This is a genomic window from uncultured Campylobacter sp., assembly GCF_938039245.1.
In the GTDB taxonomy this organism is placed as follows: Bacteria; Campylobacterota; Campylobacteria; order Campylobacterales; family Campylobacteraceae; genus Campylobacter_A.
In genome coordinates this window covers 1-42,811 of sequence record NZ_CALHVN010000044.1, presented here as the reverse complement: position 1 = coordinate 42,811, position 42,811 = coordinate 1, and the positions used below count along the sequence as shown (strand labels likewise).

Annotated in this window: 39 protein-coding genes and 1 pseudogene; 21 read left to right on the top strand and 19 right to left on the bottom strand. The window is 46.1% G+C overall.

Annotated elements, in window-relative coordinates:
* Positions 1 to 387, bottom strand: a pseudogene (locus tag Q0218_RS08480) (DUF3971 domain-containing protein); the annotation flags it as partial.
* Positions 388 to 424: 37 nt separating this feature from the next.
* On the opposite strand from Q0218_RS08480, the gene mltG reads away from it, so the two are divergent.
* The 9 genes from mltG to Q0218_RS08435 all read left to right on the top strand — a co-directional run bounded on the left by mltG (position 425) and on the right by Q0218_RS08435 (position 8,945).
* Complete coding sequence (mltG, locus tag Q0218_RS08475) at positions 425 to 1,279, top strand: endolytic transglycosylase MltG (RefSeq protein WP_297968659.1); 855 nt, start codon at positions 425 to 427, stop codon at positions 1,277 to 1,279.
* 65 nt (positions 1,280 to 1,344) lie between these two features.
* Positions 1,345 to 3,561 (top strand): NADP-dependent isocitrate dehydrogenase, encoded by a 2,217-nt coding sequence (locus tag Q0218_RS08470; RefSeq protein ID WP_297968656.1) that lies wholly within the window; start codon positions 1,345 to 1,347, stop codon positions 3,559 to 3,561.
* Positions 3,562 to 3,573: 12 nt separating this feature from the next.
* On the top strand, positions 3,574 to 4,461 hold the full coding sequence (locus Q0218_RS08465; protein ID WP_297968654.1) for a malate dehydrogenase: 888 nt from the start codon (positions 3,574 to 3,576) through the stop codon (positions 4,459 to 4,461).
* 99 nt (positions 4,462 to 4,560) lie between these two features.
* Entirely contained in the window at positions 4,561 to 5,199 is a 639-nt protein-coding gene (locus Q0218_RS08460) for a CHAP domain-containing protein (RefSeq protein ID WP_297968652.1), read from the top strand.
* Between the two features lie 311 nt (positions 5,200 to 5,510).
* A complete protein-coding gene (locus Q0218_RS08455; RefSeq protein WP_297968649.1) occupies positions 5,511 to 5,822 on the top strand; it encodes a 4Fe-4S dicluster domain-containing protein in 312 nt (103 codons plus the stop codon).
* Entirely contained in the window at positions 5,819 to 6,979 is a 1,161-nt protein-coding gene (locus tag Q0218_RS08450; RefSeq protein WP_297968647.1) for a 2-oxoglutarate synthase subunit alpha, read from the top strand. The genes Q0218_RS08455 and Q0218_RS08450 overlap by 4 nt, the downstream gene beginning before the upstream one ends.
* Entirely contained in the window at positions 6,969 to 7,814 is an 846-nt protein-coding gene (locus Q0218_RS08445; protein WP_297968645.1) for a 2-oxoglutarate ferredoxin oxidoreductase subunit beta, read from the top strand. Before Q0218_RS08450 ends, Q0218_RS08445 begins: the two co-directional genes overlap by 11 nt.
* Positions 7,811 to 8,371: a 2-oxoacid:acceptor oxidoreductase family protein gene (locus Q0218_RS08440; RefSeq protein ID WP_297968643.1), complete on the top strand. Its 561-nt coding sequence runs from the start codon at positions 7,811 to 7,813 to the stop codon at positions 8,369 to 8,371. The genes Q0218_RS08445 and Q0218_RS08440 overlap by 4 nt, the downstream gene beginning before the upstream one ends.
* A gap of 82 nt (positions 8,372 to 8,453) precedes the next feature.
* Complete coding sequence (locus tag Q0218_RS08435) at positions 8,454 to 8,945, top strand: flavodoxin domain-containing protein (RefSeq protein WP_297968640.1); 492 nt, start codon at positions 8,454 to 8,456, stop codon at positions 8,943 to 8,945.
* A gap of 427 nt (positions 8,946 to 9,372) precedes the next feature.
* On the opposite strand, the gene Q0218_RS08430 is transcribed toward Q0218_RS08435, so the two are convergent.
* The 17 genes from Q0218_RS08430 to murJ all read right to left on the bottom strand — a co-directional run bounded on the left by Q0218_RS08430 (position 9,373) and on the right by murJ (position 27,949).
* Positions 9,373 to 10,323, bottom strand: coding sequence for a hypothetical protein (locus tag Q0218_RS08430; RefSeq protein WP_297968637.1), 951 nt, complete (start codon positions 10,321 to 10,323; stop codon positions 9,373 to 9,375).
* Positions 10,293 to 11,576, bottom strand: a complete 1,284-nt coding sequence (locus Q0218_RS08425; protein ID WP_297968634.1) for a hypothetical protein — start codon at positions 11,574 to 11,576, stop codon at positions 10,293 to 10,295. The genes Q0218_RS08430 and Q0218_RS08425 overlap by 31 nt, the downstream gene beginning before the upstream one ends.
* Positions 11,577 to 11,769: 193 nt before the next feature.
* The gene (locus Q0218_RS08420; RefSeq protein WP_297968631.1) at positions 11,770 to 12,876 is read right to left on the bottom strand and encodes a hypothetical protein; all 1,107 of its coding nucleotides are present in this window, start codon (positions 12,874 to 12,876) and stop codon (positions 11,770 to 11,772) included.
* A gap of 295 nt (positions 12,877 to 13,171) precedes the next feature.
* Positions 13,172 to 13,945 carry a hypothetical protein gene (locus Q0218_RS08415; protein ID WP_297968629.1) on the bottom strand — a complete coding sequence of 258 codons (774 nt, stop codon included), beginning with the start codon at positions 13,943 to 13,945 and terminating at the stop codon, positions 13,172 to 13,174.
* A gap of 3 nt (positions 13,946 to 13,948) precedes the next feature.
* Positions 13,949 to 14,464, bottom strand: a complete 516-nt coding sequence (locus Q0218_RS08410) for a hypothetical protein (protein ID WP_297968626.1) — start codon at positions 14,462 to 14,464, stop codon at positions 13,949 to 13,951.
* An 11-nt stretch (positions 14,465 to 14,475) separates the two neighbouring features.
* Complete coding sequence (locus tag Q0218_RS08405; protein WP_297968623.1) at positions 14,476 to 15,111, bottom strand: YggS family pyridoxal phosphate-dependent enzyme; 636 nt, start codon at positions 15,109 to 15,111, stop codon at positions 14,476 to 14,478.
* Positions 15,108 to 16,220 carry an RIP metalloprotease RseP gene (gene rseP / locus Q0218_RS08400; protein ID WP_297968620.1) on the bottom strand — a complete coding sequence of 371 codons (1,113 nt, stop codon included), beginning with the start codon at positions 16,218 to 16,220 and terminating at the stop codon, positions 15,108 to 15,110. The genes Q0218_RS08405 and rseP overlap by 4 nt, the downstream gene beginning before the upstream one ends.
* A 1,237-nt stretch (positions 16,221 to 17,457) precedes the next feature.
* Positions 17,458 to 18,354 carry a hypothetical protein gene (locus tag Q0218_RS08395; protein ID WP_297968617.1) on the bottom strand — a complete coding sequence of 299 codons (897 nt, stop codon included), beginning with the start codon at positions 18,352 to 18,354 and terminating at the stop codon, positions 17,458 to 17,460.
* A gap of 149 nt (positions 18,355 to 18,503) precedes the next feature.
* Positions 18,504 to 19,046, bottom strand: coding sequence for a CDP-diacylglycerol--glycerol-3-phosphate 3-phosphatidyltransferase (gene pgsA / locus Q0218_RS08390; protein WP_297968614.1), 543 nt, complete (start codon positions 19,044 to 19,046; stop codon positions 18,504 to 18,506).
* Entirely contained in the window at positions 19,043 to 19,405 is a 363-nt protein-coding gene (locus Q0218_RS08385) for a hypothetical protein (RefSeq protein ID WP_297968611.1), read from the bottom strand. Before Q0218_RS08385 ends, pgsA begins: the two co-directional genes overlap by 4 nt.
* On the bottom strand, positions 19,402 to 20,187 hold the full coding sequence (locus Q0218_RS08380) for an enoyl-ACP reductase (RefSeq protein ID WP_185898859.1): 786 nt from the start codon (positions 20,185 to 20,187) through the stop codon (positions 19,402 to 19,404). Before Q0218_RS08380 ends, Q0218_RS08385 begins: the two co-directional genes overlap by 4 nt.
* The gene (dapA, locus tag Q0218_RS08375; RefSeq protein ID WP_297968605.1) at positions 20,187 to 21,083 is read right to left on the bottom strand and encodes a 4-hydroxy-tetrahydrodipicolinate synthase; all 897 of its coding nucleotides are present in this window, start codon (positions 21,081 to 21,083) and stop codon (positions 20,187 to 20,189) included. The genes Q0218_RS08380 and dapA overlap by 1 nt, the downstream gene beginning before the upstream one ends.
* Positions 21,076 to 22,329, bottom strand: coding sequence for a pitrilysin family protein (locus Q0218_RS08370; protein WP_297968602.1), 1,254 nt, complete (start codon positions 22,327 to 22,329; stop codon positions 21,076 to 21,078). The genes dapA and Q0218_RS08370 overlap by 8 nt, the downstream gene beginning before the upstream one ends.
* 8 nt (positions 22,330 to 22,337) lie before the next feature.
* Positions 22,338 to 23,411, bottom strand: a complete 1,074-nt coding sequence (locus Q0218_RS08365; protein WP_297968599.1) for a quinone-dependent dihydroorotate dehydrogenase — start codon at positions 23,409 to 23,411, stop codon at positions 22,338 to 22,340.
* A gap of 41 nt (positions 23,412 to 23,452) precedes the next feature.
* A complete protein-coding gene (locus Q0218_RS08360) occupies positions 23,453 to 25,177 on the bottom strand; it encodes an ABC transporter ATP-binding protein (protein ID WP_297968662.1) in 1,725 nt (574 codons plus the stop codon).
* The gene (gene cysS, locus Q0218_RS08355) at positions 25,174 to 26,562 is read right to left on the bottom strand and encodes a cysteine--tRNA ligase (protein ID WP_297968597.1); all 1,389 of its coding nucleotides are present in this window, start codon (positions 26,560 to 26,562) and stop codon (positions 25,174 to 25,176) included. The genes Q0218_RS08360 and cysS overlap by 4 nt, the downstream gene beginning before the upstream one ends.
* Entirely contained in the window at positions 26,549 to 27,949 is a 1,401-nt protein-coding gene (gene murJ / locus Q0218_RS08350) for a murein biosynthesis integral membrane protein MurJ (RefSeq protein WP_297968594.1), read from the bottom strand. The genes cysS and murJ overlap by 14 nt, the downstream gene beginning before the upstream one ends.
* A 110-nt stretch (positions 27,950 to 28,059) precedes the next feature.
* Between murJ and Q0218_RS08345 the strand changes: the two genes are divergently transcribed.
* Genes Q0218_RS08345 through Q0218_RS08315 form a run of 7 tightly spaced genes read left to right on the top strand, consistent with a single transcriptional unit; the run spans position 28,060 to position 34,969 of the window.
* Complete coding sequence (locus Q0218_RS08345) at positions 28,060 to 29,973, top strand: flagellar assembly protein A (RefSeq protein WP_297968591.1); 1,914 nt, start codon at positions 28,060 to 28,062, stop codon at positions 29,971 to 29,973.
* Positions 29,974 to 29,975: 2 nt separating this feature from the next.
* The gene (locus Q0218_RS08340; protein ID WP_297968588.1) at positions 29,976 to 31,112 is read left to right on the top strand and encodes an ABC transporter permease; all 1,137 of its coding nucleotides are present in this window, start codon (positions 29,976 to 29,978) and stop codon (positions 31,110 to 31,112) included.
* Positions 31,113 to 31,856 (top strand): ATP-binding cassette domain-containing protein, encoded by a 744-nt coding sequence (locus Q0218_RS08335; protein ID WP_297968586.1) that lies wholly within the window; start codon positions 31,113 to 31,115, stop codon positions 31,854 to 31,856.
* Entirely contained in the window at positions 31,846 to 32,778 is a 933-nt protein-coding gene (locus Q0218_RS08330; RefSeq protein ID WP_297968584.1) for an MlaD family protein, read from the top strand. Before Q0218_RS08335 ends, Q0218_RS08330 begins: the two co-directional genes overlap by 11 nt.
* Positions 32,775 to 33,338 carry a hypothetical protein gene (locus tag Q0218_RS08325; protein WP_297968581.1) on the top strand — a complete coding sequence of 188 codons (564 nt, stop codon included), beginning with the start codon at positions 32,775 to 32,777 and terminating at the stop codon, positions 33,336 to 33,338. The genes Q0218_RS08330 and Q0218_RS08325 overlap by 4 nt, the downstream gene beginning before the upstream one ends.
* Before the next feature lie 28 nt (positions 33,339 to 33,366).
* Positions 33,367 to 33,921, top strand: coding sequence for a Holliday junction branch migration protein RuvA (gene ruvA, locus Q0218_RS08320; protein ID WP_297968578.1), 555 nt, complete (start codon positions 33,367 to 33,369; stop codon positions 33,919 to 33,921).
* A gap of 13 nt (positions 33,922 to 33,934) precedes the next feature.
* Positions 33,935 to 34,969: a D-alanine--D-alanine ligase gene (locus Q0218_RS08315; protein ID WP_297968575.1), complete on the top strand. Its 1,035-nt coding sequence runs from the start codon at positions 33,935 to 33,937 to the stop codon at positions 34,967 to 34,969.
* A 137-nt stretch (positions 34,970 to 35,106) separates the two neighbouring features.
* On the opposite strand, the gene Q0218_RS08310 is transcribed toward Q0218_RS08315, so the two are convergent.
* Positions 35,107 to 35,757, bottom strand: a complete 651-nt coding sequence (locus tag Q0218_RS08310) for a type II secretion system protein (RefSeq protein ID WP_297968571.1) — start codon at positions 35,755 to 35,757, stop codon at positions 35,107 to 35,109.
* 114 nt (positions 35,758 to 35,871) lie between these two features.
* On the opposite strand from Q0218_RS08310, the gene Q0218_RS08305 reads away from it, so the two are divergent.
* The 5 genes from Q0218_RS08305 (at position 35,872) to Q0218_RS08285 (ending at position 42,257) form a co-directional block, all read left to right on the top strand.
* On the top strand, positions 35,872 to 36,102 hold the full coding sequence (locus Q0218_RS08305; RefSeq protein ID WP_002947827.1) for a type II toxin-antitoxin system Phd/YefM family antitoxin: 231 nt from the start codon (positions 35,872 to 35,874) through the stop codon (positions 36,100 to 36,102).
* On the top strand, positions 36,102 to 37,271 hold the full coding sequence (locus Q0218_RS08300) for an alpha/beta hydrolase (protein WP_297968569.1): 1,170 nt from the start codon (positions 36,102 to 36,104) through the stop codon (positions 37,269 to 37,271). Before Q0218_RS08305 ends, Q0218_RS08300 begins: the two co-directional genes overlap by 1 nt.
* Before the next feature lie 275 nt (positions 37,272 to 37,546).
* Positions 37,547 to 38,983: a UDP-N-acetylmuramoyl-tripeptide--D-alanyl-D-alanine ligase gene (gene murF, locus Q0218_RS08295; protein WP_297968567.1), complete on the top strand. Its 1,437-nt coding sequence runs from the start codon at positions 37,547 to 37,549 to the stop codon at positions 38,981 to 38,983.
* Positions 38,984 to 39,451: 468 nt separating this feature from the next.
* On the top strand, positions 39,452 to 40,537 hold the full coding sequence (locus tag Q0218_RS08290) for a glycoside hydrolase family 3 N-terminal domain-containing protein (RefSeq protein ID WP_297968565.1): 1,086 nt from the start codon (positions 39,452 to 39,454) through the stop codon (positions 40,535 to 40,537).
* A gap of 400 nt (positions 40,538 to 40,937) precedes the next feature.
* Positions 40,938 to 42,257 (top strand): amidohydrolase, encoded by a 1,320-nt coding sequence (locus Q0218_RS08285; RefSeq protein WP_297968562.1) that lies wholly within the window; start codon positions 40,938 to 40,940, stop codon positions 42,255 to 42,257.
* Positions 42,258 to 42,811 lie beyond the last annotated feature (554 nt).

The window sequence follows — 42,811 nt, the reverse complement described above, 5'->3', positions numbered from 1 at the left end:
GAAATTTGAGCTAACCGCCAAAAACGGGCTATCTAGATAAAAAACGTCGTCTCTATAAAATAGCGTGGACTCGCTGTTTAAAAACTTAACGCGCTCGAGTAAAATTTCCTCAAACAGCCTGTCTATCCAAACGATGTTTTTAGAAAGATCTAGCAGCGCGTCCTCGGAGCTATCCTTGGCGCTTTGTTTAGGTATTTCGATATTTTGCGCGCGTAAAATTATTTTTTTATCGAGTTTTATATATAATTGCTCTATTTTAAAGCCGCCCGCGCCGATATTTTCTATCTCGACGCCGTGTTTTAGGACGGCTATAAAAACGACGAATATCAAAACCGCGGGGATCAAAATGCGCCAAATTTTCTTCATTATAAGCGAGATGATTTTCATATTTTTTCTGAGCTTTCTTGTTTATCTTAGCCGCCCGGTGAGCGTGAGCGAGGTCATTTTCGTGCCTCAGGGCAGTACGCTTGCGATTATATCATATCTAAGCGAAAAAAATACGGACGCAAATAAATTAGACGCCGTGATCTTGCGCACTATGGGGCGCGTGCAAGCAGGCTGGATAGATCTGGGCGCGGCAAAACTTAGTAAGCTTGATTTTTTATATAAACTCACGACCGCAAAAGCGGCTCTAACGCAAATAACGCTAATTCCGGGCGAAACGACGGCCGTGTTTTTACAAGAGGTTGCAAAAAAGCTAAATTTAAGCGAGGCCAAGCTAAATGAATTTTACGCCAAATTTGCTCCGATAGAGGACGGCTTTTTGGTGCCCGAAACCTACAAAGTACCGCTTGGCGTAAACGAAGAACAGCTAGCGGCGCATCTGGTAAATTTATCTAAAAAATCCCACGAAAAAACGGCGACCGAACTGCTCGGTAACTACGACGAAAAGCGCTGGAGCGAGTATCTCGTGACGGCCTCGGTCGTGCAAAAAGAGGCCGCGAGCGAGGATGAGATGCCCCTTGTGGCATCCGTCATCCAAAACCGCCTAAAAAAAGGCATGAAGCTGCAAATGGACGGCACGCTAAACTATGGACTCTACTCGCATGAGACGGTCACGGCCGAGCGCATACGAACCGATAAGAGCAAATTTAACACCTATCTAAACGAAGGCCTGCCGCCAAGTCCCGTCTGCACTGTGAGTCTAGCGGCGATACGGGCGGCGATAAAGCCGGCGCAGAGCGAGTTTTTGTACTTCGTTCGCGATAAAAAGACGGGCAAGCATAAATTTAGCGCGACGTACGAGGAGCACGTAGGCGCGATAAACTCCCAAAAATAGCCCGCCAAAAAGGCGTTTTAATATAAATTTGGATAAGATTTTGCGAAATTTATTTAGGAGGAAAGATGAGCGACATCGTTTATACTAGAACCGACGAATCTCCGCTGTTTGCGAGTTATTCGCTATTTCCGATCCTGCAGGCGTTTTTGCGCGCGGGCGGCATAGAGATAGAGCAGGCCGACATCGGCTTAGCCGCGCGGATCATCGCCGCTTTTAACGACAAGCTGCCGCCCGATCTGCGAGTGAGCGACGACCTTGAGATGCTGCGAAATTTGACGCAAGAAAAGCGCGCGAATATCATCAAGCTGCCAAACATCTCGGCTAGCTTGCCTCAGCTAAACGCCGCTATCACCGAGCTTCGCGCTAAGGGCTACGATCTGCCCCCGTACCCGTCAGATCCAAAAACTCCGGAGGAAAAAGACGCGGCCGCCAGATATGCCAAAGTGCTAGGAAGCGCGGTAAATCCGGTGCTGCGCGAGGGCAACTCCGACCGCAGATGCGTCGGTGCGGTAAAACGCTATGCCCGCGAAAACCCGTATAAAATCACCCCTTTTGAAAAAGATAGCAAAACCGAAGTCGCCTATATGAAAGGCGGAGATTTTTACTCCTCCGAGCGCTCGATCAGCTTTGAAACGGATGAAAAATTACGCGTGGAGTTTATCTCAAAAAGCGGCGAAAAACGCGTGCTAAAAGAAAATTTAAGCGTGCAAAAAGGCGACGTAATCGACGCTAGCTTTATGAGCGCGCGGGAACTGGACGTCTTTATAAAGGAGCAAATCGCGGACGCGAAAGCAAAAAATTTGCTCTTTAGCGTGCATCTAAAAGCCTCGATGATGAAGGTGAGCGATCCCGTGATTTTCGGGCATTTCGTGAAGATTTTTTTCGCGGAGGTTTTTGATGAGTTTGAAAGCGAGCTAAAAAGCGTAAACGTCAGCGAAAACAACGGGCTAAAAGACCTTTTTGCGCGGATTTTAAATTTACCTCAAGCGACGCAGGAAAAAATCAAAGCCAAATTTGATGAAATTTACGCCATAAGGCCAAATTTAGCGATGGTAAATTCGGCCGCAGGCGTTACAAATTTACACGTTCCTAGCGACGTTATCATCGACGCTTCGATGCCTGCGATGATAAAAAACGGCGGCAAAATGTGGGATAAAGAGGGTATAGCTCGCGAAACCAAAGCCGTGATACCAGATAAAACCTATGCCGTCGTTTATGAGGCCGCGATCGAGGATATCAAGGCAAACGGCGCGCTAGATCCCGCTAAAATCGGCAGCGTCTCAAATGTCGGGCTGATGGCTAAAAAGGCCGAGGAGTACGGTAGTCACGATAAAACCTTCGTGATGAGCGAAGCGGGCGAGGCGCGCGTGCTAAATGCAAAAGACGAAGTTTTATTTAAATTTGAGTTAGAAAAAGGCGATATATTTAGGATGACGCAGGTCAAAGACGTCGCCGTGCGAAACTGGGTCGAGCTGGCGCTAAAACGTGCAAAAATCACGGGACAAAAGGCGATATTTTGGCTGGACGAAAACAGAGCTCACGACCGAGAAATCCTAAAAAAAGTAAGAGCGCAGCTAGCAAGAGCCGATACGAGCGGGCTTGATATAGAGATACTCTCTCCCGCGGCCGCTTGTAAAAAATCGCTTGAGATCATGAGACGCGGCGAGGACTGTATCAGTGTCACGGGCAACGTCCTGCGCGACTATTTGACCGATCTTTTTCCGATCTTGGAGCTTGAAACCAGCGCCAAGATGCTCTCTATCGTGCCGCTGCTAGAGGGCGGAAGTATCTTTGAGACGGGAGCCGGAGGTAGCGCGCCGAGGCTCGCCGAGCAGCTACTGGAGCAAAATCACCTAAGCTGGGATAGTTTGGGAGAGTTTTTGGCTCTGGGCGCTAGTCTCGAGCAGTTAGCGGGATTTAAGCAAAGCCCTGAGGCGCAAATTTTAGCCGATACGCTAAATGCGGCCGTAGAGCGCTACCTAAAAGAAAATAAGGTTCCGCGCTTTGAAGTGGGGCAGCTAGATACGCGCGCGAGTCATTTTTATATCGCGCTTTACTGGGCGAGCGAGCTTGCCGTTAGCGGTACCGAGATTGGCGATAAATTTAAGCTTATCGCCCAAAATCTCGCGAAAAACGAGAGCGTAATCACAGACGAAATAAACGCGGCGCAAGGACGAAAGATCGATGTAGGCGGATACTATAAGCCGGATGATAAAAAGGCGGGCGCAGCGATGAGGCCGAGCGCGACGTTTAATCAAATTTTACAAAATCAAATTTTATAAAAAAGGAAAAAAATGAAAATTTCAGTTATCGGAGCGGGAAACGTAGGCGCAAGCGCAGCTAGCGCTATTTTACTAAGAGGCATCGCAGATGAGATCGCGCTAGTTGATATTTTCGGCGACGTGGCGCGCGCAAAGGCGATCGACCTATCTCAGAGCGCGGCGGTTTTCGGCCTGGACGCGAGAGTCGCGGGCGGAGATGATTTTGAGCTTATTAAGGATAGCGACATCGTAGTCGTGACCGCAGGAAGCCCTAGAAAAGAGGGGCAGACTAGAGAAGATCTGCTACTAAAAAACGCCGGTATCGTAAAAGGTACGGTGGAGAAAATCGCCAAATTTGCCCCAAACTGCGTCATCATAAACGTAACAAACCCGCTCGATGCGCTCACGTACCTAGTCTATAAAACGAGCGGTTTTGATAAAAGCAGGGTGCTAGGAATGGCTGGCGAGCTAGACTCCGCGCGCCTAAAATACGAGATCTCTCAAAAAACAGGACTAAAAAACAGCGCCTTTAGCGCGCACATCATAGGTTCTCACAACGACGATATGGTGGCGCTGCAAAGCAACGTGAGCGTGGATCTGGGCGGCGAATTTGACGCGGTAGCGCAGGAGGCCAAAACGGGCGGCGCAAAGATCGTTAAACTGCTTGGCACGTCGGCGTATTACGCTCCGGGCGCGGCTGCGGCCAAGATGTGCGAGGCGATAAAAACCGGCAGCGAGCAGTGGCTAAGCTGCTGCGTGATAGATGGCGAGTGCGCGGGCGGTAGGCTTGTGAAGCTAGGCAAAGGCGGCGTGCGAGAGATCAAGCAACCAAGCGCGGAGGAAAAAGCGGCTCTTGAAAAAGGCGAATCGCAAACTGCGGTAAATATCAAATTTTTAAAAGAAAGCGGGGTAATCGCGTAGCCGATGCTTGTAAATTATAAAATTAAAATTTACGCCCTGTTTTTAGCGGCTTTTATGTCGGGGTGCGCCAACGTTTCGTCAAGCACTCCCAAAAATACGATGTTAACGAAGCAAAGTAAAACCCAAGCTACTACTTCGATAGAAAAGAATAAGATCCAAAGCTGGGGAAGCAAGACGTTTCAAGGTAAAATCGGCGACCGTCTCGATACAAAAGAGACGGCCCTGCTTAATCTCCTGCAAGGATATATAGGTAAAAGAGACGGCGGCGACTGCTCGGGCTTTGTGACGCTTATAAATAAAAAATTTAACCGAGACTTTTTCGACGAAAAAGAGCTTGATAAATTTTACACCAAGCACGGTCTAAAAAGCGAGGCTATGTTTAGGCTTTACGAGAGTAAAAATTTGATCTCGTTTGAAAACCCAGAAGTCGGCGATTTGATATTTTTTAACAACACGACTAAAAGCACGAAAAATAACAAAAAAGCCAAAATAATCACGCACGTAGGCATCGTAAGCAGCGTAGAAAAAGACGGCACCGTGGGTTTTACTCATCATGCAAAGGGCAAAAATGCGGTGGATTTTATGAATCTAAACGATAAAAACACCCGCAAAAACGGCAAAAAAGAGCTAAATTCATTTGTCGCGACTTGCAAGGATAAAAGCGCGTCGTGCCTTGCGTCAAATAGATTTGCCGGTTTTGGCAAAACGCACGCTAACGGGAAAAAATCCCGAATTTAGCGGCTTTTTTAAACAAATTCGTCGCCGCATTTGCGTAAATTTGGCGCGAATTTATCTAAGCCGCAAAGTTTGATTTTTGGCTTGATTATTTACTGCGTCCTCTTTTTGCAGCAGCGGTGGTTAAATTTAAGTCTGAAATTTATGCGGTAAATTTACCGCCCGCTAGTCCAAGCGCCGCGCAAAAGCGTTTCAAATTTTCCGACATAATCAAAAATTTATTTAAATTTAACTTTTGCCGCGCGTTTTAAATACTAAATTTAACAAAATTGCTATAAAATTATCGTTACTAGTTAAATTTGATAAGGAAAAATATGCTGATACGAAACGACGTTCCCGTTTGGGTCGATATCTCGCGCTGTAAGGCGTGCGATATCTGCGTGAGCTGCTGTCCTGCGGGCGTGCTGGCGATGGCCGTAGAGCCGCGCGCCGTGCTAGGTAAAACGATCGAAGTGGTGTATCCGGAGGCCTGTATCGGGTGCAGAGAGTGCGAGCTGCACTGCCCGGATTTTGCTATCTACGTGGCGGAGAAGGGATTTAAATTCGCCAAACTAACCGCCGAAAGTAAAGAGCGTGCTACCGCCGTAAAAGAGAATAAATTTGAAAAATTAGAGGCGGGGCAATGAGCGAATTTTTAAATAATAACGGCGATAAAAGAGAAATCATCGCTAGCGGCAATGAGCTAGTCGCGCTTGCGGCGGTGGAGTGCGGGTGTAACTTTTTCGGCGGTTATCCGATCACGCCAAGCAGCGAGATCGCGCACGAGCTAAGCGTGCTGCTGCCAAAGCACGGCGGTAAATTTATCCAGATGGAGGACGAGATCGCGGGCATCTCGGTGGCGCTTGGAGCCTCGATGAGCGGCGCAAAGGCGATGACTGCAAGCTCGGGCCCCGGCATCTCGCTAAAGGCCGAGCAGATCGGGCTAGGATTTATCGCGGAGGTGCCGCTAGTGATCGTAAACGTCATGCGCGGCGGCCCTAGTACGGGGCTGCCTACCCGCGTGGCGCAAGGCGATTTATTGCAAGCAAAAAACCCGACTCACGGCGACGTAAACAGCATCGTTATCGCGCCATCAAGCCTAGAGGAGTGCTATACGCAGACCGTTCGCGCGTTTAATCTCGCCGAAAGATTCATGACGCCCGTGTTTTTGCTGCTGGATGAGACGATCGGGCATATGCACGCAAAGGCCGTGTTGCCGCAGGTTAGCGAGCTGGAAATTTACTCGCGTAAGCAGTTTAGCGGCGATCCCGCGGACTACCGCCCGTACAGGGCAGCAGCCGACGAGCCTGCCGTGCTAAATAAATTTTTCTGCGGTTACCGCTATCACGTCACGGGCCTGCATCACGGCGAGACGGGCTTTCCTACCGAGGACGGCGCTGTCGTGGACTACAACATCAAGCGCCTTTTTAACAAAATTAACGCGCATGCGAGAGAGATCGAGCTTTACGAGGAGTTTATGCTAGATGACGCGGAGATTTGCATTATCGCGTTTGGCTCCGTGGCTCGCGCGGCAAAAGAAGCAGTGCTAAATTTACGCGAAAAAGGCGTGAAAGTAGGGCTTTTTAAGCCTATCACGCTATTTCCGACGCCAAGTGCGAAGCTACGCGAAATCTCGGCTAAATTTAGCAAAATTTTGATCTGCGAGTTAAATTTAGGCCAGTATACGGGCGAGATAATCAAAGCTACGCTAAGAGAGGACTTTAAAACTCTGCTAAAAGCCAACGGCCGCCCGATCAGCCCGCAAGAAATTGCGCAAAAAATAGGAGAATTTGATGGCATTTAACTACGACGACTACCTACGCACGGACAAAACGCCGACTCTGTGGTGCTGGGGCTGCGGCGACGGCGTGATACTAAAGGCGCTAATCCGCGCGATCCATAAGCTGGGCTGGGATATGAACGACGTGTGCGTGGTCTCGGGCATCGGCTGCTCGGGACGCTTTAGCTCCTACATCAACTGCAACACCGTCCACACGACGCACGGGCGCGCGATCGCCTATGCCACGGGTATCAAGCTCACAAACCCGGACAAACACGTCATCGTAGTAACCGGCGACGGCGACGGGCTAGCGATAGGGGGCAATCACACGATCCACGGATGCCGCAGAAATATAAATTTAAACCACGTTTTGATAAATAATTTCATCTACGGGCTAACAAACTCCCAAACAAGCCCGACCACGCCGACCGGGTTTTGGACGGTGACGGCGCAGTACGGTAACGTCGATCCAAATTTTGACGCGTGCAAGCTCGCAACCGCCGCAGGAGCGACCTTTGTAGCGCGCAGCAGCGTGATAGAGCCCGCAAAGCTGGAAAAGATATTTGCCGAGGGCTTCGAGCATGATGGATACAGCTTTTTTGACGTATTTTCAAACTGCCACATAAACCTGGGCCGCAAAAACAAAATGGGACAGGCCACGCAGATGCTGGAGTGGATCGACGGTCGCACGGTGAGCAAGGCTAAATTTGACGCGATGAGCGAGGATGAGCAGGAGGGTAAATTTCCCCTCGGAGTGCTTCATAAAGACGAGTCGCGCATGGAGTACACCAAGGCCTACGACATGGTGATAAAAGCCGCCAGAGACGGCGAGAAAATCGACTTTGGAGCGCTAAAATGAAAAGGCAGTTAAGATTCGTCGGAGTGGGCGGCCAGGGTGTGATACTGGCCGGCGAGATTTTAGCCGCGGCTAAAATCGAGGAGGGCGGATACGGCGTCAAGGCCTCGACCTACACCTCGCAGGTGCGCGGAGGGCCGACGAAGGTCGATATCATTTTGAGCGAGCGTGAGATATTTTACCCGTACGCAAACGAGGGCGAGATCGAGTTTATGCTCGCTACCGCGCAGGTTAGCTTCGAGCAGTTTAAAGACGGCGTAAAAGAGGGCGGCATCATCGTCGTGGAGCCAAATTTAGTACGCGCTAGCGACGAGGACAAAAAACGGTGGAAAATCTATGAAATACCCATCATCTCCATCGCTAAAGACGAAGTGGGCAACGTCATAACCCAAAGCGTCGTCGCGCTAGCAGTCGCCGTGCAGATGAGCGGCTGCCTGGATGCCGAGCTGGTTAAACGAGTAATGCTCTCAAAAGTACCTAAAAAAGTCTACGCCGAGAACGAAAAAGCCTACGAGCTGGGATTGAAATATGCGCAAATTTGCCTAGAAAACGACAAATAAAAGCGTGATTTGAAATAAGATAAATTAAGTATCATTTCGTTATACTTCGGGTATTGATTTATCTAAATTTAAGGAGAGTAAAATGAGTATCGGCATATTTTACGCAAGCGCAAAAGGCCATACAAAGGCTGCTTGCGAGTATCTCGCAGGTAAGCTCGGCGCGCAGCTAGTCGAAGTAAAGGACGCTACGGCGCAGGATTTTGCTAAATTTGACGTCATCATCGTAGCGGCGCCTAGCTACGGCGACGGCGAGCTTTTTGCTGATTGGACGGAGAAACTGCCGCTTTTAAAGGCAGGCAGCAAAGGCAAAAAAGCCGCCATCGTAGCCGTAGGCAATCAAGCCAATCACCCCCAAACGCTTTTTAGCGGTGCGGTGGACTTTTTGCCGTATCTAAAGGACGCGCAAATTTTCGGCGCTAGCGACGTGGACGGATATAAATTTAACCACTCCGCGTTTTTTATTAACGGCAAATTTGCAGGCCTAGCCCTAGACGTCAAGGGCGATGAAAACTACGCAAAACGCATCGATAAATGGGTCGAGGAAAATAAGCCTACTATCTTAAATTTATTCTGATTTTCTTGCCGCCTTGTCTAAAACGGGCAAGGCGGATCTTTTATACTTGATGCAGCGACGGCGGTATAGTTTGCATCCCTTTTTTTAGGTCTGATTTTAGTTTGCGTATAAATTTAACCGGTAGTAGCGGCAAAATAACGCTTGGTGCGGCAAAATCCCAAATAAGCCCAAACGGCGCAAACGGGCTATTTTGTAAAAAAACAAAAAACTCGTATGCGTTAAATTTGCTCGATATTTTTAAATTTAGATTTTATGGAAGCGAGTAAATTTAGCCTTTAACCGTGTTGCCGTATCCTAAAAACAAGCTAAATTTAGGCGATAAAAGCTCGGTATATTTTCCGTATTTATAGCGGTTAATTTAAAATTAAAAGCTTATAAATTTAAAGAGTAATATAACGGGGCCGAAACTTAGCCCCGTTATATGAATTTAGCTTAGCGTCGTATATCCGCCGTTTACGTCGCTAAAGCTAGCCCCGTAAGCCACACCCGCGATTTTTACGAGGGTATCGCTGTCCTCTTGGTAGCCTTCTACGCCGTCCGTATTTAGCGCCAGATATGCGTCAAATTTGTTTCCGCCCACGTTTTGCAAGAAATAAGCCCCTTCGCCAGCTTTCAAATTTGCAAGTTCGGTTTGCAAATTTGATGAGTCGGTTCCATCTGCGGCTTTTGAGATTTTAGTGATATTATCAGGTAGTTTTATCTTCTCGCCTTTTGATATCTGCATCATTTTGTTACCTGCGTCTATCGTTATCTTTTTAGCATCAGGATTTTGAGCGAGAGTCTCTTTGACGTCGAATTCCTCTTTGTTTAAAAACGATCCGTTGCTGCCTTTAGCCTTTGAAATGAGGGAAATTTTATCCGAGTTTATATTTTCGTAAATTTTAAACGTCGTTTGCGTATCGCCGACATTAGCTACGGCTTTTTTATCTAACGCCTTATCGGTTATGGTCGCGGTACCTTTAAAGCCTTTGGTTACGTCGTTTAGCGGACTTAGATCCCAAGGCGTAGATAAATCCATAGTAAGCGCGGATTTTGTTGCTAGCAAGGAAGCTTCATTATCGGAGCCGACGTCAAATTTAACCGTTTTATTGGCATACTGGGCACTTGTTATTACGGCTGATTTTACCTGTTCGTTCTCATAGGTTACGTCTACGGTTTTATCGTTTTTACTATACATGTCGTCTTGGAGCGTTTGTTTTATGAGCTTGCCCGATGCGTCGTAGGTCTTGGTTACGGTTTCTATGACTCTGCCGCCTTCATTGTTATTTAGGCTTTTTATAACCTCGACGTTTGGAGTAGTTTTGTCTATCTCGTAGACTTTAGCTCTGCTTTGCCAGCCGGTTGCGTTTATCGACTTGTCGTTTTTATCGAAAAACACTCCGTCTGCAAATTTAAATCCGCTATTTTCGTCTTGCTCTTTTTCAAAAACGATTTGTATTTTTTCGTAGAGCTAGCCTCGTATTCCCAAATTTTACTTTTTCCGCCGGTTGCGTCTTTGGCTACCGCGTTTTGGAAAGTGGACGGAGTAGGGACGGTAAAATCAGGCGTTAATTTGTTGTAGATAGATGTCGCGCCGTCTTTTAACTGTTTAAAATTACTTCTATACTCGACGTTTTTTATCTCTATCAAGGTATCGCTACCCTCTTGATAGCCCTCTTTGCCGTCCGTATTTAGCGCCATATAGGCATTAAATTTGTCTTCGCCTACGTTTTGCAAGAAATACTGCGCCTTACCGACTCCAAGCGTAGATAGCTTTTCCTCGATGTTTTGCAGATTTACGCCGTCTTGCGCTTTTGATAGTTCGGTGATGTTTGACGGGAGCGTGATTTTATCTTGAGCGTTATCTAGCACGCCAAACTCCGAGCCGTTTGCTAGGTTGCCGGTTTGAGCGTCTATGCTTATTTTTTTTAGATTCGCATTTTCTCGAAGCGTTTGAGGTATATCAAAATTTTCGACTCCATAGTTGTTGTGAGTAGTGTATGCAGCCTTTGACACTAGTCTTACGTCGTCTGAAAATCGCCCTTCGTACGCCCTATATACAACTTCGTTTTTTCCGATATCAGCCGTCCATTTCGTATCTAGTGCGCTATCTGTTACGGTAACCTTGCCTTTATAGTTAAAGTGCGGATTAAGGATACTTAGATGCTCGGGCGAGTTTGCATTTAGATATAGCGTGCCTTTGTAGTCTAGATTTTCGCTATCTTTGCTGATTTCAAAGTTTATATCGGTATTTGCGTACTCGGGGTCGGTTTTTACGGCATTGCTTAGCTTGCCGTCTTCGTAAGATAGAGTGAGTTTTTCGCCGCTGGATCTTTCTAATATTTTTTCCTCTAGTGCGCCTTTTTCGTCAAATTTATCTCTAACGATATCGCCTGATTTCGAGGTACTTGGAGTGTACTCTTCGGTCACTTTGTAGCCGCCTTTTTCATAGATTTTATAGGCTTTGATCTTGTAGTCTTTGATCATATTTTCGCCGTTATAAAATTTACCGTCCGGCATATCGACTTTTATATCCGAGTTTTCGGGCTGAGCGTCTCTTTTGCCAAATTGTATTTTATATGTTATTCCGGTGCTATCGTTTACGTATTCCCAAGCAAAAGCCTTACCGTCTTTTACGTCGGTAGGAGTCATAGCCGCTTTGCCCGTTTTTTCCTCGACTTTATAGACGTTGTTATCTTTATAGTCCTGCGATACCAGGTCTTTTATGACGTCATACTGGGCTTTTATTAGCTTTATCTCGCTATTATCGGAGCTATCTAGGGTTTTGACGCTATCTACGAGGGATTTTATTTGATCGAAGTTTTTAACGATATTTGCCGAAGTATCATTTATCGCCTCTTGCGATTTTATGCTTTAAGGATACGAAAGTAGCGATATCTAGCGTAAAATCCTTGCTATCGTCTATAAAAAATTTCTCTACGGACGTACTTTTTATCAGTTCTAAATGATCTTTGGTCGCGTTTTGCAGCCAAATTTTACCTTCGGAAATTTTATCTAGCAGTTTTACGGAGGTTTTGTTCGCGTCTAAAGTGAAGCTTCCGCTAAATTTGATCGATAAAACGTATTTTAAATTTGACGCGATTTTATCTATATTGCTTTGTATGTTTCCGGCTTCATCTTCTATAGAAAACGAAGTATTTTCGTCCACGTGGCTTGCGATTTTTTTCAAAAATGTCTTAACGTCAACTTTTTCTATGGTCGGTTTTGGATCCGGATTTGGGAGCGGTTTTGGACTTGGGGTCACAGAGTAGTCTTTGTCGTAGTTTGGAAATTCTTTTTTTATCTCGCTTTGGCTCTTGCCAGTCACCTGCGATATTACCGATATTTTGTCGTTTTTACTTATCGATTCGTCTAGCTTTGCTCCGTCTAGAGTCAAATTTGATTTATTGCTTAGGATCGCGTTTTTTATATCTTCGGCAGAGGACGTCGCCGTTACCGCATCGTTGATTTTTAAAAATGAATTTAGGGTTATTTTTACGTCGCCCTCAGGCACGTCTTTTATACTATCGGCTACGACGTTTGATGCGATTATTTTGTTTATCAGCATTTTATGGGCGTTTCTCGTAGCGGCATCCGCGCTTTGCGTATGGATTGGATTTAGCGCCGCCTTTAAAATCTCGCTTACGACGTGGCCTCTATCGTTTGTATCGTTGAGCATTTTTACCCAGCCGGCTTTACCGCCCAGATCGATATTTTCGTCCTTGTTTAGCAAAGTAGCGTAAATATGCTTGATAAAATTTTCATTACTCTCTAGGCTTTTGCCGAAAAATTCCTTCGATGCCGTCGTATCTAACATCAAATTTGCAACGCTGGATAATTTTAAATTATTTGCGTTTGCCGATTTTAGCCAGGCCTCGTTGCCTGCGCCTTCGCTAGCTCTACCGAATAGAGCGACGTAAAGTCCTGAAATTTGAGACTGAGTTAAAGACATTTTCACACCTTTGAGTTTATTTTTTAAATATACGTGTGGAATATTTAAATTTTATTATTATATAGTATAAGTATAAAAATAAAACTTAAGCTTAAAATAAAATATCAAATACGCGGTACAGGGAAATTTATATCGTAAATTTCCCGAATTTTGCGCGATAGAATCGATGCTAGAAGTGATTTTTGCAGAAAAAGGCGTTTTTAAATTTAACGGAGGCAAGTTGTGATTTGATTTTCTAAAATAGTTTTTAACATCCCGAATATTTTTACGAAATCTAATGTTTGACCTATGTGATTTACTTGCCAAAAAGCCTCTTTATAGCGCCCAAAAAGCCGCCTGAGCCTTCGTTTTTATCGCTTTCGTTTTTCTTTTTATCCAGCTTCATCGCTTCGCTTAGTTGCCGAGCCGCCGTGTCGGCGTAGATAAGCGCGCCTTCGGGGTCGCAGTTAAAAAGGTTTGAGTAGCACTCGGAGCTGTTTAGATCAAGCGGATTTGGCACTATTACGTCGGTTGCCTCAAGCAGTCCGTAGCCGTTTTCTACGCTAAATTTAACCGCGCTCAAAAATGCGGGCAAATTTTGCGCGTAAAACTCGTCCGTTTTACGCTTGATCTCGCCGCCTGCGTTGTAGTCCTGCCAAAATTTAGCCAAATTTGCCGCGCTTATAAACGCGCCCGATGAGTAGCTTCCGTCAAATTCGCCGGTAAATTTAGCTTTTATTTCAGGCGGTATAACGCCGCTTATGTCGCTTAGATACCGCTTAAATTCGCTATGCTCCTGCGCCAAAAAGCTAAACGCCGTGCCGCGCGTGTAGAAGTATTTTCTAAAAAATCCCTGCACGGCGGCGAGTATGTAGCCGTGACCGAGCGCAAAGCTCTCGTCATCCTTGGTTTCAAGCGCGATTTTAAGAGTATCGATGTATTTTTGCGCGTAAAAATCCTCTATGTCGTACTCTTTTGCAAGCTTTTCCGCAACCGACCAGTCGCCCTCTCTCGCGCTTTTTAACGCGTCAAAATACCACTGCTTGATCTCGTTTTTGTTGATCGGATGATAGCTCACGTCGTAGCCCATTTATTAGTCCTTTGTTTTTTCTTGATTTTTTGTTTTAAATTTGTCGTAATTTGATAGGTAGTAAGTCGCCCTAGACAAAAAGTGTAGAAACGAAATATACAGGGCTATCGGTATCAAAAATAAAAATGCGGATATTAACAACAAGCCCCACAGCATATCGCTAGCCGGTTTGAAAAAGTATACGTAATAGTATGTTCCGCTCCCGCTCCCCTCATTCCAGCCTTCAACGTTGCATAGAAGTAAAAAATTTATAAATATCAAAATACCAAAAAGCACAAAATATTTACAGTTTCGTAGTTTTGGTATCAAGCCGTAGATGAGACATATAATGATATCGGTAAGTATTAAAATTTTAAATCCAACTGCATCCCTATCATCATAAGGAGCAACAAAAGATAGAGTTAAAAAGCCGGCAATAAGTCCGATTATATCAACTATTATCGGAAGGGGATTAGTGTTTTTGTTACTCTGCTTATTTTTTAAAAATAGCAGCTCAAGTTCATCTCTTCGTTTTTCCATATTTTAGCCTTTTAACTATACAAAATCGACCCCAAACGAATCATATTCGAGCCGCATTTTATCGCTAGCTCAAAATCCCCGCTCATACCCATCGAGCAAATTTGCGCGCCGCGAGGTTGCAGATTTTCATAAATTTTACGCGTCGTCTCAAAGCTTTTTTTCACGACCTTCTCGTCCTCTACGTGCGCGCCGATACTCATCACGCCGACGGGTTTTAAAAATTTACACTCCTGCGCGATTTGTAAAAACGCAGTCTCGGCGGCCTCGGGCAAGATACCTTGTTTCGTGTCTTCGCGCGCGGAGTTTATTTGTAGCAGGCAAGGCAGCTCACAAGCAAGCCTCTTATCTACCGCAAGCGCGGCCTCTACGCTCTCGCAGCTTTGCCAAAGAGCGGGTTTGAGCGCTATGAGATGATTTATTTTATTGCTTTGAAGTCGCCCGATGAAGTGCCACTCGATCGGCAAATTGCTTAAAATTTCGCTCTTATTTTTGAGCTCTTGCACGCGGTTTTCGCCAAAGCTCGTTTGCCCTTGCCTAAAAAGCTCCAAAACCTCTTTAGTCGTTACGTTTTTGCTCACGGCGATTAGCTTCACGGCCTCGCCCGTGCGCGCATTTTCTATGCGTTCTAAAATTTGCGCTAGTTTCATTGTCCAGCTCCGCTTAGGCGCATTACGTCGTTAAAGGTCGCAAACGCCATCAGGCAGAGCAAAAACGCCCAGCCGCAGTAAGTGAGGCCGATATAGACTTTTTCGTTCATCTCGCGGCGGAAAATCAGCTCGTAAAGGTTGAAAAATATGTGTCCGCCGTCAAGCGCGGGGATAGGCAGCAGGTTTAGCACGCCTAAATTTACCGAGATCAGCGCTGCGATGATGAGTAGGGTCGAGACGCCGATGCCTGCGGCCTTTGAGGTGATGTCGGTGATCTGGATGATTCCGCCCATCTCTTTTAGCGGCACGATGCCTACGATGAGCTTTTCAAGCCCCGTAAATATGAGCTTTGAGGCGTTTACGGTCTCAACGAGCGCAAATTTGAGCGAGCTAAAGCCGGTATTTCGTATCGTGACGGCCTCGCCTGAAGGCGAAATGCCGATGAGCGGTTTTTCTATCTTTTCGCCAAATATCGTCACGCTCTGCCCGATTTTAGGCGTCAAATTTATCGTTTTTATTTCGCCCGCGCGCTCGAGCGTGACCGCCGTGGAGGTTAAATTTACGTTTTTGCTTATTTCGTCCCATTCGCTGATTTTTATGCCGTTTATGTTTAAAATTTTATCGCCTTTTTGCAGTCCAGCACTAGCCGCGGCTGAGTTTTCCAGTACTTTGCCCACTATCGGAGCAAGCCTTTCAACCCCGATATGTCCGAGCGCGATAAAGATAAAAAACGCCAAAGCGAAGTTAAAAAACGGTCCGGCAAAAAGGATGAAAATGCGTCCAAGAGGGCTGAGTCTCGTGTAGCTGTCGGCATCCTCGTTTTTTAGTCCAGGTTTGGCGTCCTCTTGTCCTTTTAGGCTCACGTAGCCGCCAAGGGGTATCGAGCCCACGGCGTACTCGGTACCGCCGACGGTTTTTGAGTAGACGTTTTGCCCAAAGCCTACGCTAAATTTTAGAACACCGACTTTTAGCATGCGAGCGGCGAGAAAGTGGCCAAGCTCGTGAAAAAATATAAGAAAGCTAATCACCAAAACCGTGATCAAAAAGTGCCACGAATACGCATAAAGCCCGACCGCAAGGATAGCGGCGGTAAGTATAATTCCTTTCAAAATTTGCCTTTTAAGTAGATTTTAAACGCGATTTTAGCGAAATTTTATAAAACTCCGCTTGAAACCGCGGTCAAGAGCCGTTTGCGCGGCATTTGCGGCGGGCAAATTTACGCAAAACGAATCAGCGCGGCGCGCGACTGGACGGGGTTAAATTTTAGGTCGCGAAAGCTCGGGTAGGGCTAGTTCTAGCTAAGCCTATGGATGGGCAGATGAGAAAAAGCGCCTACGCGAAAAGCCGCAAGCGAGGTTAGCGACGTTTGGGAAGCTAAAAACCGAATAAACGGTGTATGCGGAGTAGGAACTAAGATAAAACTAGACGCGCGAGCTGATTTAAGAGCGGTAAATAGGCTAACGCAGCGTAGGGGCAAAAAATAGCGCTAGGCAACGGCGGCAAAATTCGGGATAAATTTAACGAAACTAGCAAGCAGCCAAGACCGCTAAGCAAAGACAACAAAGACGCGAGCAAACGACGGTGAGAGCGAGCCCGTAAATTTGCATAAAGACGAAATCTTAGACCGAACGCCATATAAAAATAACCCAAACAAAGCATAAAGGCGCAGGTATGGCGCAGTCTAGCTAAGCCTGTGGACGGACGGCCAAAAAGGCGCGAACGATACGGCACGTAAAAGGTTCTCGGCCAGATGGAGCCGAATTTATAGGAAATAGTAGCCGCAAGCAATCGTAAAAGTCTAAGCCGCGCGGCAAAATAGAGCAATCAGACTGCAACTAAAATGAAAATAAACGGCGCGGTAAAGCAAAACAGCAAAAGCAGGCGGCGGCATTTGCCCTGATAAAAGCATCTCGCGGCAAAATCTCGCAAATAAAAATGCGCAAAATAGCTCGCCTAGCAGGCGTAAAGCGCTGCAAATACGCTCCGCGCACAATCGACCAAGACTTCTTAAGCGTAAAAATATCGCAAATTTATCCGCCGTGCGGTAAGGCTCGGTCAAGCTCCTCAGATACCGCGCCCATCGCACGCGAGATACCGCGGCAAACTCTGTACAAAGCAATAAGGCGAGGCCGTCAAGCCTCGACGCGAAACGTCCTAAAATGCAAACGAGTTGTAATTTATCCGCTAAATTTAACGCAAGCCGCCGTACTAAGCTGCATTAAATCGCTTTAAATTTAACGTAAAAGCAAGCGAGCGGCTTTAAAATTCGGCGTAAATTTACCATAAGCCGCCCTTCTACCGCGCGTCAAATTTGAGCGCAAACCAGGCTAATTTTAGAGCGTAAATTTAGCTAAAAACCTCATTTAGCCAGGCTAAAATTTTGGCTCTGCTTAGCCCTTTGCCGGCGGTTAGGGCGGTTTTGTCTTTATTTGCGAGATCAAATTCTATCCCAAAATGCGACTTTACGCTCGCGATAAAAGGCTTTAAATCTAAAATGTCGGGGTAGGGCAAGGCATCCGGCGCTACTTGCTGTAAAAAGCTCACGCCATCGTCGTCAAAGTCGATACACGCACTGGGAACGTCGTCGTTGCTGATTTGTATATCAAAGGTTTTGTCGTTTATAAACGGCGCAAAAATGCGGATCTGCAAGTGAAATTTACGCTTTTTCTCATCCTGCCCTAGATACTCGTTGCTAAACCAGTAGCCCAAATTTACGGCGTTTAGTATAAACTCAAAATCATAAGGATCAGCAGGCGTCGCGCCTATGCGGCGCAAAAGCTCGTAAACGGGCAGCTTTTCTCGCAGCGCGTCATAATACTCGTAAAGCTCGCCAAGCAGCGGGTGAGCGCGGCCGGCCTTTTCTTGCAGGCGTAAAATCTCGAAAATATACCTGTGCGCAAACGAGCGATGCGCTATGCTGCGGCGCGCCTGAGAGCTAAGATAGTCTAAAATTTCGGGTTTACGCGAAAAGCTAAACGCGCTCCAAACTCCGCGCAACGTTTCTAAATCGTTATCGCTCGCGCCAAATTTACCCTCGCGCGTCTTATCGTAGTCTAGCGCGCAGCCTAGCAAAAACTCGCCTAGCTCTTCGCTCATAACCTCGCCGATTTTGGCTAAATTTTTAGCGTTGTGGTAAAAGCTGACGTCGATTATCTTTTGATTTAGTTTTCGGGCTTGTTTTTTGAGCTCGGGTTCTAGGCTCTGCGTTCGTTCTACGATGATATCTTTTAGTCCGTGATTCATATTTTCTCTTTGTTTTAAATTTACTTTTAGTTTATGCTAGCCGCGTCGCCGAGCTTAAAAATTCGTCTTTAAATTTGCGTAAAAGCTTCTCGCACCGACTTGAAAATCGCGTATTTTTTGCTCGGTAATAAAAGCCGTCCGCGCTAAATTTAGCTCTTTTTCGTCGCTTTTATATAAGCCGCGACGTACTCAAAGCCCGAATACAGCGTCAGTGCAACGCTAAGCCAGAGCAAAAACTCGCCAAAAGGCCACTGCATGGTTAAGAAGCCGATCGCAACCATCTGGCAGACGGTTTTGACCTTGCCCGCCATCGATGCGGCGACCTCTACGCCATCGCCGGCCATCACGACGCGAAATCCCGTGATAAAAAACTCGCGAACGAGGATGAGATACACGGCCCACGGGCTCGCGCGGTCTATCATCATGAGTCCTAAAAATGCGCCCAGAGTTAGCATCTTATCCGCAAGCGGGTCGATCACGGCTCCAAGCTTGGTCTTTTGATCCCACGCGCGCGCGATAAATCCGTCGAAAAAGTCCGTGACGCTAGCGATCACGAATACAAGCGCGGCAAAGTAGTTCATCCAGCTAACGTGCACGCCTGAAAAGGAATTTACGCTAAGTAGCAGCCAAAACATCAGGGGTGCGAGAAATACGCGCAGGAAGGCTAGGGCGTTTGGTAAATTTAGGCTCATTTATTTGTTCTTTCTTTTTGATTTCGGAGTTTAAAATTTGACGGCTCGGTGCTAAAGCCCGCGTAAAATTTGCCGACTCGCATTTTGTTTGTTTTTGTCGGTCGCGGATTTGCGCTTTGCTTAAAATTACTCGGCGCTTCTTTAAATTTGAGTGATTTTGGATTTAAATTTAACGGCAAAAAACATTTCGACTCTTTCAAATTTTGATCAAATTTAAAAGAACCGTCCGCACCGCAAAATTTGTTTGTAAATTTTAAATTTTCAAATTTAGCCTGCAAACGCGTTAAATTTGTACCGCCGAATTTACCCGAAATGCGAGCAAACGGCAAAGGAGCGCAGGCTAAATTTGCTTTTTTCATTTAAACGTAGTACCGCCGTCGATGATGAATGTGTGGCCCGTGACCCAGCTAGCTTTTGAGCTACAAAGAAACAAACATGCGCCGGCGATATCTGCGGGCTGACCCATGCGGTTTAGCGGGCTTAGCTCGGCCGTTTTGTCGCGCACTTCTTCGTAGTTCGTAAAAGCCCTAAGCGCGTCCGTCTCGATCGGGCCGCCGCTAACGACGTTTACGCGGATATTTTTTTCGCCAAGCTCGGTCGCCGCATAGCGCGCCATAGCTTCTACCGCAGCTTTTGCAGTGCCGTGGCCTGCGTAGTTTTCTATGTAAACTAGATTGCCCGTCGATGAAAGCGAGATGATGCTGCCGCCGCCCGTTTTTTCCATGCGTTTTGCGGCTTCTTGCGCGCCGACTACGAATGCGTTTACGGTCGCCGTGAAAATATTATTGATACCGCGAGGGCGAAGTTTCATAAATTTCGTATATCCGCCTGCGACCGGACGACCCGAGATGATAGCGTTTGAGATGAAAAAATCGATGCGGTCAAAGTCTGCGTCAATCTCTAAAAATAGATCTTTGTAGGTCTCTGGTTCTAGTATATTTAGCGCGTAGGCTCTGGCTTTTATGCCGTACGTCGCTTCAAGCTCGGCGGCTTGGGTTTTGGCTAGCTCTTCGTTTGAGTTATAGGTAAAGGCGATATTTACGCCCTTTGCGGCGAATTCTTCTACGATGGCGCGTCCGATGCCGCGCGTTCCGCCGCTGATTACTAGAGTTTTGCCTTTAAATTCGTTTTCGCAGTTCATTAAAATCCTTTTATATTATATTGTCTTATGGTTTGTTCGATTTTTTTGAGATTTTCGGCGCTCGGCTCGCAAAGCGGCAGGCGGTACTCGAGGCTTGATATGAGCCCTTCGATATACATCGCGGCTTTGACGGGGATCGGGTTGCTCTCGCAAAACATTATTTTATTTACCGCATAAAGATCGTCGTTTATGGCTTTTGCGCGCGCAAATTCGCCTTTTAGCGCAAAGTGGGTCAAATTTGAGATTTCGTCAGGGAGCAAATTTGCCGTAACCGAGATCACGCCCTTGCCGCCGTTTGAGAGGATAGGGTAGTTTATCGCGTCCTCTCCGCTGATGACGGATAGATTGGGTTCGTGCGCGAGCAGGTCGACGCAGCGCTCGATGCTGCCGGTGGCTTCTTTTACGCCGTAAACGTTCTCGCACTCTTTAAACAGTCTAAAAACCGTGCACGGCTGGATATCTACGCCCACGCGACCCGGCACGTTATAGAGTAGCACCGGGATTTCGACGCTTGAGGCGATCGCTTTGTAGTGGCGGTATAGGCCTTCTTGCGTCGGTTTGTTGTAGTATGGTGCTACCGAGAGGATACCGTCTGCGCCGTGATCTTGCGCGAATTTTGCAAGGCCTACCGCCTCGTGAGTGGCATTACTACCAGCGCCTGCTAGCACTTTTACGCCCGTGTTTTTGCAGGTATTTACGGCGATCTCGATGCAGATTCTATGTTCATCGTGCGTTAATGTCGCGCTCTCGCCCGTCGTGCCTACGGGTACGACCGCGTCGATGCCGTTTGCGATTTGTCTTTTGATTAACTTTTCATAACCGATTTCATCTAGCTTGCCGTCTTTAAAAGGCGTAATCAGCGCCGTCATAGCGCCCGTTATTGCTTCTTTATTCACTTTTTTCCTTTCTTAGGATGATCGTCGTGGATTTTTCTTTTCTCGCGTATTTTTTGCAAATTTCGTTTAGATCGACCGGTTTTAGCGCGGCTGTTTTTTCAGGCAGCTCAAGAAGCGGCTTTATATCGCCTCTAACTAGATAACTGCCGTATAAATTCGCAACCTTCGACGCGCTATCTAGCGAGTAAATTAGATCGCTTTTTAAGCTATTTTTTATCTTAGTTATTTCGTCTTCGTCTATTTTTTGCGTTTTTGCGTTTTCTAGCACACGCCAGATCTCTTCCTCTACAGCCTCGGCCTTGACGCCAGGATTACAAACGGCTAGTACGATGAGCAAGCTCTCGTCGATATTGCTCATATTATAGACGTCTACGCTGTTTACGAGGCATTTTTCATCTATCAAAACGCGCTGTAAAACCGAGCTCTGTCCGCTGCCTAGATACTCGGCTAGCGCGCCCAGACGGGGCTGATCCTCGTGATTAAACGGCGGGATTTTAAAGGCAAGCGCTAGCATCTCTACTTCGCTATCCTTGTAAATTTCAGCTCTTTTTGCACCGTTTTGCTCAGGCTCGATGCAGTGGAGTTTTGGTAGCGGTTTTTTGTTTTTTATGTGTTCAAAGTGCTTTTTACCTAGCTCAAACGCGCTTTTTTTATCGATATCGCCGCTGATTAGAAGCATCGCGTTTTGCGGCTGATAGTACGTCTCGTGAAAATCTTTAATATCATCTATCGTCCAGTTTCTGATGTCGCCGATAAAGCCGATCGGAGTCCAGTGATACGGGTGATAGCTAAAAGCGACGTTAAAGAGCGTAAAGTACAAAAAGCCGATCGGAGAGTTGTCCGTGCGCCATCTGCGCTCCTCGGTCACGACGTCGCGCTCGGGCTGAAATTCTTTATCTTTTAGGCTCAAATTTTCCATTATATCGGCGTAGAGTCTAAGAGCCTCGTCTAGGTTGCCTTTTGAGCATTTGACGAAATAATGCGTATAATCAAAGCCCGTGCTAGCGTTATTTACGCCACCAAAACCCTTTACGATCTCGTCAAATTTGCCCGCTTTCATATTTTTCGTGGATTTAAAATTTAAGTGCTCTAGCATGTGCGCGATACCGCTTTTGCCCATGGTTTCGTTTCGCGAGCCTACGCGGTAAAACACGTCCACGCTGATGACGCTAGAGCCCTTGCTAGCGGGGATATGATAGATCTCAAAGCCGTTTTTGAGCTTTGTTTTGGAGTATTTTATAAGCATAAATTTCCTTAAATTTTGTTTTTTATATCGCAGCCCACCGCTTCGCTAATCGAGGCGAAATTATCCTCTTTTAAAAGCTTTAAAATACCTTCGTTTATCTGTTTTGCGACGTTTGGGCCTTTAAATATAAAGGAGGTGTAAATTTGAACCAAATTTGCGCCCGATTTTATGCGTGCGTATGCCTCCTCGGCGCTGTCTATGCCGCCGCTTGCGATCAAAACCGTCTTACCGTAAAGCTCGCTAGCAACCGCGCTAAAAAGCTCGCGCGAGCGCTTGGCGATGACCTTGCCGCTTAGCCCGCCGAAATTTTGTAAATTCGCAGATTTTGATAGCGAATAATCAATGCTCGTATTATTTACGATGACGCCTTTTGCGCCGCTTTCTACGGCCGTTTTGCAGATCTGCACGGCCTTATTGTCGTCCATATCGGGCGCGATTTTAAAGATTATCGGCTTTTTTGCGATCGGCGATAGGCGCGCAAATAGATCTTTTATAAAGCTTTCTTCTTGTAGTTCGCGTAGGTTTGGGGTGTTTGGCGATGAGACGTTGATGACGAAGCAGTCGCAAATTTCGTTAAATTTAGCGACTAAAATTTCATAGTCTTTTATGGCTTCTTCATTAGGAGTGATTTTGTTTTTACCGATGTTGGCAAAAAGCGGTATCGCAAACGGATAGAGCTTGCCTACGCGCGCGCCAAGGGCGTCTGCGCCCTCGTTGTTAAAGCCCATCGCGTTTTGTATGCTCTCTTCTTCGATGAGGCGAAAAAGGCGCGGTTTTGCGTTGCCCTCTTGCGGTTTTGGCGTCACGGTGCCAAACTCCACGTGCCCAAACCCGAGCGCGGCTAGCGGGCGTAGCATGGTGGCGTTTTTGTCAAAGCCGCCGGCGATTCCTACGGGATTTAAAAAGCTAGTTCCGAGCAAATTTTGCGAAAGAGCCGCGTCCGTGACGACGCAGTTTTTGGCGGCGATGTTATAAAGGCCCGGAAATACGCAGTCTGAGATACTTAGCGTTTTTTCTACGATTTTGTGAGCGGTTTCGGGGTCAAATTTAAAAAATATGGATTTTAGCGTTTCGTAATTCAAATTTTATCCTTAAATTTTGAGCGATTTTATCAAATTTAGGCTTAAACAAGGGCTTCGCCTTTTAGTTTCGCGTAAATTTCGCAGCTCTTGCTAAGCGCCTCGTCGGTATCAAAACCGACCACTTTTCCGCCGCTGATAACGGCTATTTTATCTGCATTTTGCACCGTGCTTAGGCGGTGTGCGATGATAAATATTATCTTTTCTTTTTGTAAATTCGCGATAGCTTTAGTTATTTGCTGCTCGCTTTCGTTATCCAGAGCGCTCGTGGCCTCGTCAAATATCAAAATCTGCGGATCGTCGTAGAGCGCACGGGCGATGGCGATACGCTGGCGCTGGCCGCCCGAGAGATTGGTGCCGAATTCATTTAAAACGGTCTGCGCGCCCTGGGGTAAATTTGACACGAAATCATACGCATTTGCCGTTTTTAGCGCGAGTTCGACCTTGGCTTCGTCGTATTCGCGGCCGTAGGCGACGTTGTTTGCGACCGTGTCGTTAAAGATATAGACTCGCTGGGTCACTAGGCCGATATTTTGTCTAAGCGAACCGAGATCAAAATTTTTGATATTTTCGCCGTTTATCTCGATCGCTCCGCCGTTTGCGTCGTAAAATCTCATGAGCAAATTTACAATCGAGCTTTTTCCGCCGCCGCTACTACCCACAAGCGCTACGGTTTGGGACTTGCTCGCGCTTAGATTTATGCCTTTTAGCACCTCTTTATCGTCGTAGTTTAGTCTGACGTCTTTAAAATTTATCAAATTTATTTCAGCCGGCACGGGTTTGTCGCCGCTTAAAATTTGAGGCTCTTTATCAAGGAGCTCAAAGGTTCGCTCTGCCGCGACCACAGCGTCTTGCATCTTGTTATAAAGGCCTGAAATGCGCTTAATAGGCGTATAAAGCATAAAAAGAGCGGTTAGGAAAGAAAAGAAGCTTCCCATCGTCAAATTTCCGTCTATGACCTCTTTGCCGCCGATGATGACGACCGCCGCGACGCCCACGGAGCCGAAAATCTCCATCATCGGACTTACCATCTCGTTTACTTTTACGCTTTTTAAATTTAGATTGAAAAATTTAGCGTTTTCGTCGGTAAATTTGGCGTGCTCAAACTCCTGCGCGTTGTTTGCTTTAATGATTTCGATATTGGTAAAAATTTCGCTCAGCTTTGAGCTGATGTCGGAGGTCTTTTCCTGCGAGGCGCGGGAGATTTTTTTCATCTTTTTTGCGAGTCTTGAGAGCGGATAGACTGCTGCAGGCATGATAACTAGCGCAAAAAACGCAAGCTGCAAGCTCTGATAAAGCACGACGCAAAGCAGTCCCGCGATCGTGATAGCCTCGCGGATGAGTTCGGGGATCATGGAGCTAACGATGCTTCTGATGCGGTCGATGTCGTTGATATTTCGACTGATTAGCTCGCCCGTGCGGTAATCGTTAAAAAACTTCATATCCAAATTTAGCAGGTTTTTTAGCAACTTCTCTCGAAATCTCCTCACGATATCCTGCCCGATATATGCCGTAAAATAGGCCTGCAAAAACGTGCCAAGCCCCTTTAAAAAGTAAATCGCGATGATAGCGTAGGGCAAAAGATAAAGCAGGTCTTTGTTTTTTTCGATGAAAATTTTATTTAGCACCGGCTCGATCACCCACGCCGACGCCGCAGTGCCGCCGCTAGCCATCAGCATGCCGGCGATGGCGATGATAAAATACGAAATATAATCCCTAAAATATGGCGCAAACCGCCGCAAGACCTCTTTTAGGCTCATCTGCTTCATATCTTTTCCCACATGCAGCCGTTTGGAGTATCCATGAGGCTGATGCCGTTTGCGGCTAGCATATCGCGGATTTTATCCGATAGCTCGTAGTTTTTGGCTTTTTTGGCTTCGTTTCTTTGATTTATCAGATCTTCGATGTAGGCTCGCTTTTCGTCGCTCACGCCAAACTGAAAATACTCAAACACGTCCACTTGCAAGATACCTAGCACGCGCGCTATCAGCTCCAAATTTGCCGCGATTTCGCCTTTTTTGGCTTTGTCTTTAGGGTTTGCGTCTAGCTCGTCGTTTGCGCTGCGGACGAACTCGTCTACGCTAGCAAGCGCCTTTGAGGTGTTTAGATCGTCCCCCATCGCAGACATAAACTCGCTCTTAAATTTCTCGTTCGCGCTCAAATTTGCCGCCGCGCCAAGAACCCGTTTTTTTAGGCGGTAAATTTTATCTAAGCGCTTTTTTGCCGCGTTTAGATCGTCTTCGCTAAAGTTAAAATTCGCTCTGTAGTGGCTAGAGATCAGATAAAATCTCACCGCTTCGCCCAAATTTCGCTCTAGCGCGTCTTTAACGAAAAAGCTATTTCCTAGGCTCTTGCTCATTTTTTCGTTATTTACTTGGATAAAGCCGTTGTGTAGCCAGTATTTAGCCAGGCTTTTATGCTCGGCGCAGCGACACTGCGCGGCCTCGTTTTCGTGGTGAGGAAATAGCAAATCAAGCCCGCCCGCGTGGATATCTATCTCAAATTTTTCGCCGCTGCTTAGGTGCTTTTTTATCATCGCGACGCACTCGGTGTGCCAGCCGGGTCGCCCACGGCCAAACGGACTTTCGTACCATTTCTCGTCAAATTTCCATAGCACGAAGTCTTTTTCGTCCTTTTTTTCGTCGTTACTAGCCACGCGAGCGACGTTTGCTTCGGTGTCAAATTTACCGCTAAGGCTCAGATACTGCGCGTCTTTTGCCGTATCAAAGTATATGCCGTCGCCCTCGATCTCGTAAGCAAAGCCGTTTTTTAGCAAAATTTCGATGTACTCTGTCATCTCTTTTAGCGTCTGCGTCGCCTTTGGCTTGACGTCTGGCTCAAGCACGTTAAGCGCGCCCATATCGCGCTCGTAGCTTGCGATGTATCTATCCGTGATCGCTTCTAAACTCTCGCCGCTCTCAGCCATTTTCTTTAAAATTTTATCGTCGATATCGGTGTAGTTTCGCACGAATTTGACCTTGTAGCCAAGCTCGCTTAGCGTGCGTCTAAGCAAATCAAAGCTAATCGCGCTTTTAGCGTGTCCCAAATGCGCATCGTCATAAACCGTCGGCCCGCAGACGTAAATGCGTACAAAGTCGCTTTTTACGGGCTCAAATTCTACTTTTTTTTTCTTTACGCTATCAAAAATTTGCATCTAAAAATTTCCTTAAAAATATCAAAATTACCGCCTCTAAAGCCAGAACCGCGCTTAAAAGCGTTAATTTTTTAGGCTCGATTATAGCTAAAAATTTCCTTATCCCAAAAAATTTGACGTTTAAAGCCAGCGTCAAAAACCCGCCCAGCGAGCTAGCAAGTGCTAGTCCGAACGCACCGTAAATTTGCATCAAAGCAACGGCTAAAACGAGGTTAAAAGCAAGCGTGATAACGGCGATTTTGGAGGCTAGCTTTTGCTGTAAATGTGCATAAAGCCAAAGCGAAAAAAGTTTAGCAAGTCCAAATGGCAAAAGTCCGATCATGTAGGCGGCCAAAACGCTCGCGGTCGCCGCCGTATCGGATGCCGTGAAGCTTCCGCGTTCAAAAAGCAGCTTGATGATAGGCTGGGCCAAAACGATGCCGCCGATGGCCGCCGCAAAGAGCAAAAAATATAAAATTTCAAAGCTTTTTCGCATCCATTTTAGAGCTTCGGCTTCGCTCCCTGCCTTGATCTGGCGCGTGATTTTGGGAAAAAGCGCGGTTGAGAGCGCGATCGCAAATATCGCTAAAGGCAGCTGAAAAATACGGTTGGCATAGAAAAGATAGCTGATCGATCCAGCCGCCAAAAACGACGCCAGCCACGTATCCATAAACGAGCTTAGCTGCATCGCGGACGATCCGACTAGACCGTGAAAAAAGTTGCTAAAAAATCCTTTCGTATCGGCTCTTTTGCCGCGAGCAAATTTAACTAGGCCGCCGAAAAAGAGCTTTGAGATGCCGTTAAATTTAAGCGCGATAAGGTGCGCGATGAGCTGCAAAACGCCGCCTACCACGACGCCAAAACTCAAATAATAAGCCGCGACCTTAGGCTCCTGTCCGCGAGCTAAAACTAAAGAGCCGATCATGGCTAAATTTAGCAAAGCGGTCGAAAACGCCGTCGTTGCAAAGTGCCCGCGATACTGCAAAAGCGAGGCTAAAAAAGTAACGGCAAAGATGAGCGCTAGGTAGTAGAAGTTGATTTTTACGAGCGGGACGGCTTCGTTTATGTCGCCGGGCGCTAGGCCCGTGGCGATAACGGAGGTAAAAAACGGAGCGAATAAATTTACCAAAAGCGTGAGAATGCCGATAAAGGCTAGAAATCTAAGAAAAATCTCGGCGCTAAAGAGCGATTTTTTATTTGATTTAGTAAAATTTGGCAAAAAAGCGTTGGCAAAGGCCCCCTCGCCAAAGATACGGCGCAATAAATTGGGTATCTTAAACGCGATAAAAAATATATCGCTATAAATGCCCGCGCCCAAAGTAGAAGCCGTGAGCAAGTCGCGCACGAGCCCTAAAACTCGCGAAACCATGATGCCGATGCTGTTTGAAAAAAAGCCCTTGATAAACACGAAAATCCTAGTAAATTTTTAGCGCAATGATAGGCAAATTTAGTTTTAAAAGACGTAAAATCAAGAGTTTTTAATGAAATTTTAGAGATAATCGACCGAAAATCAAAAAATTGCGAGAGTATCACGTGCCAGAAAACCAAAACGCGCAAACGTACCTTGAAGACATCGAGATAGAAACGCCAAGCCCGTACGGCGAGGTGCTAAATCTAGTTAGAAAGTACGGAGTGGATAATAAATTTATAGATTTTGAAATTTTAGACTTTAAAACCGAGTGCAAAATAGTCGGAGAAAAATCGCCAAGAATGCTAGCCCAAAGCAAGCTGGGCGTCTTTGACGACGATAAATTTTACGTAGAAAAGGTAGAGAGCCTAAAGCAAATTTATAGAGTCAAATTTTACGACCTTAGACGCGCTAAGCCCATCGTGCTGCCTAGCATAGCTATAAACGCCAATAAAAATTTAACCAAAATCCTAGCTACCGTTTCGCGCGGAGGAGACGCCGTTTATTTCGAGGAACTGGGCAAAAAGATGGTTGATTTCATCTATAAAAAAATGATAAAAGTAGGCATCCTAATCGGTATCAGAGATAAAACGATGCATGAGGAGATAGCCAAAATTACATCTGCGCTAAGAGTGAAGGAATATCTGGACAAAGACTACGTTTTTACGGTGACGCAGGGCGTAGAGGCTAAACCCTCGGTGGATGACGATTTGATATTTTATTATAAAAGCAAGATAAAAAACGCGGACGAAAACGGCAAAATCGATCACGCAAACAGAGGCTATCTGCTAGGAGCGATAGAAAACGAGCTGATAATAGAATATATAAAAGCCAAAGACGGTTCTAGCGGCCGCGACGTGCGCGGAAACCTCCTAGCTATCCAAAAAGCCAAAACGACGATAACTAAAATGCCGCAAATCACCGAAAACATCTATTGCGCCGAGGATGAGACGGGTATAAGATATTTTTGTAAAAAGGCTGGCTACGTTTACGAAAAAAACGGAGTCTTTGATATCAAAGACGAGCTAGACGTAAATGAAATTTCTTTTAAAACCACCGGTTCTGTAGATGCGGGGCTAGATACCAGCGTCACGCTAAACGTAAAAGAGCGAGATATAAATAAAGACGCCATAGGCACGGGCATGACCGTTGAGGCCAATGAAGTAAATATCGAAGGAAACGTCGCCGCAAACGCCGTCGTAAAGGCAAATAAAGTATCTATAGGCGGACAAACCCACGCAAAATCTCTAATCGAAGCCAAAGAAGCGAAAATAGCCGTGCATATCGGTAGCTTTGAGGGAGACAGCGTCGATATAGACCGTTTAGAAGGCGGCAGGGTAAAAGCTAAAATCGCTCGCATAAAGTCGGTTCTAGGCGGAGAGATAATCGCAGAAAGCGTAATCATCGACACTCTAGCGTCAAATGCGAAAATAATCGTAGCAGATAGCGTGGAGATAAAAAGGCTAAAAGGCGTAAATAATAAAATTTTAGTAGATTTTAGCATGGTAAAAAACTCGGGCGAAAAGATAAATGAAGCTACGGCGAAGATAAAAATCATAAGAGAACAAATCGCTAAAATGCCGCGAATCCTAGAGTCCAAAAGATGCGTCATAGAGGAAAACAAAGGCCCGATAAACGTCATCAAAGCTAAGATCGAGGAGCTAAAAAACTCAAGCATTACGCCGCCGGCTACTTTTATAAAGAAGCTAAAAGAATATCAGCAGCTAGTGCACGAGTACAACGCGCTTTTAAAGGATTTTAGAGAAAAAAAAGATATGATCGCCGAGCTAAAAGAGGAGATAGTAGGAATACAAGAGGGGATTTTTAACTCCAAAGTGATAAATCACGATAAGTGGCGCGAATTTAACGAGGTTAAATTTAGGCTCGTAGATCCAGCTCGCGATATAACCTACAACACCAGAGAAAATGAGATCGCCCGCGTGCTAAAGATCGCAAAGGTTCAAACCGAGGAGGGCGATATAGACTACGTTATCAAGAAAAATAACAACCTAAGAAAGGTCTAAATTTGCCTTTTTCTTTAAAATTTAAGAGTAAATTTTTTGAGTGCGAGCAAGAGGGCGAAGCGCTAAAGATAAACCTAAAAAACGACTGGAATTACAAGCTGCCAGCTAAAATTTGGAAGGCTACGCAAAATCTACTTAGCTCGAATAAATTTAGCAAAATCGTCTTAAATTTTAAAGACGTCAAAGAGTTTGACTATGCCGCGGCTCTATTTTTAAAAAATACATTACAAAATGCGCGTAAAAGCTATGAGCTTATAAATTTAACCCCGCACGCGCAAAAGATTTTTGATTCGATAAATAGCGAAGTAAATCCCAAAATAAAACAGATCATAAACTCCAAACCGCGCGGAAATCCGCTTTCTCAAATCGGCAAAAATTTAACCGCGTTTTTTGCGGGATTTTGCGCATTTTTAAATTTTATGGGCGAGTTTTTGGTTAAATTTAGCAATATATTCATGCTAAAAAATATCCGCGTAAAGGAAATTTTGGCTTATTTTGAGGATGCGGGGATAAAGTCCGTTTTTATCGTGTGCCTCACCTCTTTTCTCATCGGTATAGTGCTAGCTTATCAGGGTTCAAGCCTGCTTGCGAGTTTTGGCGCTACGATAATAATCGTCGAGATGATGGGGCTTTTGACCCTGCGCGAGATAGCTCCGCTCATCGCCGCTATCATCGTGGCGGGGCGTCTGGCGTCTAGCTTTACCGCGCAAATCGGCGTTATGAAAATTACCGAAGAGATCGACGCGATGAAAACGATGGGATTTGATCCGTTTAAATTTCTCGTTCTGCCGCGCGTGATAGCTCTCATCATAGCCATGCCTCTTATCGTGTTTTTAGCCGACGTATCGGGGATACTAGGCGAGATGGTCGTGATGGAAAACTACCTAAACATCAGCTTTGATAGCTATCTAGCGAGATTTGGCCAAGAGGTGGAGATCAAGCATCTTTACGTCGGGCTTTTTAAGGCTCCGTTTTTTGGCGTCGTGATCGCGTTTATCGGCTGCATGAGAGGCTTTCAGATCGGCGGAAATACTCAAAGCGTGGGCACATATACGACCGTGAGCGTGGTGAATGCGATATTTGGCGTGATCATGGTGGACGCGCTGTTTTCGATTATTTTCACGCAGCTAGGCATATAAATGATAATAAAAGCGACTGATTTAACTACGAAATTCGGCGACCGAGTGATCCACGACGGGCTAAATTTTCACGTAAACGAGGCTGAAATTTACGGTCTACTGGGCGGTAGCGGCACGGGTAAATCGACGTTGATGAAAACGATGATATATCTAAAAAAGCCAAGCGCGGGCAAGATCGAGATGCTAGGGCGCGATCTGTGGTCGTTAGACGAAGCAGCCAGGCAGGAGATAAAGCTTGCTTGCAGCGTGATGTTTCAGTTCGGCGCGCTTTATACCTCGATGAACGTACTGGAAAACATCTATATCCTGCTAAAAGAGTATAGCGGGATGAGTGAGCGCTCGATGCGCGAGATAGCGATGTTTTGGCTGCAAAAAGTAGGCCTTAGCGAAAACGTCGCTTTGCAGTACCCAAGCGAGCTAAGCGGCGGTATGAAAAAGCGCGTGGCTATGGCTAGGGCTCTGGTGCTAAGTCCTAAAATTCTGTTTTTAGACGAGCCAAACTCAGGCCTTGACCCAAGTAGCGCGCGGGCATTTGACGAGCTGGTGGTGGAGCTGCGAGATACGCTTGGCGTCACGGTAGTGATGGTGACGCACGATATAGACAGTATTTGCACGATTTTAGATAGGTTTTTGATACTTCAGGATAAAAAGATAGCCTTCGAGGGGACGTTTGAGCAGCTGATACAAATGCCCGAAAATCCGCTCGAAGAGCTTTTAAAAACAAGGAAAAACGGTGGGAAATAAAATAAATTATACTTTGATAGGCCTCTTTTTCGTGCTAGTAGTGAGCGCGCTAGGTATCGCGGCGTGGTGGCTAGGCGGATACGGGAAAAAGGCCGATGATTACAGGTCGTATTTCATCAAAACTACAAGCCTGCCAAGCGGCATAAAAAGGGACTCTACGGTCAAATTTATCGGCGTAGACGCTGGCAGCGTCAAGGATATCCGCTTTGCCGACGAAAAAGAAGCCCTTATCGAGCTTGAGCTCTCCGTGAGAAAAGACCTGCCTATCAAAAAAGACAGTACCGCTTCTGCCCAGATACAAGGAATAACCGGCATCGGCTACCTAAATATCTCTAGAGGAAGCGCAAACAGTCCGCTTTTTAGTAAAAACGAAAAGGCCTACATCGGGCTTGAGGCCGGTTTTTTCGACAAAATCGGCGACAGAGCCGAGTACTTGACGCAAAATTTAGAAATGACTTTTAAAAATATCAATAAATTTTTAAGCGACGAAAACGCGGCTAAATTTTCGTCTATCCTGGTTTCGGTTGATGAAGCCGCTAAAAAGATAAACGCCGAAAATCTCGATATAAACGCGACTATCGCAAACGCAAACGAGGTTTTGGCAAATGCGAATTTGACTCTAAATGAGCTAAAAAAAGCGCTAAAAAACGCCTCGGGCACGCTTGAGTTCGTAAATTCGTTTACGACCAAGGCCGCAGACGCCGCGCAGGCGCTAAAAAATCTACAAACCGCGATAGCAGAAAAGATAAAAAGCGGCGAATACGACGTGAAAGATGCGCTAAATACGATTGGCGACGAGACGGAGAGGACGTTGCTTAGCTTCCAAAAGCTCATTTCTGATTTTAGAAATACCCTTTTTAGACTCGAGGACGACCCGTACGAATTTTTCTTTAAAGATACGCAGAAAAAGGACGAAAAATGAAAATTTTAAGTACGGTTTTAGCTCTGGCGGCGCTGTTTTTTAGCGGTTGTAGCGTTTTGGCAAAGCCTGCGCCCAGGACGAATTATTTTATGCTAGGCGGCGCGGAAGATCAATTTAAAGAGTGTGAAAACAAGCCGGAAAAAACCGTTTTCATCGAGGAGGTGCGGGTTTTTGGCGCGTATGAGAGCCGCGAAGTCCTGAAAATAGACGCAAACGGCGAGATCCGTCCGCTAAAAAATATCAAATTTTTAGCGCTCCCAAGCGAGATGGCGAGGCGAAATTTGATCATAGCCGCGAGCGATCAGTGCGCGTTTAAGCCCTCTTTTAAAAACGCGGACATCAGCGTAAAGTCAAATTTGCTAACTCTTCAAATCAAAGATCAAAAGGCGCAAATTTCGATGATGTTTAGCTTTTTTAAAGACGGCAAAGAGCTAAAAAGCGTCGTGCTAAGCTCGCAAAAAGACGCAGGCGCGGATGAGGGCGAAATCGCGATGAGGGCGCTAAACGCCGCTTTTAGCGAGGTTACTGATAAATTTTTGCAAGAATTAATCAAATTTTAGAGATAATCGCAAATTTTAAAGGAAAACGATGATAAAAGCGATCGAGGGCGTCATAACCAAAAAAGAGCCCGCAAATCTCATCTTAAAGACGGCCGGCGGCGTGAGCTACGGCGTGGCGATCTCGCTTTTTTGCTCGGCGAAACTCGAGCGAGGCCAGAGCGTGGAGCTAAACATCACGCAGATCATCCGCGAGGATGCGGACTTGCTTTACGGGTTTTTAGATAGTAACGAACAAAAGATGTTTGAGATGCTGATAAAACTAAGCGGTATCGGCGCGGCGACTGCGATGGCGGTGTGCTCTAGTCTAAATCCGAACGCATTTTTAAACGCGGTTAAAAGCGGAGATGCTGCGGCTCTGCAAACGGTGCCGGGTATCGGCGCAAAGACTGCTAGACGCATCATCGCCGAGCTTAGCGACGCAAAGATGACGATGGATGAAAATCTGCCTAGCCATCAGCACGAAGCGATCTTGGCCCTGGAGAGTCTTGGCTTTAAAAGAGAAAAGATAACCAAGGCGCTTAGCGAGTGCGACGCACAAAATACGGGCGAACTCATCAAACAAGCCCTAAAAAAACTAGCATAAAAAAGGAAAAAATATGAAATTTGCTGTGATATTTGGCGCAAAAAGCTACGAGCATGAGATCAGTATCGTAAGCGCCATAGCCCTAAAAAAGGTGCTAAAAAACGAGCCTTTGTTTATATTTTGCGATAAATTTAGAGAATTTTATTTGATAAACGGCGCCGATATGAAGGCGAATTTCTTTAGCTCTGGCAAGTATAAAAACGCCAAAAAGCTCACTCTAAAACAGGGCGGATTTTTCGCGGGCGGGCTGCTCGGCGAGAAAAAGGTCGAGGCAGACGCGTTTATAAATTTAGTCCACGGCATGGACGGTGAGGATGGCAAAATCGCAGCGCTGCTCGAGTTTTACGGCCTTAGCTACATCGGCCCTCGCGTGGAGGCTAGCGCGCTAAGCTACAACAAAGAGCTAACCAAACTACTCGCGCAAAAAGCCGGCGTAAAAACCCTAAACTACGAGGTTATAAGCAGGGAAAAGGCGCCTAGCCTACCGCTGCCCGTGATTCTAAAGCCGCTTCGCCTAGGAAGCTCGATAGGAGTTAGCGTGATAAAGGACGCTGGCGAGCTAGAATACGGCCTAGACGTGGCATACGAGTTTGACAAAGAGATCCTAGTAGAGCCCTTTATCGAGGGCGTTAAGGAGTACAATTTGGCAGGCTGCAAGGCAGACGGCGAGATCAAATTTTCCATCATCGAAGAGCCTAAAAAGAAAGAATTTCTAGACTATGAGCAAAAGTATATGAGCTTTTCAAACGAGAGCAGGGCGCGCGAGGCCGACATCGGCGCAGAGCTAGCCGCCAAGCTAAAACAAAGCTTTGAGCGCATCTACAACTGCGGCTTTGACGGGGCGCTGATACGCTGCGACTTTTTCGAGATAAACGGCGAAGTATATCTAAACGAGATCAATCCAAATCCGGGCAGTATGGCGAATTATCTATTTGACGACTTTGAGGGGACGCTGGAGCGACTCGCCGCAAGCTTGCCCAAAGAGCGCGAGATAAATATCGACTATAAATTTATCAACTCCATAACGTCGGCAAAAGGCAAATTGTAGAAAATTATGCTTTGCAGTTTTTGTGGTTCAAAATGTTTATAAAATTAGATGATCGTAGGGCTTTACGGAATTAGGACGCTTTTATTTTTAGACTTAGCGTCCTAAGGATGACGACGGTTTGACAAATCGCCAGTTTATCAATGAGGATAGAGTATGGAGTCCTCTATCTGGTTTATGAATGGTATCTCATACATATCAAACCCCGCATCTTTTGATTTATACTTTTTTTCTATTAGCGTCCTTAACTTGTCGCATACCCTGCTATCTCCGGGCTGTAGCGCTCCTTGTTCATTGTGGCGCCAGTTGTTGTTTATGATTACGCCGTATTTATCAGAATTAGACATGTAGCCCACAGTTAGTGCCACGCAATATTTTACGAAGTCGCCGTACATAGTTGCAACCTCTTTTGTCATAAACAGCCAAGACTTGGATCTGCGTCCGCTGCTGGGTGCAGGATCAAGGCCGTTATCTACGCCGTACTCTACGATAAAATGCGGTCGAGATATATCGTAACTTCTATCTGGACTATCGGGGGCAGCTATATTTTTAAATGCAAAGTCGGTCTTACCCGTAGACGCATAATAGTTTTGCACTTCGTCTACCACCTGATTTATGTTCGTAAACATCGTAACAGCCAAGGCATCATCTTTGCTAGCGTTTATCCTAGGTATAGCTATAGCAGCCAATACACCTAATATCACTATCACAAATATAAGCTCGATCATAGAAAATGCGCGCCTTGCGGTCTTATTGTCTTTGCATTTTTTTACTGTATAATATTTGTTCATTAATCTCTCCTGCTTAACTAAAAATCAACCAAATATAATACAATATGCTATTTTAATTTAAGTTTAAAGGATGATACGCTATATTTTACACAAAATTTTACGCAAAGAACATAAATGACTACTTTTAGCAAAGATGAAATTTACACGGCGACCGAAGTGGTGCGAAATTTTAGCGCCGTCTTAGGAAAGGTCGGTAAGGCGCAGATGAAGCGCGCCGTGATCGTTAAAAATAACAAATTTGAAGCCGTGCTGCTAAATATGGGCGAGTACGAGCGCCTATGCGAGGCCGTCGAGGTACTACAAAGCATATATGAGGCTAAAAAACGAGCCGGAAGCGGCGAATAATGGCGGTCAAAGAGGTAAAATACGGCGGTAAAATTTACCGCATCAGCTACGAAACCGTAAATCCAGCGCACAAGGACGTCGCGCTGTTTTTGCACGGCTGGGGTGCAAACAAAGAGATCATGAAAAAGGCTTTCGGCGCGTATTTTAAGGACTTTCGGCACGTTTACGTCGATATGCCGGGCTTTGGCGCGAGCAGTATGCACGGCGCGCTAGCGACGAAAGACTACGCAAAAATCATAAAATCCTTTTTAGACGAGCTTGGCGCAAGCCCCAAAATCATCTTCGGACATAGCTTCGGCGGCAAGGTCGCAACCCTGCTAAATCCCGAATATCTCGCGCTTTTAAGCTCGGCCGGCATCGTAGCTAAAAAGCCGCTTTGGGTGCGATTTAAGATCGCTTTGTTTAAGTTTTTAAAGCTGTTCGGTCTAGGGTTTTTATACAAATTTTTTGCCACGAAAGACGTAAAAGGCATGAGCAAAACGATGTACGAGACCCTAAAAAACGTCGTCGACGAGGACTTTAGCTCTAAATTTGCGGACTTTGGCGGCAAAGCGTTTATATTTTGGGGTGAGGAGGACAAGGCCACGCCTCTAAAAAGCGGCGAACGCGTAAGTCGCCTCATCAAAAACAGCGAATTTCACGCGCTAAAGGGCGATCATTTTTTCTTTTTACTCCACGCGCGCTACATCGACGGTGTAGTGAATGCGGGGCTAAATTTGATGGACTTGGATGATGAAAGCGGCATAGAGAGCGTGAAAATTTTAGGCCCGAAAAACCGTGAAAATTTGAGCGAGGAAGCCTGGTGCGCCGACGAAAACGGCGATCTTAAAAACGCTACCGAGCAAAATTTGACGGAATCTACCCAAGAGGCTTTGGAGCAAGAGGTCGCCATAAACACAAAAACCGTCTCTCAAAGCAGCCTTTTTGACGAGCGGTCGCAAGATAGTAGCCTTGCTGATCAAAACCCGCAGCTTGACGATGCAAACGCCAAAAACGGTCAAGTTTTTAAAGAAAATTTGTTTGACGGACACGAAACCGTGCAAAACCAATCAGAACCTAAAAGTAGCGTTTCAATCAGCGACGAACAAAATCAAATTTTGCCAAAAGATGAGCAAGACGCTCAAAAAAACCCAAAAAAGCCTGTGCAACAAACGTTTGATTTGAGCTAGCGCCTTAGATTACGATATCAGTATTAAATTTATGCAGGCTTGGCAGGCCTACATCAAATTTACGAGCTAAATTTAAGCCCAAAATCTGTAAAATCTCGGCTGATAAATATTTACATTTTACGGCACAAAAATAAAGCAGGGCGTTTAAATTTAGCTCTCAAATTTAACGGAAAAACTATCGAAATTTACGTCAAGCCTGCAAAAATAAACTGCAAAATGTCAAATTTGGCAAAAGCGGCAGGGAAAGCCCGCCTCAAACGAACCTAGGAGAAAAAATGAACGAAACCCTCATAAATATCGGCCTTGCCGCGACGCAGATTTTATTTACGTTTGCGCTGGGATTTTATCTCATCACCTGCCTTCAGTGGTTTTCCTACAAGTTTGAGCGCGTGCTGTTTCACTTCACTAGGCCGCTGTGGCACGTGTTTTTCCTTATCGTGCCGATCGTGCTTTTTTACGGGGCGGAGCGATTTTTTTGGATTTATTTTTACTTTGCACTGGTGCCAAGCCTAGCTCTTTGGCACAAAAAACTCGATAAAAAGCTGGTTTTTACGCCGCGAGTTAAGAGGTTTTTTGTTATCTTGGCGCTCGCCGTTATCGCTAGCTACGCCGTTTATATAGCGACGCAGTACCGCGTAAATTTAGGCGTCGTCCTGCCGCTCGTGCTCTCTTTTGCGCTTAGCTTTTTGCTGGAAAAGGCTAAATTTAAAGCCTACGAAAACAGCGCGCACAAAAAGCTAGCCTCGATGCCGGAGCTCAAAATCATCATGATAACTGCGAGTTTTGGCAAAACCAGTATAAAAAATTTCCTATTTGAGCTGCTTAAAAACGATTTCGTTTGCCGCAAAACACCTCGCAGCGTAAACACGCTAGCAGGCCTAATCCAAGACGTAAACAACGAGCTTGCTGTCGGTACGCAGATATATATCGCCGAGGCGGGCGCACGCCTAAAAGGCGACATTGCACAGATCACGGAGTTTTTGAGTCCGCAGATCGCCATCGTCGGCGAGATCGGCGCGCAGCATATCGAGTACTTTAAAACGCTTGAAAATATCCGCGCCACGAAGCTTGAGGCTCTTGGCTCAAAGCGCCTAGAAAAGGCTTTCGTGCACAGCAGCACGCAGGCAAACGAGGGCGAAAAGATAGAAATTTACGACAGAGATCTAAGCGACGTGGAGGCGAGCTTGGATGGAGTCAAATTTAAGCTTGGCGAGAGAGAATTTACTTCGCCGCTACTCGGTAAATTTAACGCCTCAAACCTAGCCGTCTGCGTCAAAACCGCGCTATATCTGGGGTTAGACGAGGCTAGGATCGCCTCCGCTCTTGCGCGTCTAAAAAACGTCGAGCATAGACTCGAGCGTATTGATGCCGGCGGTAAAACCATCATCGATGACGGCTTTAACGGTAACTTTAACGGCATGAGCGCGAGCTACGAACTAGTCGGTAGCTACGAGGGGCGCAAGGTGCTCGTGACGCCCGGCATCATGGAGAGCAGCGACGAAGAGAACGAAAAGCTAAGCAAGATCATCAACAAGACCTTTGACATCGTCATGCTAACAAGCTCGCTAAACGCCGTCGCGCTACTAAAGCACCTAAGCAGGCCAAAAGTCATCGTCATTAAGGACAAATCCAAGCTTCAAGAAGCCCTGGCGCAAAACACCAAAGCAGGCGATCTGATCCTTTTTTCAAACGACGCTCCGAGCTTTATGTAGGCGCATTTTCAGCCAAATTCGGCGCGCTGATTTTCATGTCAGGTATATATTTTCTGCGCGATAAGCGCAAATATAAATTTAACTGATAGCAAATCTTACTCGCCGCCAAATCAGCTCTTTTTATAAATTTGTCGTTTAAAGATATTTGCTCGGCCGTTATGCTGCGGATTAGACCGCAAGCGCCTTGGGGAGCAGATTTTTGCATAGCATAAATTTGCTCTCAGCTTATCCGCGCTACGTCGCAATAGTAAAATAAATAAAACAAAAACAAAATAAAAAGATTTTTAATATAAATTTTACTCTAAAATCTCAAATTTCCACAAATTACATACGAAAATATTTTATTAATGTTAGCCGGAATTTTACGGCAACCGACCCGCGAAAACTACAAGCTTGCGCCAAATCGCGCAAGAGTCCTCAAATTTATCTAAAATAGTGTAAAATCCGCAAAAATAAAAAAGGAAAAATATGAAAAAAATTATCGCCGCGCTTTTTTCGGCTCTGTTTTTGGCGGGTTTGCTGACTGTGCTAAACGCTGCCGATGCGCAAGCGCAAGAAAAACCGACGCTTCGCAAAATGATAGCCCAAATGATAATGGTCGGCTTCAACGGCTCTGATCCCAAAACCGCCAAAGAAGCCGTCTCGGAGGCCAAATATCAGCGTTTTGGTGGCGTGATACTGCTTGGTAAAAACATCTCGGATAAAAAAAATCTCACAGAGCTAACAAGCGCATTTAAAGAGGCGCAAGAGGGTATTTTTATCGCTATCGACGAGGAGGGCGGACGGGTCACGAGATTTAAGGATAAAGAAGGTTTTGAGACCTTTATTTCGGCGCAAAAAGTGGCAAAAACGCTCGATCTAGCCGCTGCTGGCGAGCTTTACGGCAAGATGGCGCAGCAGCTAAAAGACGTCGGCGTAAACGTAAATTTCGCTCCTGTGGTCGATGTGCTAAATCCAAAATCCGCCATCATCGGCTCGCGCGGCAGAGCTTTTAGTGCCGATATAGACGAGGTTTCTCTGTATGCGAGCGAGTTTATGAGAGCCTCGCAAGCTCGCGGCGTGATAGCTGTGATGAAGCACTTCCCCGGACACGGCAATGTCGAGGCCGACAGCCACACGGCAAAGGTCGTGATAGAAAATTTCGACTACGGCGAGCTTAAGCCGTATTTTGATGCAGTTCGCAAAAACGAAGCCAAGATGATAATGGTCGGCCACATCTACCTCATGCAGCGCGACGCTGAGCTGCCGGCCTCGCTTTCGCCGGCGATCATCGACGGCTTGCTACGCGGCGAGCTCAAATTTGACGGCGTAGTCATCAGCGACGACATGCTCATGGGCGGGCTAAAGGAATTTACGCTGCAAGAAAAGGTGATAAACTTTATCAACGCGGGCGGCGACGTGATGCTCTTTAGCGACTACAAGATAGACGGACGCAGAACTGCAGAGCTCGTCACGCAGCTAATAGTGGACGCGGTGGGCGCCAAGCAGATACCAAAAGAGCGTATCGAGGAAGCCTACGAGCGGATAATGAAGCTAAAAAATAGCATAAAATAGGCTGCTTGGAGGGCAAATTTGGGCTTTTGCGCGAAGTTTGTTTGCGGCTAGTCGGTCTGCGCGGCGACTAAAGTCAAATTTGCCTCTTTGTCTCGTTTTGTAAATTTGAGTTCAAATTAATTCGAACTCAAATTTAACGCCCCAAATTTTATTTTAAAACCGTTCCCCAAAATATAAATTTACCCCGCATTACCCGCACCGCTTTGGTGCAAATCGCCGCTTAAAAACCGGCTGAAATACCCCGCGGATAAAAAGCGAATTTACACCAAACAGGTCGGCTCGCGAAAAAATCAGCATTAAATTTATCATTATTGGGCTCAAATTTAAGCTTTTAAAATTAATCTTGGTGTATAATCTAGCCTTAAGAAAAATAATAAAATTTTAATTTTAAGGAGCAAAAATGGACGAGGTAGCAGCAAAAGTCGAAGTGCTAAAAGACGAAATGGTGAAAAATAGGCGGTTTTTTCACTCGCATCCCGAGACCGGATTTTTCACGTTTTTTACGACGGCAAAGATCGCTAGCGAGCTAAAAAAGCTCGGCTACAGCCTAAAAATGGGACGCGAGATAATGAAGCCGGAAGCCAGAGCAGGTCTTGGCAGCGAGAAAGATAAAGAGAAGTATCTCGAGCGCGCAAAAAGCCTGCTAAGCGCCGATGAGCGAGAGTTTTTGCCCGTGATGGAGGATGGGCTAACGGGCGTGGTGGCCGAGCTTGATACGGGTAGACCGGGCAAGACGCTTGCGTTTAGATTTGACATCGACGGCGTGGACGTGACCGAGAGCAAGGATGAGGCGCACAGACCGTTTAAAGAGGGCTTTAGAGCCGATATAGACGGCATCACGCACGCCTGCGGGCACGACGGGCACATCACGATCGGCCTAGCGATGGCTAAACTCATCGCGCAAAATTTGGACGACTTTAAGGGCAAATTTAGATTTATATTTCAAACCGCCGAGGAGGGCACCAGAGGCGCCGTGCCGATGGAGCAAGCAGGCGTGCTAGATGGCGTGGACTACCTGCTGGGCGGTCATATCGGCTTTCAAGCAAAGACTAGCGGCGGCATCATCTGCGGTACGAACAAGCTTCTTGCGACGTCGAAATTCGACGTAAATTTCACGGGTAGATCGGCTCATGCGGCGGGCGCTCCGCAAGAAGGCGCAAACGCCCTACTAGCCGCAGCCCAGGCGGCTCTAGCCATGCACGGTATCACGCGCCATGCTGACGGCGTCACGCGCATAAACGTGGGCGTTTTGCGAGCGGGCGAGGGGCGAAACGTCATCGCGCCAAACGGCTACATCGCCTGCGAAACGCGCGGCGAAACGACCGAGCTAAATGAATTTATGTTTAAAAAATGCATGGACATCGTCGCGGGCGTCGCGCAGATGTACGGCGTGCAGTACGACGTGAAGCTAACCGGCGGCACGAGCGGAGGCGATAGTAGCGAAGAGATCACCGATATCTACGAGCGCGCCGCGCGCCAGTCGCCTTTTATCAAAGACGAGCTCATCGTGCGGGATCTAAATTTCGGCGCTTGCGAGGACTTTGCGCATTTTATGCACGCCGTGCAAAAAGCAGGCGGCAAGAGCGGCTATCTGATGATCGGCACCAAGCTTGCCGCAGGGCATCACAACGGAGCGTTTGACTTTGACGAGAGCGCGCTACTATCTGGCACGGACGTGTTTTTACGCTCGGCGTACGCGATAAACGGCAAGGACGCGTGAGGCTAATTTTGAGTCAAATTTGACGAATTTGCGTCGCTTGCGGCGGGCTTTATCGGTTTTTATTCATCGATTGAGCCGGCCGGCGGCGTAGATTTGTCTGTTTCGGATTTTAAATTTTGATAAATTCGGCGGTTAAATTTGCTCGGCAGTCGGTCGTAAATTTGGCGGGTTGAATAGAGTCGTCGAAACTGTGCGGCGACAAGGCAAAAATTTAAGCAAAATATGCACAAAATCAGTTAAATTTGACTTTGCCAGATTTGGATTTATTTTTGCGTATAGTCAAGTGCGGAGTGTGATTTCACTCAAATTTGCCGATACCAAAACCGCAAATTTTAAAAACGCGGAAAAATAATTTTAAAAACGTTATAGCCTATTTTGTGATATAGTCATCTATAAAATTTTACAGCTGTTTTTAAGGCAAAATAAATAGTGAAAGTTTATTTGCCTTAATCTTAAAATATTATTTGAAGTCATTTACTATTTTAAAAAAACGTTTTAGATCGTTTTTTATATTTTCTTTATGACGATATGTACGAGATATATACATTGGATGA

Coding starts and splice junctions, on each gene's coding strand:
- Q0218_RS08310 (WP_297968571.1), bottom strand. CDS start 35,757: ATGAACAAATATTATACAGTAAAAAAATGCAAAGACAATAAGACCGCA.
- Q0218_RS08405 (WP_297968623.1), bottom strand. CDS start 15,111: ATGAAACTAGCGCAAATTTTAGAACGCATAGAAAATGCGCGCACGGGC.
- Q0218_RS08435 (WP_297968640.1), top strand. CDS start 8,454: ATGAGTATCGGCATATTTTACGCAAGCGCAAAAGGCCATACAAAGGCT.
- Q0218_RS08420 (WP_297968631.1), bottom strand. CDS start 12,876: ATGTCTTTAACTCAGTCTCAAATTTCAGGACTTTACGTCGCTCTATTC.
- cysS (WP_297968597.1), bottom strand. CDS start 26,562: ATGCAAATTTTTGATAGCGTAAAGAAAAAAAAAGTAGAATTTGAGCCC.
- murF (WP_297968567.1), top strand. CDS start 37,547: ATGAACGAAACCCTCATAAATATCGGCCTTGCCGCGACGCAGATTTTA.
- Q0218_RS08385 (WP_297968611.1), bottom strand. CDS start 19,405: ATGAAAAAAGCAAATTTAGCCTGCGCTCCTTTGCCGTTTGCTCGCATT.
- Q0218_RS08305 (WP_002947827.1), top strand. CDS start 35,872: ATGACTACTTTTAGCAAAGATGAAATTTACACGGCGACCGAAGTGGTG.
- Q0218_RS08315 (WP_297968575.1), top strand. CDS start 33,935: ATGAAATTTGCTGTGATATTTGGCGCAAAAAGCTACGAGCATGAGATC.
- Q0218_RS08380 (WP_185898859.1), bottom strand. CDS start 20,187: ATGAACTGCGAAAACGAATTTAAAGGCAAAACTCTAGTAATCAGCGGC.
- Q0218_RS08460 (WP_297968652.1), top strand. CDS start 4,561: ATGTTAACGAAGCAAAGTAAAACCCAAGCTACTACTTCGATAGAAAAG.
- Q0218_RS08470 (WP_297968656.1), top strand. CDS start 1,345: ATGAGCGACATCGTTTATACTAGAACCGACGAATCTCCGCTGTTTGCG.
- Q0218_RS08325 (WP_297968581.1), top strand. CDS start 32,775: ATGAAAATTTTAAGTACGGTTTTAGCTCTGGCGGCGCTGTTTTTTAGC.
- Q0218_RS08445 (WP_297968645.1), top strand. CDS start 6,969: ATGGCATTTAACTACGACGACTACCTACGCACGGACAAAACGCCGACT.
- Q0218_RS08290 (WP_297968565.1), top strand. CDS start 39,452: ATGAAAAAAATTATCGCCGCGCTTTTTTCGGCTCTGTTTTTGGCGGGT.
- Q0218_RS08395 (WP_297968617.1), bottom strand. CDS start 18,354: ATGAATCACGGACTAAAAGATATCATCGTAGAACGAACGCAGAGCCTA.
- Q0218_RS08455 (WP_297968649.1), top strand. CDS start 5,511: ATGCTGATACGAAACGACGTTCCCGTTTGGGTCGATATCTCGCGCTGT.
- Q0218_RS08410 (WP_297968626.1), bottom strand. CDS start 14,464: ATGGAAAAACGAAGAGATGAACTTGAGCTGCTATTTTTAAAAAATAAG.
- Q0218_RS08425 (WP_297968634.1), bottom strand. CDS start 11,576: ATGACTCCTACCGACGTAAAAGACGGTAAGGCTTTTGCTTGGGAATAC.
- pgsA (WP_297968614.1), bottom strand. CDS start 19,046: ATGAGCCTAAATTTACCAAACGCCCTAGCCTTCCTGCGCGTATTTCTC.
- Q0218_RS08335 (WP_297968586.1), top strand. CDS start 31,113: ATGATAATAAAAGCGACTGATTTAACTACGAAATTCGGCGACCGAGTG.
- Q0218_RS08360 (WP_297968662.1), bottom strand. CDS start 25,177: ATGAAGCAGATGAGCCTAAAAGAGGTCTTGCGGCGGTTTGCGCCATAT.
- Q0218_RS08465 (WP_297968654.1), top strand. CDS start 3,574: ATGAAAATTTCAGTTATCGGAGCGGGAAACGTAGGCGCAAGCGCAGCT.
- Q0218_RS08450 (WP_297968647.1), top strand. CDS start 5,819: ATGAGCGAATTTTTAAATAATAACGGCGATAAAAGAGAAATCATCGCT.
- Q0218_RS08440 (WP_297968643.1), top strand. CDS start 7,811: ATGAAAAGGCAGTTAAGATTCGTCGGAGTGGGCGGCCAGGGTGTGATA.
- Q0218_RS08300 (WP_297968569.1), top strand. CDS start 36,102: ATGGCGGTCAAAGAGGTAAAATACGGCGGTAAAATTTACCGCATCAGC.
- Q0218_RS08285 (WP_297968562.1), top strand. CDS start 40,938: ATGGACGAGGTAGCAGCAAAAGTCGAAGTGCTAAAAGACGAAATGGTG.
- Q0218_RS08370 (WP_297968602.1), bottom strand. CDS start 22,329: ATGCTTATAAAATACTCCAAAACAAAGCTCAAAAACGGCTTTGAGATC.
- ruvA (WP_297968578.1), top strand. CDS start 33,367: ATGATAAAAGCGATCGAGGGCGTCATAACCAAAAAAGAGCCCGCAAAT.
- Q0218_RS08415 (WP_297968629.1), bottom strand. CDS start 13,945: ATGGGCTACGACGTGAGCTATCATCCGATCAACAAAAACGAGATCAAG.